This window comes from Pseudomonas cremoricolorata DSM 17059 = NBRC 16634 (assembly GCF_000425745.1).
Taxonomy (GTDB): domain Bacteria; phylum Pseudomonadota; class Gammaproteobacteria; order Pseudomonadales; family Pseudomonadaceae; genus Aquipseudomonas; species Aquipseudomonas cremoricolorata.
In genome coordinates this window covers 341,446-396,433 of sequence record NZ_AUEA01000001.1, presented here as the reverse complement: position 1 = coordinate 396,433, position 54,988 = coordinate 341,446, and the positions used below count along the sequence as shown (strand labels likewise).

The 54,988-nt window shown below is 60.8% G+C and carries 56 protein-coding genes, 2 tRNA genes and 1 pseudogene (1 of these 59 cut by a window edge); 35 read left to right on the top strand and 24 right to left on the bottom strand.

The features are described 5' to 3' along the window. Window positions 1-147 precede the first annotated feature (147 nt). The 4 genes from H618_RS0101790 to H618_RS0101775 all read left to right on the top strand — a co-directional run bounded on the left by H618_RS0101790 (window position 148) and on the right by H618_RS0101775 (window position 5,586). Window positions 148-1,095, top strand: coding sequence for a choline ABC transporter substrate-binding protein (locus tag H618_RS0101790; protein ID WP_028693426.1), 948 nt, complete (start codon window positions 148-150; stop codon window positions 1,093-1,095). Window positions 1,096-1,201: 106 nt separating this feature from the next. Continuing rightward, entirely contained in the window at window positions 1,202-2,050 is an 849-nt protein-coding gene (gene choW, locus H618_RS0101785; protein ID WP_211232348.1) for a choline ABC transporter permease subunit, read from the top strand. Beyond that, on the top strand, window positions 2,047-3,225 hold the full coding sequence (gene choV, locus H618_RS0101780) for a choline ABC transporter ATP-binding protein (RefSeq protein ID WP_028693424.1): 1,179 nt from the start codon (window positions 2,047-2,049) through the stop codon (window positions 3,223-3,225). The genes choW and choV overlap by 4 nt, the downstream gene beginning before the upstream one ends. A 324-nt stretch (window positions 3,226-3,549) precedes the next feature. Next, the gene (locus tag H618_RS0101775) at window positions 3,550-5,586 is read left to right on the top strand and encodes a TonB-dependent receptor domain-containing protein (protein ID WP_028693423.1); all 2,037 of its coding nucleotides are present in this window, start codon (window positions 3,550-3,552) and stop codon (window positions 5,584-5,586) included. Window positions 5,587-5,684: 98 nt separating this feature from the next. On the opposite strand, the gene hisF is transcribed toward H618_RS0101775, so the two are convergent. From hisF to H618_RS0101745, 6 genes are all read right to left on the bottom strand, one after another. Then, a complete protein-coding gene (hisF, locus tag H618_RS0101770; protein ID WP_028693422.1) occupies window positions 5,685-6,455 on the bottom strand; it encodes an imidazole glycerol phosphate synthase subunit HisF in 771 nt (256 codons plus the stop codon). A 112-nt stretch (window positions 6,456-6,567) separates the two neighbouring features. After that, complete coding sequence (gene hisA, locus H618_RS0101765) at window positions 6,568-7,299, bottom strand: 1-(5-phosphoribosyl)-5-[(5-phosphoribosylamino)methylideneamino]imidazole-4-carboxamide isomerase (protein WP_028693421.1); 732 nt, start codon at window positions 7,297-7,299, stop codon at window positions 6,568-6,570. A gap of 100 nt (window positions 7,300-7,399) precedes the next feature. After that, the gene (locus H618_RS0101760; protein WP_028693420.1) at window positions 7,400-7,660 is read right to left on the bottom strand and encodes a DUF2164 domain-containing protein; all 261 of its coding nucleotides are present in this window, start codon (window positions 7,658-7,660) and stop codon (window positions 7,400-7,402) included. Continuing rightward, window positions 7,660-8,298, bottom strand: coding sequence for an imidazole glycerol phosphate synthase subunit HisH (hisH, locus tag H618_RS0101755; protein WP_028693419.1), 639 nt, complete (start codon window positions 8,296-8,298; stop codon window positions 7,660-7,662). The genes H618_RS0101760 and hisH overlap by 1 nt, the downstream gene beginning before the upstream one ends. Further along, window positions 8,299-8,892 (bottom strand): imidazoleglycerol-phosphate dehydratase HisB, encoded by a 594-nt coding sequence (hisB, locus tag H618_RS0101750; RefSeq protein WP_028693418.1) that lies wholly within the window; start codon window positions 8,890-8,892, stop codon window positions 8,299-8,301. Window positions 8,893-9,045: 153 nt separating this feature from the next. After that, window positions 9,046-10,707 (bottom strand): OFA family MFS transporter, encoded by a 1,662-nt coding sequence (locus H618_RS0101745; protein ID WP_028693417.1) that lies wholly within the window; start codon window positions 10,705-10,707, stop codon window positions 9,046-9,048. A gap of 348 nt (window positions 10,708-11,055) precedes the next feature. Here H618_RS0101745 and H618_RS0101740 point away from each other — a divergent pair, with 348 nt between their 5' ends. The 5 genes from H618_RS0101740 to H618_RS0101720 all read left to right on the top strand — a co-directional run bounded on the left by H618_RS0101740 (window position 11,056) and on the right by H618_RS0101720 (window position 15,399). Further along, entirely contained in the window at window positions 11,056-13,308 is a 2,253-nt protein-coding gene (locus tag H618_RS0101740; protein ID WP_028693416.1) for an AsmA family protein, read from the top strand. After that, complete coding sequence (gene mutY / locus H618_RS0101735; protein ID WP_028693415.1) at window positions 13,305-14,372, top strand: A/G-specific adenine glycosylase; 1,068 nt, start codon at window positions 13,305-13,307, stop codon at window positions 14,370-14,372. The genes H618_RS0101740 and mutY overlap by 4 nt, the downstream gene beginning before the upstream one ends. Next, complete coding sequence (locus tag H618_RS0101730) at window positions 14,369-14,641, top strand: oxidative damage protection protein (protein WP_028693414.1); 273 nt, start codon at window positions 14,369-14,371, stop codon at window positions 14,639-14,641. Before mutY ends, H618_RS0101730 begins: the two co-directional genes overlap by 4 nt. Window positions 14,642-14,730: 89 nt before the next feature. Next, window positions 14,731-14,806 (top strand) — tRNA-Phe (locus H618_RS0101725). 149 nt (window positions 14,807-14,955) lie between these two features. Further along, the gene (locus H618_RS0101720) at window positions 14,956-15,399 is read left to right on the top strand and encodes a hypothetical protein (RefSeq protein ID WP_028693413.1); all 444 of its coding nucleotides are present in this window, start codon (window positions 14,956-14,958) and stop codon (window positions 15,397-15,399) included. 74 nt (window positions 15,400-15,473) lie between these two features. Here the strand turns inward: H618_RS0101720 and gabP are convergent, their stop codons facing one another. Further along, window positions 15,474-16,862 carry a GABA permease gene (gabP, locus tag H618_RS0101715; protein WP_028693412.1) on the bottom strand — a complete coding sequence of 463 codons (1,389 nt, stop codon included), beginning with the start codon at window positions 16,860-16,862 and terminating at the stop codon, window positions 15,474-15,476. A 603-nt stretch (window positions 16,863-17,465) separates the two neighbouring features. On the opposite strand from gabP, the gene H618_RS0101710 reads away from it, so the two are divergent. The 9 genes from H618_RS0101710 to H618_RS0101665 all read left to right on the top strand — a co-directional run bounded on the left by H618_RS0101710 (window position 17,466) and on the right by H618_RS0101665 (window position 23,817). Further along, the gene (locus tag H618_RS0101710; protein WP_028693411.1) at window positions 17,466-18,239 is read left to right on the top strand and encodes an ABC transporter ATP-binding protein; all 774 of its coding nucleotides are present in this window, start codon (window positions 17,466-17,468) and stop codon (window positions 18,237-18,239) included. A gap of 11 nt (window positions 18,240-18,250) precedes the next feature. Next, the gene (locus H618_RS0101705; RefSeq protein ID WP_028693410.1) at window positions 18,251-19,006 is read left to right on the top strand and encodes an ABC transporter substrate-binding protein; all 756 of its coding nucleotides are present in this window, start codon (window positions 18,251-18,253) and stop codon (window positions 19,004-19,006) included. A 54-nt stretch (window positions 19,007-19,060) separates the two neighbouring features. Further along, entirely contained in the window at window positions 19,061-19,756 is a 696-nt protein-coding gene (locus H618_RS21125) for an ABC transporter permease (RefSeq protein WP_033727363.1), read from the top strand. Beyond that, window positions 19,753-20,442: an ABC transporter permease gene (locus tag H618_RS0101695; RefSeq protein WP_028693569.1), complete on the top strand. Its 690-nt coding sequence runs from the start codon at window positions 19,753-19,755 to the stop codon at window positions 20,440-20,442. The genes H618_RS21125 and H618_RS0101695 overlap by 4 nt, the downstream gene beginning before the upstream one ends. 107 nt (window positions 20,443-20,549) lie before the next feature. After that, complete coding sequence (locus tag H618_RS0101690; RefSeq protein WP_028693409.1) at window positions 20,550-21,785, top strand: methyltransferase; 1,236 nt, start codon at window positions 20,550-20,552, stop codon at window positions 21,783-21,785. 335 nt (window positions 21,786-22,120) lie between these two features. Then, on the top strand, window positions 22,121-22,357 hold the full coding sequence (locus H618_RS21120; protein ID WP_033727360.1) for a hypothetical protein: 237 nt from the start codon (window positions 22,121-22,123) through the stop codon (window positions 22,355-22,357). Between the two features lie 98 nt (window positions 22,358-22,455). Then, window positions 22,456-22,531: transfer RNA gene (locus tag H618_RS0101675), tRNA-Thr, on the top strand. Window positions 22,532-22,627: 96 nt separating this feature from the next. Beyond that, a complete protein-coding gene (locus tag H618_RS21115) occupies window positions 22,628-23,260 on the top strand; it encodes a hypothetical protein (protein WP_050577182.1) in 633 nt (210 codons plus the stop codon). Between the two features lie 35 nt (window positions 23,261-23,295). Continuing rightward, window positions 23,296-23,817 (top strand): DUF2846 domain-containing protein, encoded by a 522-nt coding sequence (locus tag H618_RS0101665; RefSeq protein WP_028693408.1) that lies wholly within the window; start codon window positions 23,296-23,298, stop codon window positions 23,815-23,817. Between the two features lie 47 nt (window positions 23,818-23,864). On the opposite strand, the gene H618_RS0101660 is transcribed toward H618_RS0101665, so the two are convergent. The 4 genes and pseudogenes from H618_RS0101660 to H618_RS22215 all read right to left on the bottom strand — a co-directional run bounded on the left by H618_RS0101660 (window position 23,865) and on the right by H618_RS22215 (window position 25,600). Next, complete coding sequence (locus H618_RS0101660) at window positions 23,865-24,227, bottom strand: phospholipase D-like domain-containing protein (RefSeq protein ID WP_028693407.1); 363 nt, start codon at window positions 24,225-24,227, stop codon at window positions 23,865-23,867. A 67-nt stretch (window positions 24,228-24,294) separates the two neighbouring features. Beyond that, window positions 24,295-24,868, bottom strand: a pseudogene (locus H618_RS21110) (IS66 family transposase); the annotation flags it as partial. Window positions 24,869-24,908: 40 nt separating this feature from the next. Beyond that, complete coding sequence (locus H618_RS0101645; RefSeq protein WP_028693405.1) at window positions 24,909-25,361, bottom strand: DUF2442 domain-containing protein; 453 nt, start codon at window positions 25,359-25,361, stop codon at window positions 24,909-24,911. Next, on the bottom strand, window positions 25,349-25,600 hold the full coding sequence (locus H618_RS22215; protein ID WP_081673690.1) for a DUF4160 domain-containing protein: 252 nt from the start codon (window positions 25,598-25,600) through the stop codon (window positions 25,349-25,351). Before H618_RS22215 ends, H618_RS0101645 begins: the two co-directional genes overlap by 13 nt. 906 nt (window positions 25,601-26,506) lie before the next feature. Here H618_RS22215 and H618_RS21105 point away from each other — a divergent pair. After that, on the top strand, window positions 26,507-28,132 hold the full coding sequence (locus H618_RS21105; RefSeq protein ID WP_033727358.1) for a TIGR04141 family sporadically distributed protein: 1,626 nt from the start codon (window positions 26,507-26,509) through the stop codon (window positions 28,130-28,132). A 187-nt stretch (window positions 28,133-28,319) separates the two neighbouring features. Here the strand turns inward: H618_RS21105 and H618_RS21100 are convergent, their stop codons facing one another. Both H618_RS21100 and H618_RS0101640 read right to left on the bottom strand, forming a co-directional pair. Beyond that, the gene (locus H618_RS21100; protein ID WP_033727356.1) at window positions 28,320-31,550 is read right to left on the bottom strand and encodes an RNA-directed DNA polymerase; all 3,231 of its coding nucleotides are present in this window, start codon (window positions 31,548-31,550) and stop codon (window positions 28,320-28,322) included. Window positions 31,551-32,105: 555 nt separating this feature from the next. Beyond that, window positions 32,106-32,519 (bottom strand): Imm50 family immunity protein, encoded by a 414-nt coding sequence (locus H618_RS0101640; protein ID WP_028693404.1) that lies wholly within the window; start codon window positions 32,517-32,519, stop codon window positions 32,106-32,108. 688 nt (window positions 32,520-33,207) lie between these two features. Between H618_RS0101640 and H618_RS0101635 the strand changes: the two genes are divergently transcribed. The 4 genes from H618_RS0101635 (at window position 33,208) to H618_RS0101620 (ending at window position 36,230) form a co-directional block, all read left to right on the top strand. Then, window positions 33,208-33,444, top strand: a complete 237-nt coding sequence (locus H618_RS0101635; RefSeq protein WP_028693403.1) for a hypothetical protein — start codon at window positions 33,208-33,210, stop codon at window positions 33,442-33,444. Window positions 33,445-33,469: 25 nt separating this feature from the next. After that, window positions 33,470-33,742 carry a DUF3077 domain-containing protein gene (locus H618_RS0101630; protein ID WP_028693402.1) on the top strand — a complete coding sequence of 91 codons (273 nt, stop codon included), beginning with the start codon at window positions 33,470-33,472 and terminating at the stop codon, window positions 33,740-33,742. A 170-nt stretch (window positions 33,743-33,912) separates the two neighbouring features. Further along, window positions 33,913-34,437: a hypothetical protein gene (locus H618_RS0101625; protein WP_081673678.1), complete on the top strand. Its 525-nt coding sequence runs from the start codon at window positions 33,913-33,915 to the stop codon at window positions 34,435-34,437. 410 nt (window positions 34,438-34,847) lie between these two features. Continuing rightward, window positions 34,848-36,230 carry a sensor domain-containing diguanylate cyclase gene (locus H618_RS0101620; protein WP_028693400.1) on the top strand — a complete coding sequence of 461 codons (1,383 nt, stop codon included), beginning with the start codon at window positions 34,848-34,850 and terminating at the stop codon, window positions 36,228-36,230. A 235-nt stretch (window positions 36,231-36,465) separates the two neighbouring features. Here H618_RS0101620 and H618_RS0101615 read toward each other — a convergent pair whose 3' ends face one another. Beyond that, window positions 36,466-37,281, bottom strand: a complete 816-nt coding sequence (locus tag H618_RS0101615) for a PDZ domain-containing protein (RefSeq protein WP_028693399.1) — start codon at window positions 37,279-37,281, stop codon at window positions 36,466-36,468. 99 nt (window positions 37,282-37,380) lie between these two features. Next, window positions 37,381-38,022 (bottom strand): LysE family translocator, encoded by a 642-nt coding sequence (locus tag H618_RS0101610; RefSeq protein ID WP_028693398.1) that lies wholly within the window; start codon window positions 38,020-38,022, stop codon window positions 37,381-37,383. 275 nt (window positions 38,023-38,297) lie between these two features. On the opposite strand from H618_RS0101610, the gene H618_RS0101605 reads away from it, so the two are divergent. Further along, window positions 38,298-39,182 carry a LysR substrate-binding domain-containing protein gene (locus H618_RS0101605; protein ID WP_028693397.1) on the top strand — a complete coding sequence of 295 codons (885 nt, stop codon included), beginning with the start codon at window positions 38,298-38,300 and terminating at the stop codon, window positions 39,180-39,182. A 7-nt stretch (window positions 39,183-39,189) separates the two neighbouring features. On the opposite strand, the gene H618_RS0101600 is transcribed toward H618_RS0101605, so the two are convergent. Further along, window positions 39,190-40,194 (bottom strand): type IV pilus twitching motility protein PilT, encoded by a 1,005-nt coding sequence (locus tag H618_RS0101600; protein ID WP_028693396.1) that lies wholly within the window; start codon window positions 40,192-40,194, stop codon window positions 39,190-39,192. Between the two features lie 64 nt (window positions 40,195-40,258). Between H618_RS0101600 and H618_RS0101595 the strand changes: the two genes are divergently transcribed. From H618_RS0101595 to H618_RS0101555, 9 genes are all read left to right on the top strand, one after another. Continuing rightward, window positions 40,259-40,945 (top strand): YggS family pyridoxal phosphate-dependent enzyme, encoded by a 687-nt coding sequence (locus H618_RS0101595; protein ID WP_028693395.1) that lies wholly within the window; start codon window positions 40,259-40,261, stop codon window positions 40,943-40,945. 38 nt (window positions 40,946-40,983) lie between these two features. Then, window positions 40,984-41,802: a pyrroline-5-carboxylate reductase gene (gene proC / locus H618_RS0101590; protein ID WP_028693394.1), complete on the top strand. Its 819-nt coding sequence runs from the start codon at window positions 40,984-40,986 to the stop codon at window positions 41,800-41,802. Between the two features lie 10 nt (window positions 41,803-41,812). Then, a complete protein-coding gene (locus H618_RS0101585; protein WP_028693393.1) occupies window positions 41,813-42,403 on the top strand; it encodes a YggT family protein in 591 nt (196 codons plus the stop codon). Between the two features lie 88 nt (window positions 42,404-42,491). Then, window positions 42,492-43,631, top strand: a complete 1,140-nt coding sequence (gene metX, locus H618_RS0101580; protein WP_028693392.1) for a homoserine O-succinyltransferase MetX — start codon at window positions 42,492-42,494, stop codon at window positions 43,629-43,631. A gap of 7 nt (window positions 43,632-43,638) precedes the next feature. Next, window positions 43,639-44,259, top strand: a complete 621-nt coding sequence (metW, locus tag H618_RS0101575) for a methionine biosynthesis protein MetW (protein WP_028693391.1) — start codon at window positions 43,639-43,641, stop codon at window positions 44,257-44,259. Between the two features lie 49 nt (window positions 44,260-44,308). Beyond that, on the top strand, window positions 44,309-44,743 hold the full coding sequence (locus tag H618_RS0101570) for a DUF4426 domain-containing protein (protein ID WP_028693390.1): 435 nt from the start codon (window positions 44,309-44,311) through the stop codon (window positions 44,741-44,743). Next, the gene (rdgB, locus tag H618_RS0101565) at window positions 44,740-45,336 is read left to right on the top strand and encodes an RdgB/HAM1 family non-canonical purine NTP pyrophosphatase (protein WP_028693389.1); all 597 of its coding nucleotides are present in this window, start codon (window positions 44,740-44,742) and stop codon (window positions 45,334-45,336) included. The genes H618_RS0101570 and rdgB overlap by 4 nt, the downstream gene beginning before the upstream one ends. After that, a complete protein-coding gene (gene hemW / locus H618_RS0101560; RefSeq protein WP_033727354.1) occupies window positions 45,333-46,526 on the top strand; it encodes a radical SAM family heme chaperone HemW in 1,194 nt (397 codons plus the stop codon). Before rdgB ends, hemW begins: the two co-directional genes overlap by 4 nt. Window positions 46,527-46,535: 9 nt before the next feature. Continuing rightward, window positions 46,536-46,862, top strand: coding sequence for a DUF3392 domain-containing protein (locus H618_RS0101555; RefSeq protein WP_028693387.1), 327 nt, complete (start codon window positions 46,536-46,538; stop codon window positions 46,860-46,862). Between the two features lie 66 nt (window positions 46,863-46,928). On the opposite strand, the gene trmB is transcribed toward H618_RS0101555, so the two are convergent. The 4 genes from trmB to H618_RS0101535 form a co-directional block, all read right to left on the bottom strand. Beyond that, window positions 46,929-47,651 carry a tRNA (guanosine(46)-N7)-methyltransferase TrmB gene (gene trmB / locus H618_RS0101550; RefSeq protein ID WP_028693386.1) on the bottom strand — a complete coding sequence of 241 codons (723 nt, stop codon included), beginning with the start codon at window positions 47,649-47,651 and terminating at the stop codon, window positions 46,929-46,931. Window positions 47,652-47,660: 9 nt separating this feature from the next. After that, a complete protein-coding gene (locus tag H618_RS0101545; RefSeq protein WP_028693385.1) occupies window positions 47,661-48,455 on the bottom strand; it encodes a thiazole synthase in 795 nt (264 codons plus the stop codon). Window positions 48,456-48,506: 51 nt separating this feature from the next. Beyond that, entirely contained in the window at window positions 48,507-48,707 is a 201-nt protein-coding gene (thiS, locus tag H618_RS0101540) for a sulfur carrier protein ThiS (RefSeq protein WP_028693384.1), read from the bottom strand. Between the two features lie 101 nt (window positions 48,708-48,808). After that, window positions 48,809-49,180 carry a DUF423 domain-containing protein gene (locus tag H618_RS0101535; protein WP_028693383.1) on the bottom strand — a complete coding sequence of 124 codons (372 nt, stop codon included), beginning with the start codon at window positions 49,178-49,180 and terminating at the stop codon, window positions 48,809-48,811. Window positions 49,181-49,244: 64 nt separating this feature from the next. Here H618_RS0101535 and mtgA point away from each other — a divergent pair, with 64 nt between their 5' ends. Further along, on the top strand, window positions 49,245-49,955 hold the full coding sequence (mtgA, locus tag H618_RS0101530; protein ID WP_028693382.1) for a monofunctional biosynthetic peptidoglycan transglycosylase: 711 nt from the start codon (window positions 49,245-49,247) through the stop codon (window positions 49,953-49,955). A gap of 63 nt (window positions 49,956-50,018) precedes the next feature. Here the strand turns inward: mtgA and rpoH are convergent, their stop codons facing one another. The 4 genes from rpoH to ftsY form a co-directional block, all read right to left on the bottom strand. After that, window positions 50,019-50,873, bottom strand: coding sequence for an RNA polymerase sigma factor RpoH (rpoH, locus tag H618_RS0101525; protein ID WP_028693381.1), 855 nt, complete (start codon window positions 50,871-50,873; stop codon window positions 50,019-50,021). A 110-nt stretch (window positions 50,874-50,983) separates the two neighbouring features. Continuing rightward, window positions 50,984-52,006 (bottom strand): permease-like cell division protein FtsX, encoded by a 1,023-nt coding sequence (ftsX, locus tag H618_RS0101520; protein ID WP_028693380.1) that lies wholly within the window; start codon window positions 52,004-52,006, stop codon window positions 50,984-50,986. Further along, on the bottom strand, window positions 52,003-52,674 hold the full coding sequence (gene ftsE, locus H618_RS0101515) for a cell division ATP-binding protein FtsE (protein WP_028693379.1): 672 nt from the start codon (window positions 52,672-52,674) through the stop codon (window positions 52,003-52,005). Before ftsE ends, ftsX begins: the two co-directional genes overlap by 4 nt. Continuing rightward, on the bottom strand, window positions 52,671-54,206 hold the full coding sequence (ftsY, locus tag H618_RS0101510) for a signal recognition particle-docking protein FtsY (RefSeq protein ID WP_028693378.1): 1,536 nt from the start codon (window positions 54,204-54,206) through the stop codon (window positions 52,671-52,673). Before ftsY ends, ftsE begins: the two co-directional genes overlap by 4 nt. A 233-nt stretch (window positions 54,207-54,439) precedes the next feature. Between ftsY and H618_RS0101505 the strand changes: the two genes are divergently transcribed. Then, on the top strand, window positions 54,440-54,988 hold the 5' end (the start) of the coding sequence (locus tag H618_RS0101505) for a M16 family metallopeptidase (protein WP_028693377.1). 807 nt of this gene lie beyond the right edge of the window; the window shows 549 of its 1,356 coding nt (coding positions 1-549); its start codon is at window positions 54,440-54,442; the stop codon falls past the right edge of the window.

Genomic DNA, 54,988 nt, shown 5'->3' with positions numbered 1-54,988 from the left:
TAGGCGAATGCCGAACGCTGGAGGATTATCGAAAGCGACTCGTATTGCACGGCCCCGCAACCTGCCCTCTGCAGGCCTGGACGATCGAAGCCCGAAGAAGGCTCGGCGACCCCGCGAACCCGAAGACAAAATTAATGGAGTCCACCCATGAAAGCCTCACCCTCGCTGTTGCTGGCCGCGTTGTTAGCCACACCGCTGCTGGCCCAGGCCGCCGAACCCGAACAGTGCCAGACGGTACGCTTTTCGGACGTAGGCTGGACTGACATCACCGTCACCACCGCTGTCACCAGCGCCGTTCTCGAAGCCTTGGGCTACAAGACCAAGACCACGATGATTTCGGTACCCGTCACCTACAAATCCCTCGCTTCCGGCAAAGACCTCGACGTATTCCTCGGCAACTGGATGCCGACCATGGAAAACGACATCAAGGCCTATCGCGATGCCGGCACCGTCGAAACCCTGCGTCCCAACCTGGAAAACGCCAAGTACACCCTCGCCGTCTCGCAGTCGCTGTACGACAAGGGTCTCAAGGACTTTTCCGATATCGCCAAATTCAAGAACGAGCTGGGCGCCAAGCTGTATGGCATCGAACCTGGCAACGACGGCAACCGCACCATCCAGAGCATGATCGACAAGAACGCCTTCGGCCTGAAGGACGCCGGCTTCAAGCTGGTGCAATCCAGCGAAGCGGGCATGCTGACGGCCGTCGAACGAGCCAAGCGGCAGAACGAAGGCGTGGTGTTCCTTGGCTGGGAACCGCACCCGATGAACAAGCGCTTCCAGATGCAGTATCTGACTGGCGGCGACGACTTCTTCGGCCCTGACTTCGGCAAGGCCACCGTCTATACCAATACCCGCAAGGGCTATGCACAGGAGTGCAGCAACGTCGGGCAACTGTTGAAGAACCTGTCGTTCACCCTGGACATGGAAAGCACGCTGATGGGCAAGGTGCTGGACGACAAGATGAAACCCAGCGCCGCTGCGCAAGCGTGGCTGAAGAACAACCCTCAAGTACTCGACACCTGGCTGGCCGGGGTGACGACCGTCGATGGCAAACCGGGGCTGGAGGCGGCCAAGGCCAAGCTGACGCAATAACGAAAGTCGCAATAGCAGGCGGTCTGCCCAGGCCGCCAGGCACTACCGCGGGGCGGGACCGTGCCCTCCCCGGACTGATTTCAATCTTTGCAGGTGGAAGCTCGCTATCATGCTCATCGATCAGAAAATACCGCTAGGCCAGTACATGGCAACCTTCGTCGAGTGGCTGACGCAAATCGGCGCCAACTATTTCGACGCTATCGCCAAAGGCCTGGAATTCATGATTTACGGGGTCACCAGCGCCCTGACCTGGTTCAACCCTTTCGTGCTCATCGCTATCTTCGCCGCGCTCGCGCACCTGATTCAGCGCCGGGTCGCCCTCACCGTCTTCGTTGCCCTCTCGTTCCTGCTGATCCTCAACCTGGGGTACTGGCAGGAAACCATGGAGACCCTCGCCCAGGTCACCTTCGCCACCGTGGTGTGTGTCGCCATCGGCGTACCGCTGGGTATCGTCGCTGCGCACAAACCGATGTTCTACACCGCCCTGCGCCCGGTCCTCGACCTGATGCAGACCGTGCCGACCTTCGTCTACCTGATCCCCACCCTGACCCTGTTCGGTCTGGGCGTGGTACCGGGGCTGATCTCTACCGTGGTGTTCGCCATCGCCGCGCCGATCCGCCTGACCTACCTGGGCATCTGCGACGTGCCGCAGGAACTGATGGACGCCGGCAAGGCCTTCGGCTGCTCGCGCCGTCAACTGCTGACCCGCATCGAACTGCCCCACGCCATGCCAAGCATCGCGGCCGGCGTGACCCAATGCATCATGCTGTCGCTGTCGATGGTAGTGATTGCCGCGCTGGTCGGTGCCGACGGCCTCGGCAAGCCGGTGGTCAACGCGCTGAACACCGCCGACATTTCCCTGGGCTTCGAAGCGGGCCTGGCGATCGTCCTGCTGGCGATCATGCTCGACCGTATCTGCAAGCAACCGGAGCTGCCGGCTAGGAGTGAAGCATGAGCATCATTCGATTCGAAGACGTCGACGTCATCTTCTCCAACAAGCCGCGCGAAGCGCTGTCGCTGCTCGACCAGGGCAAGACCCGCGAACAGATTCTCAAGCAGACGGGCCTTGTGGTCGGTGTCGAAAAAGCCAACCTGGATATCAACAAGGGCGAGATCTGCGTACTGATGGGCCTGTCCGGCTCGGGCAAGTCGAGCCTGCTGCGCTGCATCAACGGCCTCAACACCGTCAGCCGCGGCAAGCTGTTCGTCGAGCATGAAGGCAACCACATCGACATCGCCCACTGCTCGGCTGCCGAGCTGAAGATGATGCGCACCAAGCGTATCGCCATGGTGTTCCAGAAGTTCGCCCTGATGCCGTGGCTGACCGTGCGCGAGAACATCAGCTTCGGCCTGGAAATGCAGGGCCGCCCCGAGAAGGACCGGCGCAAGCTGGTCGATGAAAAGCTCGAGCTGGTGGGCCTGACGCAGTGGCGCAACAAGAAGCCCGACGAGCTCTCCGGCGGCATGCAGCAGCGTGTGGGCCTGGCCCGGGCGCTGGCGATGGACGCCGACATCCTGCTGATGGACGAACCGTTCTCGGCCCTCGACCCGCTGATCCGCCAGGGCCTGCAAGACGAGCTGCTGGAGCTGCAACGCAAGCTCAACAAGACCATCGTCTTCGTCAGCCACGACCTGGACGAAGCGCTCAAGCTCGGCACGCGGATCGCCATCATGAAAGACGGGCGGATCATCCAGTACAGCAAGCCGGAAGAGATCGTGCTCAATCCGGCCGACGAATACGTGCGTACCTTCGTCGCCCACACCAACCCGCTCAACGTGCTGTGCGGCCGCAGCCTGATGCGCACCGTCGATCAGTGCAAACGCATCAACGGCTCGGTGTGCCTCGACCCTGGCGAAGATGCCTGGCTCGACTTGGGTGAAGGCGGCTCGCTGCAACGCGCCCGCCAAGGCCAGAATGGCCTGGACATGCAGCACTGGGCACCGGGGCAGGATGTCGAAACCCTCGGCCGCCGCCCGACCGTGGTGCACGCCGACATCGGCATGCGCGAAGCCCTGCAGATCCGTTACCACACGGGTAACAAGCTGGTCCTGCAAGACAACGACCGCGTGGTGGGGATTCTCGGGGATACCGAGCTGTATCACGCGCTGCTGGGCAAGAACCACGGTTGATCTTCATGACCTGAAGAGCTTCGCGGCCTACGCCGCTCCTACAGCCCATGTAGGAGCGGTCGGTCCGCCGCTGCGGTTAGCCGCGATAGGGCCGCAAAGCGGCCCCCCACCTCGCCTCCCCCCGGTAACATCCCGTAACCCCCACGCCCTCCCCCCCAATCCCCGCGAACACCGCGAACTAGAGCGGCTGCCACCAAGCAGCTCTCCGACACAAATTTTTATATAAATTTCTTGAAACTCAATAACTTACGAATAGATCACGAAACGTTCTCATTTTCACTAACATCCCGGCCGACTTCCTGACTTACGAAGGATTGGCCTGCAATGAACCCTCCCGCTTTACCCCTCGGTCTGCTCGCTGTTGCCCTCTTCACCCCCCTCGCCCACGCCACGGACGCCGACGCCCAAAAGCCGCCAGACAAGGCCGTCGCTGAACTGGAAATGTCGTTCATCACCGCCAGTGGCAGCGGCACCGACCTGCGCGATGCGCCGGCCAGCGTCAGCGTCATTACCCGTGAAGAGATCGAGCGCCAGCCAGTGCATGACCTCAATGCCCTGTTGCGCCGCCTGCCCGGTGTCACAGGCGGGTTCGGGCCGGTGGGCGAGCAATCGAAAATCAAGCTGCGCGGGCTGGACGACAAGTACACGCTGATTCTGGTGGACGGCAAGCGCATGGGCAGTTCAGCCGATACCCACTACCGCCGCGACCTCGGGCGCCAGGACCTGAACTGGATTTCGCCCAACATGATCGAGCGCATCGAGGTGGTGCGCGGCCCGATGTCCTCGCTGTATGGCTCGGATGCCATGGGCGGGGTGATCAATATCATCACGCGCAAGGTGTCACGCACCTGGAGTGGCTCGCTGGAGGCCAATGCCACAGTCCCGCAGAACTCCGATCGCGGACAGACCCAGCAGACCAGCGTCAACCTCTCGGGGCCGCTCAGTGAATCGATCGGCCTGCGCCTGGGCGGCAACGTCACTCGCCGCGCCAGCGATGAGGTACGACCGCGGCTGGACGCGCTGGGCGAGCCGCTGCCCAACGATGGCGCCGGCGGCGCGAAAGACCGTAGCGCCAACGCCTTGCTCGACTGGCGTGTGAATCAGGACCACAGCGTCTCGTTCGAGGTCAGCCAGGGGGTCGAACAGGCCTGGGCGTCGGATATGCCTGAGTCGCAGATCAGCGCGTTCGGGGCCGGGCAGTTGACCCGCGAAAGCTACTCGACCTCCTACAACGGTGACCTGGGGTTCGCTACGGCACGGGTCGATGCCTACCTGAACCGCTTCAAGAACAAGATCAGCGCAGAAAAAGCCGACTCTGAGGAAAAGATCGTCGAGGGCAGCCTGACGATGCCCCTGGAGTGGCAGTTCAACCAGCGCCTGACCGTGGGCAGCCAATGGATGCGCGAGTCGCTGACCAACACCCGAACCCTCGGCACCGTGCCCGTCGACTACCAGGGCCAGCCGGTTGCAGGTTCCAGCTACCAACGCACCACCTGGGCCGCGTTCATCGAGAACGAGATATTCCTGCTCGATAACCTTTCACTGACGCTGGGCAATCGTTTCGATCACAACGACACCTATGGCAATCACCACAGCCCGCGGGCCTATGTGGTCTACCACCCGCACCCTGACTGGACGCTTCGCGGCGGCATTTCAAAAGGCTTTCGTGCACCCAATCTGAAGGAGGGCAGCGCGGGCGCAGCCACGTTTTCGAAAGGTCGCGGCTGCACATCGTTGCAGCCGTTGGGTTATGTCACGGGCGGTTGCTGGATGGCCGGCAACCCCAACCTGCGTCCGGAAACCAGCATCAGCAAGGAAATGGGCGTGGCCTATGACTTCGACGACTGGCAGGCAGGCCTGACCTACTTCCACACCGACTTCCGGAACAAGATCGAGTACGCGCCCAAAGGGTTCCATGAAGGCCGCTGGTGGACCGTGCTGGAGAACGCCGAGAAGGCTCGCACCCGGGGCTGGGAAGGCTCGTTCAGCGTGCCGGTGATCGCTGATCGCGTGACCTGGCGCAGCAATGCCACCTACCTGCTGGAAAGCCGCAACCTTTCCACCGGCAAAGACCTGATCAGCGCCCCGAAGCTGTCGCTGTACAGCGCCCTCGACTGGCAGATCAACCAGCGTTTCAACGCCGAACTGGCCGCGCAGCACGTCGGCAAGCAGCGCGGAGTGGCCACCGACTTCATCAAGTCATACACCACCTATGACCTGGCCGGCGTGTGGACGGCCAGCGACTGGCTGACGGTCAAGGCCGGTATCCAGAACCTGCTCGATGAAGACGCGCGAGACGGCGCCACGCGGTTTTATGTACCGGGCCGGGCCTACTTCGTGGGGGCAACGACGCAGTTCTGAACGCCGAAAGCCGGCCCGTGCCGGGTGGCACGGGCTTGGGCTGTAGTGGCAGGAGGTGCAAGGCGGTAGACGCAGGCGACGCCGGCCCGCTCGACCATTTAGCGTACGACGATGCCGCGCGCAGCCATGTAGGCCTTGGCTTCAGGCACGGTGTATTCGCCGAAGTGGAAGATGCTCGCCGCCAGCACCGCGCTGGCGTGGCCTTCGGTGATGCCATCGGCCAGGTGTTGCAGGTTGCCGACACCGCCCGAGGCGATCACCGGAATGCCCAGCGCATCGCTGATGGCACGGGTCACACCTAGGTCGAAGCCACTCTTCATGCCATCCTGGTCCATGCTGGTCAGCAGAATCTCGCCCGCTCCCAGCGCTTCCATCTTCTTCGCCCACTCAACCGCATCCAGCCCGGTCGGTTTGCGCCCGCCATGGGTGAAGATTTCCCAGCGCGGCGCCTCGCCGGCGCCACTGACCTTCTTGGCATCGATGGCAACGACGATGCACTGCGAGCCGAAGCGCTCGGCCGCCTCACCGACGAACTCGGGGTTGAACACTGCGGCGGTATTGATCGACACCTTGTCGGCGCCGGCGTTGAGCAGGTTGCGGATGTCCTGCACGCTGCGCACGCCACCGCCGACGGTCAGCGGAATGAACACCTGGCTGGCCATGCGCTCGACGGTATGCAGCGTGGTGTCACGGCCATCGACGCTGGCGGTGATGTCGAGGAAGGTGATTTCGTCGGCGCCCTGCTCGTTGTAGCGGCGGGCGATTTCAACCGGGTCACCGGCATCACGGATGTTCTCGAACTTGACGCCCTTGACCACCCGGCCGTTGTCCACGTCCAGGCAAGGGATGATGCGTTTCGCTAAAGCCATCGGGGGGGCTCCTGGGGGAGCAGCTACGAGCTGTTAGCTACAAGCTGCAAGCCAAAGCGCTACGGTGCTCGCTTGTTCTTGTCGCTTGCCGCTTACAGCTCGCCGCTGCCCTTTAGAATTGATCGCAGAAGGCCTGGGCTTCGGCGACGTCGAGGGTGCCTTCGTAGATCGCGCGGCCGGTGATGGCGCCGATGATGCCGGGGGCCTTGGCGTCCAGCAGGGCTTGGATGTCGCCCAGGTTATGAATGCCGCCCGAGGCGATCACTGGAATGCGCGTGGCTTCGGCCAGGGCCTTGGTGAAGGGCACGTTGCAGCCCTGCATCATGCCGTCTTTGGCGATGTCGGTGTAGACGATGGCCGAGACGCCATCGGCTTCGAAGCGCTTGGCCAGGTCGATCACCTGCACCGTGCTGACTTCGGCCCAGCCGTCGGTGGCGACGAAGCCGTCCTTGGCATCCAGGCCGACGATGACCTTGCCTGGGAAGGCCTTGCACGCTTCGGCGACGAACTCGGGCTGCTTGACCGCCTTGGTGCCGATGATCACGTAGCTGACGCCGGCCTTGACGTAGTGCTCGATGGTTTCCAGCGAACGGATGCCGCCGCCGATCTGGATCGGCAGGTTCGGGTAGCGCTGGGCGATCGCCGTGACCACTTCACCGTTGACCGGCTGGCCTTCGAAGGCGCCGTTGAGGTCGACCAGGTGCAGGCGACGGCAACCGCCCTCGACCCACTTGGCGGCCATGCTCACCGGGTCATCAGAGAACACCGTGGAATCTTCCATACGGCCCTGGCGCAGACGCACGCATGCGCCGTCCTTCAAATCGATAGCGGGAATAATCAGCATGCTCTTTCCTTTGGAGCGGCAAGCTGCAAGCGACAAGCTGCAAGCAGTGCGCACTGTATTTCAGATCAGTGATCGAGCTTCAGCTTCAAGCGTGCAGCTCTCAGTTCTTTTCCAACGCCCAAACGTCGCTTTCGATGCTCTCGAAGCGCTCCTTCAAGTGCAGCTGAACATCGGCAATGGCACGGTTGTAGTAATGCGGCGCGATGTCCTTGCTGAACACCTCGAGCAGCTCGGCCACCTCGAACGAACCCAGCTCGAGCTCGAAACGGTCTTCGACGAAGCGCTTGAGCGTGTCGAGCGCTTCACGCTCCTGCTCGGGCGCCAAGGTCAGTATCGGTGCCTTGTTGCGCGCGCCAGCCATTACCAGCGGCCGTCCCAGGCGATGAAGTTCTGCAGCAGTTGCAGGCCATGGGTGTGGCTTTTCTCGGGGTGGAACTGCACGGCGAAGCGCGAACCATCGGCCAGCGCGGCGGCGAAATCGACGCCGTAGTGACCACGGCCGACCACCTGGCCTGGCTTGCCGGCATCGATGTAATAGCTGTGCACGAAGTAGAAACGCGCCTGGTCGGGAATGTCGTGCCACAGCGGGTGGGCCATGGCCTGGCTGACTTCGTTCCAGCCCATGTGCGGCACCTTGAGGTGCTCGCCGTGCTCCTGGGTCGATTTGTCGAACAGTTTCACTTGGCCTGGGAACAGGCCGATGCAGTCGACGCCGTGGTTCTCTTCGCTGTGGTCGAGCAGTGCCTGCATGCCGACGCAGATGCCGAGGAACGGCCGGTCGACGCTGACTTCACGCACCAGGCTGTCGAAGCCCAGGCGACGAATTTCCGCCATGCAGTCGCGGATCGCGCCGACGCCTGGGAACACCACGCGGTCGGCCTCGCGAATCACCGCTGCATCACTGGTGACCAGCACCTTGCCGGCACCGACGTGCTCCAGCGCCTTGGCCACCGAGTGCAGGTTGCCCATGCCATAGTCGATTACCGCTACCGTCTGCATTTACAGGCATCCCTTGGTCGATGGCATCTGCCCGGCCATGCGCGCGTCCTGCTCGACGGCCATGCGCAGCGCACGGCCGAAGGCCTTGAACACTGTTTCGATCTGGTGGTGGGTGTTGTGCCCGCGCAGGTTATCGATGTGCAGGGTCACCAGGGCGTGGTTGACGAAGCCCTGGAAGAACTCCTGGAACAGGTCGACATCGAAGCCGCCGACGCTGGCGCGGGTGTAGGGCACGTGCATCTGCAGGCCGGGACGGCCGGAGAAGTCGATGACCACGCGCGACAGCGCTTCATCGAGCGGCACATAGGCGTGGCCGTAGCGGTAGATACCTTTCTTGTCGCCGATGGCCTTGGCGAAAGCCTGGCCGAGGGTGATGCCGACGTCTTCGACGGTGTGGTGATCGTCGATATGCAGGTCGCCCTTGCACTCGATGTCGAGGTCGATCAGCCCATGGCGGGCGATCTGGTCGAGCATGTGTTCAAGGAACGGCACGCCGATATCGAATCGGGCCTTGCCCGTACCATCCAGGTTGATCGAGGCCTTGACCTGGGTTTCCAGGGTGTTGCGCTCGACCGAAGCGATACGTTCAACCATCACCAGCTCCGCAAAATCATTGGGCGAAAGGGCGCCATTATAGGCCCAGATCGTGCTGGCTTGGAACGCGAATGACATATGGTGCGTTGCGCACCGGCGGGAACGAGTGGGTGGGGGCGGACGGTCGAGCCCGCCCCCACTCTCAGGCGACGATCAGTGGAACAGCACCGCCGTCTTCTGCAGGGTGATCCACACACCCCAGGCCAGTGGAATCACCACCACGGCCCAGGCCAGAATTACCAGCGGCGCGCTGCCGGAAGCGGCTTTCCATTCCAGCGACTGCGCGCCATCGGCGCCTTTGTCGTGGCTCAGGGCGCGCTCGGCGGCAAGCTCTGCGTCGGTCATGAAGTGCTTGTCGGCCACTGGGCGAATCAGCGCGTTGCAGAAGAAGCCCAGCACCAGCAGACCGGCGAGGATGTACAAGGTCATGTCATAGGCCGCAGCCCGCTCGACACCGGCCGCCAGCTGCGACTCGCGCAGGTAGGTGATCAGCACCGGGCCCAACACCCCGGCAGCTGCCCAGGCAGTCAGCAGACGCCCGTGGATCGCACCGACCATCTGCGTGCCGAACAGGTCGGCCAGATATGCCGGCACGGTGGCGAAACCGCCGCCGTACATCGACAGGATGATGCAGAACGCCGCCACGAACAGCGCCACGTTACCGATGTGGCCCATGTTCGGCACCAGGCTGTACAGCGCAACGCCCAGGGCGAAGAAGGCGAAGTAGGTGTTCTTGCGGCCGATGTAGTCAGAGAACGACGCCCAGAAGAAGCGCCCGCCGATGTTGAACAGGCTGAGCAGGCCGGTGAAACCTGCGGCAATCGCAGCGATCTGCGCCAGTTGCGCGGCATCCAGTTCGCTGAAGCTCAGGCCGTTGCCCAGCAGCTTGCCGGCGAACACTTCCTGCAACAGCGGCGAGGCCATGCCGATGATGCCGATGCCGGCCGACACGTTCAGGCACAGCACCAGCCATACCAGGGCGAACTGCGGGGTTTTCCACGCCACGCTGACATGCACGTGACGGTCGGTGACCATGGTGTTGCCGGCTTTCTTCGCAGGTGGCACCCAGCCCTCAGGCTTCCAGCCGGTCGGCGGTACGCGGTAGGTCAGCGCGCCGGCGACCATGAACACGAAGTAGATCGCCGCCATGACCATGAAGCTCTGCCAGACACCAACGTCCTGACCGTTGGCAAAATGCCCCATCAGTGCAGTGGCCAGAGGCGCACCGACCATCGCACCGCCGCCAAAGCCCATGATCGCCATGCCAGTGGCCATGCCGCGTTTGTCCGGGAACCACTTGATCAGGGTCGAGACCGGCGAAATGTAGCCCAGGCCCAGACCGATACCGCCAATCACCCCCGAGCCCAGCCACATCAGCCACAGCTGGTGAGTTTTCACGCCGATCGCCGAGATCAGCATGCCGCCGCACCAGCACAGCGCCGACACCAGGCCAGCCTTGCGCGGGCCGGCGTGTTCCAGCCAGCCGCCGAGCACGGCGGCCGAGCAGCCGAGGAAGACGAAGAACAGGGTGTAGATCCAGCTCAGCATCGAGATCGGCCAGTCACACTCGGTGGTGAACAGCTTGGCGACGAAGCTCATGTCCGGCGAGCAGACGATCGGCGCGGTAATGCCCAGCGACTGCGACAGCGGCAGCCAGAACACCGAGAAGCCGTAGGCCATGCCGATACACAGGTGGATGGCCAGGGCTGCTGGCGGCACCAGCCAGCGGTTGAAGCCGGGACGCGCGATGATGCGCTCCTTGGACAGGAAGCTCGGCGCAGAGGCCGGGCGTCCCGCAGTCGTGCTGCTAGACATAGGTCGTTCCTTTTATAGTTGGCTGCATTCGCCGATTGAATGCCCGGCTCTGGGTGGCTGCACGCGGGGTGCCACCGGCCGTTTAAGACAACGCCCGCGACAAAGCGTCGCGGGCGCTACGAACACGCTGCAAGGGTAGCAGTTGCGGGGGCCGATGGAATCATCCTGCCATCGTTATTTCTGACCAATCTGCACTGCAACTGAACTGCACTGGGGCAGACTGTCGAACTGGCCAGGGGCAAACATCCCGACGAGGGATCGCTTTTGCGCCAGACAGACAGGGAAGCCCAGCACGGCGCTATACTCTGCGGTTCGAATTTTCCAACACTGAACTACAAGGACTTGCCCATGAAAGCGTTCGGCAAAATCCTGGGACTGGGGCTTCTCGGGTTGCTGCTGATCATCGTGGCGCTGGGCTTCGCCCTGACCCACCTGTTCGATCCCAACGACTACAAGGACGAAATCCGCCAGCTGGCCCGGGACAAGGCGCACATCGAGCTGACCCTCAATGGCGATATTGGCTGGAGCCTGTTCCCTTGGCTGGGCCTTGAGCTGCACGACGCCAGCATCGCCACCTTGAATGCGCCGAAAGCACCGTTCGCCGACCTGCAGATGCTCGGCCTGTCGGTGCGCGTGCTGCCGCTGCTGCGCAAGGAAGTGCAGATGAGCGACGTGCGCGTCGAGGGCCTTAACCTGACCCTGACCCGCGATGCCGACGGCCATGGCAATTGGGAAGACATCGGCAAGCCGCTGCCGAGCGATCAAACGGGCGCCAGCACCACGCCCGGCGATTCGAGCGCCGGCAAGCCCGAAACCTCCGGCACCGAAGACGGCAACGAGCGTCCGGTGAAACTCGACATCGACAGCCTCACGGTGAACAACGCCCGCGTGCAGTACAGCGATGCCAAGAGCGGCCAGACCCTCAACGCCGAGAGCATTCAGCTGAGCACCGGCGCCGTGCACCAGGGCGCGACCATTCCGCTCAAGGCGAGCGGCTTCGTCAGCATCGGCCAGCCGAACCTGAAAGTGCGCAGCGAACTGGCAGGCGACCTGCGTTTCGACCGCAAGGCCAAGCGCTACAACCTCGATGACATGCGCCTTTCAGGTGAAACCTCGGGCGAGCCGCTGGGCGGCAAGACCCTGACCTACGCCGCTCAAGGCCAGGTCATGGTCGACTTGGCGCAGAACGTCGCCGAATGGACGGGCCTGAAGATTTCCGCCAACCAGCTGCGCGCCTTGGGCGAGCTGAGCGCGCGCGATCTGGACAGCACCCCGCAGGTGTCCGGCGGGCTGTCCATCGCCCAGTTCGACCTGCGCACCTTCCTCGACGGTATCGGCCACCCGCTGCCGGCCACTGCCGACCCTGCGGTATTCGCCAAACTGGAAGTGGTCAGCCGTCTGCAAGCCAGCCCCAGCAGCCTGAGCCTGGACGACCTCACGGTAAAACTCGACGACAGCACCTTCAGCGGCCGCGTGGCCGTGGAAGACTTCGCCCGCCAGGCCCTGCGCCTGAACCTCAAGGCCGACACCTTCGACGCCGACCGCTACCTGCCGGCCAAGAGCGACGAAGCCAAGGGCGCCAAGGCCGCGCGTCAGGCCGAGGTGAAACAGGAAGAAGACGGCGCGGTGGCCGGCGCCGGCACCACACCGCTGCCCAACGCCCCGAGCCAGGTGGCCTGGAGCAACGACAAACTGCTGCCGGTCGACCGCCTGCGCGCCCTCGACGTGCAGGCCGAGCTGGCCTTCGACGCCCTGACCCTCGACAAACTGCCGATCAAGCAGGCGCAACTGCAAGCCCAGGGCCAGGGCGGCATGCTCACCCTGCAAAGCCTGCGCGGCGCGCTGTACAACGGCAGCTTCGAAGCCCGCGGCAACCTCGACGTGCGGCCTGCGGTGCCGCAACTGGGCGTCAACACCAAGATCAACCGCGTGCCGGTCGAGCACTTCATCAAGACGCAAAGCCCCGACAAGGCGCCACCGGTCAAAGGCCTGCTGACCCTGAGCAGCGACCTCACCGCCACCGGCAACAGCCAGAAGGCGCTGATCGATACCCTCAACGGCACTGCCAACTTCACCATCAACGACGGTGTGCTGGTCAACGCCAACATCGAACAGCAGCTGTGCCAGGCCATCGCCACCCTCAACCGCAAGCAACTGAGCGGCGAGCCGCGCGGCAAGGACACGCCGTTCCAGGAACTGCGCGGCAGTCTGGTGGTGCGCAATGGCGTGGCCAGCAACCCAGACCTGAAAGTGCGCATTCCCGGCCTGACCCTCAATGGCAATGGCGACCTCGACCTGCGCGTGCTGGGCATGGATTACCGCGTCGGCGTGATCGTCGAAGGCGACCAGCGCGCCATGCCTGACCCGGCCTGCCAGGTCAACGAGCGCTACGTGGGCGTGGAACTGCCACTGCGCTGCCGCGGCCCGCTGGAGCTGGGCGCCAAGGCCTGCCGCCTCGACCAGGATGGCCTGGGCCAGGTCGCGGCCAAGCTTGCCGGCAACCGCATCAAAGACAAGCTGGACGAAAAACTCGATGAAAAACTGGGAGACAAAGTGAGTCCTGAACTCAAAGACGCGCTCAAGGGGCTGTTCAAGCGATGACCCCCGCGCAGTTCTCCAGCGCCGTGCTGGACTGGTTCGACCGCCATGGTCGGCATGACCTGCCCTGGCAACAGGGCATCAACCCGTACCGGGTGTGGGTCTCGGAAATCATGCTGCAGCAGACCCAGGTGAGCACCGTGCTCAACTACTTCGAGCGCTTCATGCAGGCCCTGCCCACTGTGCAGGCGCTGGCCGAGGCGCCCGAAGACGAAGTGCTGCACCTGTGGACCGGGCTGGGTTACTACACCCGCGCGCGCAACCTGCAAAAGGCCGCGAAGATCGTCGTCGAGCAGCATGGCGGCGAATTTCCGCGCAGCGTCGAGCAGCTCACCGAGTTGCCCGGCATCGGCCGCTCCACCGCCGGTGCCATCGCCAGTATCAGCATGAACATTCGCGCGCCGATTCTCGATGGCAACGTCAAGCGCGTGCTGGCCCGCTACACCGCCCAGGCCGGCTACCCCGGCGAGCCGAAGGTGGCCAACGCGCTGTGGGCCACCGCCGAGCGCTACACGCCGATGACCCGGGTCAACCACTACACCCAGGCGATGATGGACTTGGGCGCCACGCTGTGTACCCGCAGCAAGCCCAGTTGCCTGATCTGCCCGCTGCAACGCGGCTGCGAAGCGCACCTGCTCGGCCAGCAAAGTCACTACCCCGAACCCAAGCCACGCAAGACCCTGCCGCAGCGACGCACGCTGATGCCGATGCTGGCCAACGAGGACGGCGCCATTCTGCTCTACCGGCGCCCCTCCACGGGCCTGTGGGGCGGTTTGTGGAGCCTGCCGCAGCTGGATGATCTGACCCAGCTCGACGACCTCGCCGCGCAGCACGGCCTGCGCCTGGCCGAGCGCCACGCCCTGGACGGCCTGACCCACACCTTCAGCCACTTTCAGCTGGCCATCGAGCCGTGGCTGATCCGCGTCGAGCCGCTGGGCGCTCACGTGGCCGAGGCCGACTGGCTCTGGTATAACCTCGCCACCCCGCCGCGCCTGGGCCTTGCCGCCCCGGTGAAGAAACTGCTCAAACGCGCGGCCGACGAACTGACCGCAGGAGATGCCCCATGACCCGCACCGTGAAGTGCCGCAAGCTCAATCAGGAACTGCCCGGCCTCGACCGCCCGCCCTACCCCGGCGCCAAGGGTCAGGACATCTTCGACAACATCTCGCGCCAGGCCTGGGAAGATTGGCAAAAGCACCAGACCATGCTGATCAACGAGAAGCGCCTGAACATGATGAACGGCGACGACCGCAAGTTCCTGCAAACGGAAATGGACAAGTTCTTCGCCGGCGAAGACTACGCCCAGGCCGAAGGCTACGTTCCGCCCAGCGCGTGACGGAAAAATCGTAAGCGACGGAATTAATTTAAAAAATTTTCAAAAAGTCGTTGACGCAAGATCTGAAAACCTTTTTAATTCGCCCCGTCGCCCAGATAGCTCAGTCGGTAGAGCAGAGGATTGAAAATCCTCGTGTCGGCGGTTCGACTCCGTCTCTGGGCACCACCTTCAGCTTCTGGTGGTTGCAAAGTTACCCGAAGCGACACAAGAAACCCGCCCAGTGCGGGTTTTTTGTTGCCTGCGATTTACTTGAACACCCGCAGACGCCCGCGCTTCAATACGCCTCTCAGCCCGCTCCCAAGGACTCGCACCAAATGGCCACCAGCAGCAAACAACAGAAACGCGCCAAGCGCGCCGCCAGCAAGGCCAAGCAGAACCGCATGGTGCGCAGCGGCCAGGCAGTCAAAGCCAGCGCCGGAGACAGCGCCAGCGTCGAGCAGGTGTACACCAAGGCGATGGACTCGGGCAGCTACGACGCCCTGTTCGTGAAAATGAAAGAAGCCCAGGAAGGCGGGTTGGTGCCGATGATCTCGGTGTTCCTGGTCGACCCGCTGCTGGCGCTGGTACTCAAGGGGCACAAGGAAGAGCACGCCACCGACTACATCGTCATGGTCTTCACCGCCTACCGCGACTGGCTCGACGGCACCGACGCCGACACCACCATGGCCTGGCTGGAAAGCGACGAATTCCAGAGCGCCTACATCGAAGCCTCCGAAGTGGTGGCGCGCCAGCAGCAACAGCAGAAGCAGTACGGCTGAAGCCCGGCTTCACCGCCAAACAAAAAAGGCCGCACCCCTCACAGGGCTCGGCCTTCGTCATTCAACCCGCTCAATCAATGATCGAGCACAGCCTTGCCCGCCGCACCACGCTTGCGATGCACCAGCAGGCCCGTGGCGACCACGCCAATGCTCAGCAACGCGGTGGCGATGATCTCGGCGCGGTGGCCTTCGCCCAGCGCCATCACCGTCAACACCGCGATGATGAAGCCGATGGTCAGCCACGTCAGACCCGGGAACAGCCACATCTTGAAGGCGATCTGCTCACCGCGGGCCTCACGCTGACTGCGCATGCGCAACTGCGAAACCGCGATCACCAGATACACCAGCAGGGCGATGGCGCCAGAGCTTGCCAGCAGGAACTCGAACACCGCAGCCGGGGCGACGAAGTTGGCGAACACGGTGAGGAACGCCGCAGCGGTCGACAGCAGCACCGCCCAGTACGGCGTACCGGCCTTGGAGGTGCGCTGGGCGACTGCCGGGGCATCACCGCGCTTGCTCAGCGAGAACAGCATGCGCGACGAGGTGTACAGCGCCGAGTTCAGGCAGCTGGTAACCGCGATCAGCACCACGATGTCGACGATCAGCTTGGCGTTCGGTACACCGATACGCGCCAGCACTGTCTGGTAGGAACCGATTTCCGCCAGCGCCGGGTCGTTCCACGGCACCAGGGCCACGACCAGGAAGATCGACACCAGGTAGAACAGGCAGATCCGCCAGATCACCGAGTTGGTGGCGCGGGTGATCTGCCTGCCCGGGTCTTTCGATTCCGCCGCCGCGATGGTGACGATTTCCGTGCCCATGAACGAGAACATGGTGGTCAGCATCGCCGCCAGCACCGCGCCCAAACCATTGGGCATGAAGCCCTGGGTGTCGAACAGGTGGCTGGCACCGCTGACCTGGCTGCCCGGCACCAGGCCGAACATGGCCACGCAGGCCACGACGATGAAGGCGATGATCGCCAGCACCTTGAGCAGCGCGAACCAGAACTCGAACTCACCGTAGTTCTTCACGCTGAACAGGTTGGTGCCGGTCAGCGCCAGGGTGATCAACAGGGAAAACGCCCACAGATCAACGGCCGGGAACCAGGCATGCAGGATCGCCGCAGCCGCGTTGGCCTCGAGCGGAATCACCAGCACCCAGAACCACCAGTACAGCCAACCGATGGTAAAGCCTGCCCAACGGCCAATGGCGCGGTCGGCATAAGTGGAGAACGACCCGGTGTCAGGCGAGGCGATGGCCATCTCGCCCAGCATGCGCATCACCAGAATCACCAGCGTGCCGGCTGCGGCGTAGGCCAGCAGGACGGCCGGCCCGGCGGCGGCGATGGCGTGGCCGGAGCCAACGAACAGGCCGGCACCGATGACGCCAGCGATGGACAGCATGGTGACATGCCGTTGTTTGAGCCCCTGAGCGAGGTCATTGGAATTGTGCTTACCGCTCATAAACCTACCTTTGTAAGGAGTGGACCAACTCGAACCCAATGAACGTCATGCGTTCTGCGATGTTTAGCCGCAGACAGGGCCGATGTGGTGCATAGGGCAATAAGCGGGCCAGATGAGAATGGCTGCACCATGAAACATCTGGAAATCAATACCGATGCGGGGTGCCGGCGTTCGGCCATGGGCTGACCGAAAGGTCATCAAATCCCTGCAATTTCACTGGATTACAGAAATACTCACTTACATGTGTCCCGATAGTGCGCCTCGGTAACACCGCGCACGAAAATGGGGCAGAAAAGGAGCAACCCACAGTTGCACCTATTTCCGTCATGCTCTGCAACCTTGGTAGCACCTAGGCATAAACGGCTTCCCTCGGCGGGGTAAAACTGGCACCATCGCGCCTTTTTTTCATCAAGGCTCAGGCGCCGGCCGCCCCCATGCGGTCATCCTCGCGACAGTCCACTGCATCGATGCGACAAACTGTCCCGGCAACGCGCCATGTCCCCTGCATCCCGGTTGGCTGTCATAGCGCCACATGCTAGCGTTGCGCAGGCCCGGAAGGCCGCCAAACAGCTGGGAATGCACCCGAATACATGAGGACCGCACATGGCTCAGGCCACGCCCGCGCTGGAAATCCGCAATTTGCACAAACGCTACGGTGAGCAAGAGATCCTCAAAGGCATCTCGCTGACCGCCCGCGATGGCGACGTGATCTCGATTCTCGGCTCGTCCGGTTCCGGCAAGTCGACGCTGCTGCGCTGCATCAACCTGCTCGAGCACCCGCACAAGGGTGAAATCCTCCTGGCCGGTGAATCGCTCAAGCTCAAGCCTGCCAAGAACGGCGACCTGATCGCCGCCGACAACCGCCAGATCAACCGTCTGCGCAGCGAAATCGGCTTCGTCTTCCAGAATTTCAATCTATGGCCGCACATGTCGGTGCTCGACAACATCATCGAGGCACCGCGCCGGGTGCTCGGCCAGAGCAAGGCTGAAGCCATCGAAGCCGCCGAAGCCCTGCTCAACAAGGTCGGCATCTACGACAAGCGCCACGCCTACCCGGCGCAGCTCTCAGGTGGCCAGCAGCAGCGCGCCGCCATCGCCCGCACCCTGGCGATGAAGCCTAAAGTCATCCTGTTCGATGAACCGACTTCGGCCCTCGACCCGGAAATGGTCCAGGAAGTGCTTAATGTCATCCGCGCGCTGGCCGAAGAAGGCCGCACCATGCTGTTGGTGACCCACGAAATGAATTTTGCCCGCCAGGTGTCCAGCGAAGTGATCTTCCTGCACCAGGGCCTGGTAGAAGAGCAAGGATCGCCGCAGCAGGTCTTCGAAAACCCGACCTCGGCGCGTTGCAAGCAATTCATGTCCAGCCACCGCTAACGGAGCAACACATGCAGACCTATAAGAAATTCCTCCTGGCAGCTGCCGCCACGCTGGTCTTCTCCGCCAACGCCCTGGCCGCAGAAAAACTGCGCATGGGTATCGAAGCGGCCTACCCGCCGTTCAACAACAAGGACGCCAGCGGCAACGTGGTGGGCTTCGACAAGGACATCGGCGACGCCCTGTGCGCCAAGATGAAGGTCGAGTGCTCGGTCGTCACCTCCGACTGGGATGGCATCATCCCGGCCCTGAACGCCAAGAAGTTCGACTTCCTGGTGTCGTCGCTGTCGATCACCGACGAGCGCAAGCAGGCGGTCGACTTCACCGACCCCTACTACTCCAACAAGCTGCAGTTCATCGCCAAGAAAGGCACCGAGTTCAAGACCGACAAAGACTCGCTCAAAGGCAAGGTGATCGGCACCCAGCGCGCCACCCTGGCCGGTAGCTGGCTGGAAGACCACTACGGCAGCGATGTCGACGTGAAGCTCTACGACACCCAGGAAAACGCCTACCTCGACCTGGTCGCCGGGCGCATCGACGGCATCCTCGCCGACAAGTACGTGCAGTACGAGTGGCTCAAGAGCAAGGAAGGCCAGGACTTCGAGTTCAAGGGCGAGCCTGTGGAGGAAAGCGACAAGATCGGCATCGCCGTGCGCAAGGGTGACGACAAACTGCGCAACGACCTGAACGCCGCGCTGAAAGAAATCAAGGCCGACGGCACCTACAAGAAGATCAACGACAAGTACTTCCCGTTCAGCATCGAATGATCCGCCCCGACTTGCGCGCCTGAGGGCGCGCAGGTTCCTGGAACGCACCTGCCCATGACTATCGACCTCCACGGATTCGGCCCGGCGCTGCTCGCCGGCATGCTGATGACCGTCAAACTCGCGCTGTGCGCGCTGCTGCTGGGCCTGGTGCTCGGGCTGCTCGGCGCACTGGCCAAGACCTCGCCGAACAAGCCTCTGCAATGGCTGGGCGGCACCTATTCGACCCTGGTTCGCGGCGTGCCCGAACTGCTCTGGGTGCTGCTGATCTACTTCGGCACCGTCAGCCTGGTCAACCGCATCGGCGAAGCCCTGAATATCCCGGGTCTCGAGCTGAGCGCCTTCGCCGCCGGGGTCATCGCCCTGGGGCTGTGCTTCGGCGCCTACGCCACCGAGGTGTTCCGCGGCGCCATTCTGGCGATTCCCAAAGGCCACCGCGAAGCGGGCCTGGCGCTGGGGCTGTCGCGCGGGCGCATTCTTTCGCGGATCATCCTGCCGCAGATGTGGCGCATCGCCCTGCCGGGCCTGGGCAACCTGTTCATGATTCTGATGAAGGACACCGCCCTGGTGTCGGTGATCGGCCTCGAGGAAATCATGCGCCACGCGCAGATCGGCGTGACCGTGACCAAGCAACCGTTCACCTTCTACATGGTCGCCGCCATCATGTACCTGGCCCTGACCGTGATCGCCATGACCGGCATGTACTTTTTGGAACGACGCGCCGCACGCGGCTTCGTGAGGGCCGGGGAATGAACTGGGACGTCATCATCAAGTACCTGCCGCGGCTCGCCGACGGCGCCATCCTCACCCTGGAGCTGGTGGCCATCGCGGTGATCGCCGGGCTGATTCTGGCCATCCCCATGGGCATCGCCCGCGCCTCGCGCAACCCGTGGCTGCGCGCCGTGCCCTATGGCTACATCTTCTTCTTCCGCGGCACGCCGCTGCTGGTGCAGCTGTTTCTGGTGTACTACGGCCTGGCCCAGTTCGACGCCGTGCGCAACAGCAGCCTGTGGCCGTACCTGCGCGATCCGTTCTGGTGCACCGTGCTGACCATGACCCTGCACACCGCCGCCTACATCGCCGAGATCCTGCGCGGCGCCCTGCAAGCCATTCCCCGTGGCGAAGTGGAAGCGGCGCGAGCGCTGGGCATGTCCAAGGGCAAGGCGCTGTACTACATCCTGCTGCCGCGCGCCGCACGCATCGGCCTGCCGGCCTACAGCAACGAAGTGATCCTGATGCTCAAGGCCAGCGCCCTGGCGAGCACCGTGACCCTGCTGGAACTGACCGGCATGGCCCGCACGATCATCGCCCGCACCTACCTGCCCGTAGAAATCTTCTTCGCCGCCGGCGTGTTCTACCTGCTGATCTCTTTCGTGCTGGTGCAAGGCTTCAAACTGCTGGAACGCTGGTTGCGGGTGGATGCGTGTCAGGGGCGTTAAAGCGGTACGTCTCCTGCTTGTAGGAGCGGGCTGTCCGCCGCTGCGGTTCAGCCGCGAAGGGCCGCAACGCGGCCCCCTTCCCCCCCCCCGATAACACCGCCCAGCCGATGACTCACCAAGAACCCCTCCAAGGCCCCCGCCTCCTGACCCGCTTCCAGGCCCTGGACCACTTCCTCACCCACCACCAACCCCTCTGGCGCCCCCGCCCTTTCCATCACCTGCACCTGCCCTGGGAAACCGACCACCCAGCGCTGTCCACCTGGCTGCGCCAACAAACCCTGGAACAGGCAGAAGCCGCCGAGCACAGCGACGAAGCCCAAGCCCCACCCGCGCCGTTCGCAACCTGGGCCACCCAGGCCCAACACCTGGCCCACACCCACGAACTGCCCCCCATCGACCTGCACCCCGCCGCCCCACGCCTCGACGTCAACGTCCCCGGCCGCAAGTGGCAACAGATCGAAGCCTTCGGCCGCCGCCTCGACTTCCAGGCCCCACCCCGGCACTGGATCGACTGGTGCGCCGGCAAAGGCCACCTCGGCCGCCGCCTGCTGCAACCCGGCCAGCAGCTGACCTGCCTGGAATACGACCCCACCCTGGTCGACGCCGGCGCCGCCCTCAGCCAGCACCACCACCTGCCCGCCCAACACCTGTGCCAGGACGTGCTGGAAAGCGACTGCGAGCGCCACCTCGATGCCCACAGCAGCGTGGTTGCCCTGCACGCCTGCGGCGACCTGCACGTGCGCCTGCTGCAGCTGGCCAGCAGTAAAGCCTGCGCGCAAATCGCCCTCGCCCCCTGCTGCTACAACCGCATCGCCGGCCAGCGCTACCAGCCCCTCTCGGCCGCCGCCAAGGCAAGCCCCTTGCGGTTGTCACTCGACGACCTCGGCCTGCCACTGAGCGAAACCGTCACCGCCAGCGCCCGCACCCGCCGCCAGCGCGACCTGTCGATGAGCCGCCGGCTGGGCTTCGACCTGCTGCAACGCCAGCAACGGCAAACCGACGACTACCTGCCCACCCCATCGCTGCCCGTCGACTGGCTGCACAAACCCTTCGCCGACTACTGTCAGGACCTCGCCACCCTCAAAGGCCTGACCCTCAGCGGCAATATCGATTGGAGTGAATGGGAAGCCCGCGGCTGGCAGCGCCTGGCCGAAGTGCGCAACCTCGAACGGGTACGCAACCTGTTCCGCCGCCCGCTGGAACTGTGGCTGGTGTTGGACCGCGCACTGTTCCTCCAGCAACACGACTACGACGTGCGCCTCGGACATTTCTGCGAACACACCCTGACCCCACGCAACCTACTGTTGCTGGCCGAACACAACAGTGGAAAAACCTGTGGATAAGTCTGTGAACAAGCTTGTGATGAAATGCGCCAGACGCATCTGAAATGCCGCCCTTGAGCCCTCTACCACCCCTTCAGGTAAATGCGCAAGCCAGCAAAATCAGGCATTTGCAGCAAGCCCCTACACCGCGACCAACGGTCGCGCCTGTGCGTAAGGTTGGCACGCCCGTTGTGCATAACGACTTTGCGCAATAGCACTAAAGCGTCGTATCGGCGGCCAAAACACCCCCGGAAAATACACAAATAGCCTCACACTTTGGCACGCCACCGCTTCAGCCCAACCCCCACACCCGGTAGAATCCCCGCCCCGCCCAGCACCGCTCACAAGACCCGAACATGACCACCGCCCATCGCCTGACCCTGCTCCTCTGCGCCGCCCTGCTCACCGCCTGCAGCCACAGCCCAAGCGCCCCTTCCAGCAACTGGCCAATGCCGGCCATGGAACTGGGCAGCGAACGCGGCCTGCCCATGGGCACCAGCCGCTGCCCCGACAGCGGCTGCAGCCAGCAAAGCGTCTTCTTCAAGACCGCCCAGCACCAACCCGGCAACCCCCGCACCTACCGCGGCTGGTAAGGAAATTCTCCTTTCGTCACGGGGATTTAGCTTTATCGCGGCCTAAAGCAACGAAGAGGTTTACAGCCGCCCCGCGATAGCTATAATGACGCCCCATTGCCGGTATAGCTCAGCTGGTAGAGCAACTGACTTGTAATCAGTAGGTCCCGGGTTCGATTCCTGGTGCCGGCACCATGACCTAGCGAAAAAGGCTCACCGAAAGGTGGGCCTTTTTTGTTTGTGCCGTATTCTGCTCAGCTTCATCGACCCATCACGAAACGGATAAGCCCTATGCTACGGAAAGCCAGCAAACGATTGTTTCTCTTCGCGTCCATCGCCCTCTCCCTCAGCCTGTTGAGCGGCTGCTACGCCTCGCGCTACTACGGCAAAACCCCACCCGAACCAGGCAAGGCCATCATCGTCGGCGCGATCACCGAAGCCTTCCTCAGCCAGCCCCACGGCCTGATCGTCGACATCGAACAGCAAGGCGAGCCAGACACCCATCTGCGCCTGACCACCCTAGCCAACGAAGACGACCAGCCCTCGCCCAACTTGTTGGGCCACCTCTACATGTATGAAGTACCGCCCGGAAACTACGCGTTCACCACCTGGAACTACGAGTATTTCGCCGGCCACTCCATGGCACGGGCAACACCCGTGGTCTTCACCGTGCAGGCCGGAGAAGTCGCCTACATCGGGGACCAACGCGCCGACGACCTCAACCTCTGCCTGTCCAATCTGGACAAAGCCGAAGGCACCTTGCAGGCGCTCAAGCGCAAGTACCCGATACTCAATGGCCGCACGATCGTGAACCTGACCGACAAAACCGCGTTCCAGGACTGGCCAAGCTCGGACGCCAAAGACAACGGCAAAGGCCTCTGCGCCTTCTGGGGCAACCTTACCACTGCCCCAGCGAAGCAGTAACCACTCCGCTTCATCGCGCGCAAGGAATCACCCCCATGAAACGCCCCGCCCTACTCTGGCTATCCCTGCTAACAATCCTCACCCTGCTGACAGCCTGCACCAGCGGCCCCGACCTCAAAGGCCAACCCTTCTTCACCCCCCCAGCAGAATCCAGCCCCGACCAAGCCACCCTCTACTTCTACCGCACCGCCGCCAGCATCGGCGCCGGAGTTGCGCCAACCATCAAGATCGACGGCACCGCCGTCAGCAGCTTGCCCTCCGGTGGCTACTTCAAAGTCACCCTTCCCGCCGGCACACACACTATCGAGTCGACCTCACCGCCATTCATAAGCGGCAAAGTGAACAAACGATTCGACCTCGCGGTGGAAAATGGGAACGTGTATTTCATTGCCGATCAGGTTAGCGATTCCGACTATAAAGACGGGCAGACCCTGGATGGCGTGGACGAGGCCAGCTTTGGGCTTATGCCGTTTTACTTCAGGTATGCGCTGGTGCCGACTGAAGAGGCGTTGCGGGCGATTAAGTGGTGTCAGCGGGTGCCGGTTGGGGGGCGGTGATGGCCTAGCCGAAGCTAAGCCTTTTTAGAGTCGGGGTTGGGAAACCATTATTCTGAATCGGCTGGCTTTGTATCAATGACCACAACGTTCGTAGATGCTTTAAGCAACTTCTCGACCTCTGAAGCTGAATATCCTTTGGCGTGAAAAGTCTTGCCCTCGTCCATGTAAATGATGATTTCACGACTCTTTCGCGCCTCAATCCACGCAGTCATCACCTTCGCAATGCTATTCCATGGCATTGCATCGGCTAGAGCCGAGACACCTTCGAAAAATCCCGAGGCCTGAGGGCCAGCGGAGTACATGTGAATTGGGCTATGCGAGATACCCGCATTATCTAGCGCAGCTAAAAAGGACTTAGCACTGTGCTTGAAAAGAGTAAAGCGCACCAAGGCGCATTGCTGTGTGCTCATCCTGTCCTGACCCTTCAATTCCTAAGTGCGATCAATAAAGCCCACATTCTAAAGATGGGGCGTCGGTTTACCGTGGCATCTCTGGCAAGCAGTTCCACGGCAGCAGCGCTTCGTAGTCCGCCACTGTCAAGACATGCGGCACCCGCTCGAGTACGAGGCGCAGCCAAGTATAAGGCTCCTGGCCGTCGCCTTTGGCGGTCTCGACCAGGCGATAGATCTGCGCACTGGTCGTGGCGCCCTTGGACGTATCACTGAATAGCCGTGCCTTGCGCTCGATGACAAACGGATTGATCGCACGCTCCGCCAATTGTGGTCGATTGATAGATGGCCGCCCTCGACATAGCGTTCCAACCGACTCCAGTTGTTCGCCAGATGATGCACCTACTTGCCCAGCACACTTTGCGGTGTGACCTGCCAGTGCGTCTTGTCCTGCCAGCTATTCAACTGGCCGAGGATCGGCAAGCTACGCTCCTGACGACCGATGAAGCGCTGTTCGTCGCCGAGCGGTCAATGCTGTACAACTTGTTGATCACCGCCAACGCTACATCGGCGCGGCCCGTCTCGCCGTTGGGTTGGATTTTCTGCGCTTCGATGAACTTACCTCGGGCTTGGGCCATGCACGCCAGTCGCTCCATACCGGGCGGCCCCAGCAATCCCCGATCAATGCATGGGCCAGCCTTCTCAGGCCGCCTTATGCTCCAGACTCTCCCACCCCAGGCAAGCCAGTGCCAGCGTGCGCGGAACCACTTCCCGACCACTGCTATAACGACTGATGCTCCGAGGACTCACACCCAATGCCTCGGCAGCCTGATCGAGCGTCATCCGATGACGCAAACGCCAGCGGATGAACACACGGGTATTTTCATCAGGTGCGTTCTGCGCAAGCGCGTCCAGCAGCAGCGTATCGGCACCGATCTGAATATCCAGCTCCGGCCACTCCACCGACCACCCCCCATCGCCCAGTACGGCCCCTGCAAAAGCCTTTGGCTTGGACAGTGGCGCCAATCCGGGGTAGGCCTTGAGCGCGTCGCTCATATCTAGGGTGTAATGCTGACCACTGGTAAAAGTGAGCTCAAGACGGGCGCTCGATCGCGGCTGCACAGCCTTGAGACGAGGACGTTTCATCGATGCCATTTGATCCACTCCTTCAATAAATCGGCTTGATTAGCCTGGACCCAAGCGATGGCCTCTTGAATCACCTTGGCAGGTGCCCTGCCCTGTGTGACCGTCACGGATTCAAGACTGATCACTACGTCTACACCACCACCTGTAAGGTGAACGTGAGGAGGCAGGTAATCCCTTTCCCTTAGCTCGATTCGGTATTTTTCGCGAAAGCGGTGTTTGGTAAACGCACGCGGGACAGTATCGCCAATTTGGCGAAGCAACAATGCGTTGAGTCGCTGGGGGGGTAGACGCGAGGTTACCGCAGGACCTTTCCAGAGATCAGCCAAGCTACTGTCGCTCACCGATCAGATCGTCGCGCGTAACGGACGTGGACTCTATCTGACTGACAGTCAGGCATGCCCCGGTCATCGCATTGCTGCGTTTAGCCGGCTCGGGATCTTCAGGCGCTGGTTTAGTCAGCCAGCGCTGCCTCCACCCGCCCACCGGTAACGGTGCTCAGGAGGCCAGATCATGAGATGCCCTTGCTCCCGGACGTAAGGAGCCGCCAGTCCCGCGTAGAGGACACTCCCCACAGGTCGCAGGGGCCTTGATCCCTGATAACACTCAACATTCTTGGCGGGATGACGTGGGGACTACTCTAGATCTAGCTGCTAAAGGCTATTTCTAATAGCGTTGATTGAACGTCACGGTGAATTTGTGACGGGCAGCTGTGCCGTCCCGAGAACACTACCCCGTACTGTCAATTTTCGTAATCGATTCAGTCGGACCCACTGCAGGCTGGAAAATGCATATCAGGCCCGGCCAAGCTGGCCGGCCAATGGTCAACCTTGGCCCTGATACGAAGGCCCGCCAACCCAATATAGAAATCCTTATATTTCAATTAGTTAATTACATTATTGAGTTTTTAGATGACACTCGACATCTGGAGTGCAAGAAAACTACTTTCATCCACAACCTCATAAAAAACAGCACGCGAAGACACCACCATAGTTTTTAAGTCGATAGGCCGAATTACCAATTAGTCATTACCGTCACAGGCTACCGCTACCATTGGCCTGTGTGGCGACTAAACAGGGGTTGTCAAAGCTAGCAGATTGAAGCAATATCAATGAATAGAGGCTGATAGCCACTACACTAAATTTAGGGAAGACGCGATGCCAGGGAAAAAATATCGCCATCTGAATATTTTCTTGAAAAAACCCGAAGTCACCTACAATGGCTTTGCTGATCTTCTCGCTGCGGACAAAGACGTAGTGGGATATGAGACCGCCTCAAACCTTGATCTTAATGGCGTGTTATACGTAAAGCGTGCAACTGAAAAAAAGCCAAATTGGTCAGACATAGCTGACGAAATTGCTGGACAAACCGTTGCGGATATCGGTAACAAATCCAGTTCCGCGGTTCTATTCATAAGGGTTGATAATGATGTATTTGCAGTAGCCTTCGGTTATGGCAGGCACTTAATAGATCTATCATTTTTTGTCCAGGACTTTGGGCTTAAAACAGCATTAAATACTCTTGATCATGAAAGCCTTCGAAGTGTTGATATACATACCCTTGACGATCAGCCTGTGCAGAAAAAGTCACAAGCCACCCGAGATTCTGAAATAAGTGTTTTTGGCATCGATATTTCTAAAGACATTTTGCGAGCGGTCACAGGCACTCCAAAAACCGGCGTCGAATTTAAGAATATATCGGGTGGTGACGCTATGTTTTCTTTCGGGATAGAAATGGAGATAGGCGATCTAACCGATATAGCTAGGACGCTGAAATCTCAATATCAAAAAAATGACTACAAAGCTAACTTTCTATGGGTTGACAACGTCAGAAAAGTCAAGGAAAAGTCTCAAATAGATCATTTTGATGCTATTCTATTGGCAGCCATTAAGGCTCGCGACTCAAATTTAGTTTTAACTTTGCCTGAAATTGAAAAGTGGGATTCAATCGCGGGGTTCAGCTTTACACGCACAAAATCAAATCAAACGCCCACAATTTCCACCGACCTATACTTGGCTAATATCGACGCCTCTAAGGTCTCAATCGAATCAATTAAACGGGACCAGCTACACGTTTTTGACATACACGACAATGAGTTTAGCCACTCGATTTACAAATGCATATACTACGAAGTTTCTGAAGCAAACAAAACCACAATAATTTTTGGTGGGACGTGGTATGAAATTGACAACTCGTTCATGGGAAGAACGAATGCAAGCTTGACGCAGATCGCCGTTTCACCTCTTCGATTCCCGCAAATTCATACATGGGAAGAAAGCAATAAATCCAAAATTGAAGCAGAGGGCGACTATAACATCAGAGCGGCTCAAGCGCATAGCTATTACTTACTAGATAAAAGACTTATTAAAAGTAACAAATCAACAAGCTCCGTTGAGCTATGCGACCTGCTCACATCAGCAAAACAGTTTATCCATGTAAAGCATAGAAAAGGTGGTTCAGCCGGACTGAGTCATCTTTTTGCTCAAGGCAGTGTCGCTGCAGAAATATTGCTCGGAGACCGTGACTTTAGAAAATCAGCCAGGAAAGTTCTTGGCACGCTCGGTAATGCCGCTCGAGACCTCATACCAATTGATAATTTTAAGAGCTCGGATTACGAGGTAGTATTTTTAATACTTGGAGATGAGCCAACCATGGTAAAAGATAACTTACCTTTTTTTAGCAAGGTAAATTTAGTGCGCGCCTACGACAATCTTTCCCAGCGCGGTTATACTGTATCCATTTCAGCCGCATCAAAAATAGAAAGACCTCAGACCAACCCATGATTTATAAGTAGAGCCTTACACCTCATCAAGCCAGCGTGGCTGCCCGTGTAAACACTGTAAACGGTTGCTTGCCTATGAGGTTAGACGCTAATGATGAGGCGTAATAAGGGCTACAAAAAATCGCAAGCAGGCAGGCAGGCCAGCAACCATACTGATAAGAGCAATTGATGCTGGCGCCCCTACAATATTACTTTGGAGGAAGTCTCCTTCGGCGATGGCTCAGCTTGAAGCCCTCAGGTAGTGGCTTGAATAAATCATCGCTTTGAGGCCATCTTTTTGCCCGGCTTTGGAACGCTCGAAGTGCGTCTATATCCAAAGTTGCCGCAATGATAAAATCATTATCGCCACCACGTACGCGAGCCAACTCTCGCATATGGGGCTGTTTAGAAGGCGCCCTCACGCGACTATCCCCATACTTCCTGTTGTTAGCCAAAATAGTATATGCATGGACATCTAGAGCAGCCGACTCTATAAGTGCCGAAAAAGTCTCAAGATCCTTATTCCAGCTCAACACCATAAGAGCATCAATCTTGCCTTGAAAGTCTACTCTCGCCTTACTATTTTGCAGTTCCGAACAAACCATAACTCCAAAACAAGCGCCATTGTGAATATAAACTGGCTTGCTCGAAATTTTTTTCAGTTTTCCGTAAGCCCAGTACTTACCATAAATTGCAGTAAGCTGCTGATCCTCACCTACGGCAGGTTGAAGCTTAGGCTGCCTAATTATAACGGAGGCAGGGAAGCCAAGGCGATTGTCAGCTAGGACAAGATATGCCTCACTAATCACTATGTTCTTTGGATAATGCCGATACTCAGTGCCGGCTACCAAACTAATTCCTACAGCGCTAAGTCTCCCCGCTATACTATCAACCCACCTCAACGGTACAGAAAGTTCTGGAAAAAGCACGTAGTCTGGCTTTGGGCTAAGCTGAATAGCTTGATTAACAAGTTCGGCAATTCTGCTGTATCTTTCCAACGAGAGATTTGGCTTATCACAAGCCGTAGCCGCCCAGGAACTATCATCTGTTTTAATGTTAGTTAAAGCCACTACAACTTTTGACTTTCGCTTAGTCCCTATATGCAAATAATTTCCTACATCTGTTGCTTCGCTCTTCCCCTCCTGCTCTAACGCTAGCAATGTAGGCTGTATCCAAACTCCTCTTAGAGCCTGCACGTATTTCGCCCAAATAGCCGCCGGACTTTCTGTGAACATCTCACTACTATTCCCCGGGAGACCTACACATTCAGGGGCAAGTTCTGCAATTTCAGCTGGCGTAAGTGGCCTTGTTGGAAATAGATAAGGCATTAAGCTCTCTTGTTTGCGTGCCGCCGCCGTTACCTTGTGGAGCCGAGATCGTCTGGTTGACTTCAAAAACAGCTTCAAAGCATCAACATCAATTAGTTCAGAACTTGCCAGTAAACTAGAAATTAATTTTTCATCATTCCCTGAATTCCCAACCACTAAATCTTGGACTGACCGAATATTTAGAACACGCTTATAAGGCTCTTTAGCGAGATCAGTCATAGCAATTAGAGGCGCTTTCTTATAAAAATCTTCTGAGCCTATTCGAAAATCCAATATATCTCCGAAATCAGTCAACGCCTCAATAATCACTTGTAAAAACAATTCAGCTAAACGTGCCTCCTTCTTTGGACGATCTTGATTTAGTAGCTTCTTGGGATCGTAGTAACGAGCAGCCGCGTCGACAAACATCCAAGCGAGCGTTCCTTTTACATAACGCCAGAGCTCATTACCTGCTTTTGCTTCAGTGCCATTTAAACCAATTAACTTACCCGGCTTAACATGTGCCGCCAACTGGTCAATCGCGGAAAATGCGCGTACTACAATCTGCTCTGCGTGCTCCCATTCATTTAAACTAATTGCAAAACCAAGGAGCCTAGGCAAGTAGACAAAGTGAGCAAAAATATTCTCAGGCCGTACAATATGATTGTGTGCGAACTGATAAAATTCCTCGCGCTGTTTCACCCACTCATTTGGAGGTAAATCTCTCGCCAGCGTCTCTACATGGCGCAATTGCAAAGACCAGCTCAGCCTCCGAATTGTCAGCCCATCTGCTCTTCGCAGAGTGTCTGCCTGATCACCCACACTCCCTGCTGCTGAAAGCACTCGAGCTGCTGTAGAATCCTCCAGCTGATCTGGAGAAGGCATCAAGCGATGCTCGCTAGACAGCTCGTAAATCTCTTTCTCTATGCTATCTAGCAAATCAAGTCCAGCTCGACCATGCAGGACAAATAGCTTCTGTTTCTCTGCCTGCAGCTTGATCTTAGTTTTCTTTTGCAACTCCTCCCCTTGCTGAATTTCCCACAATTTTTCGTCTTTATTTCGTTGCCTTCCCTCGTCGTCCGATTCTTGAAAAATGCAGTCCTCACCTAATCGGCTCTGCAAAAAGAACATGAACTCTTTAGCACTGGTAATATTCCCTGTATCATGTAGCACGATAAACATATCATCTACATACCTACCATAATGGATAGGAGCAATTTCTTCTCTTATCAATCTATCCCAGTGGCTCAACAATACATTAGATATTATTCGAGTTGCCGTCAAACCAATCACCAGTCCACCTGGGATCTCAACAGCTTCTTTAACTAGTTTTTCGCTAAAATCCTGCGCGCCCTTTGACCAGTTCGACAGAAACTGCGCCAACATTTTGGTAAACTGTTGTTCATCCCTTGAAAGTTCGATCCCTAATTTTTTCTGTAGCTCCGGAGCAGCAATTGCAAGTGGATCTACAAAATGATAGTAACTTTTCAGGTCCAAGGACACAGCAATCACATCTCGATCTTTCTCAAGCTCGTATCGAATTGCTCTCAAGCCATCATTACGCCATTTTTGGTAAGGTTGGAAGTATGGAGTAAATGAACCAACTGCTCGCACATGAAATGGTTTATGGGAATTTTTATCTAAACTTTCGTCATCCCTAACGCGTTTCAGGCGGGCTCCATAGCAATCTTGACCTAGACAAGCATCAAACTTGTGGCCCACCATGTTTATCCAAAGTGCAGAGACCACATGCGCATCTACTGGAAAATCGCCAACGATCCGAAACTCCGGAGTTACATCACTATTGCTTTTTATATGTTCAAACGCTCTCACTGGGCAAGAAAAATGAATATGCCCCTTAGACCCATTTCGCTTAGGATAAATGCTAAGTTTTTTGGGGAGAATTCGATATTCACCTAGCATTCTATCGTCATCAAAAAAGCCAGACTTTGAGCTCAATCTTTCCAACAATAAATTGAGATTACCAAGTAAGTCTTGCTCATACTCTGCAAATTTAATGGCAGCCGGAAATGTATTCTCAAAAAAACAGTCAGCCTTTGCTTTTCTATAGGCAACTAGTAAATCTTCAATTGTTAGCTTGCCCCAACCTTTAAAAACCGCCGCATACCCCATACGTTCTTCCTTGCAACAAGACTCTTGTGATAGCTGTGAGTTTAATGCAGAGCACCCCTCTAAACAAGCTCACAAGCTATCGCCTAATAGATCCCAAAATTAATAAGTAAAAAATCAGCAGCCATTCAGAGATGCCCAACTTATTTCGGCAATTCCGCATGGCCAGTTGAAGCTGAGTCGCAGCAGCTAATAAATCCCCCCCCCCAACGCAGGCGAGACCTGACCCCTTCGCGAGATTACTGATTCGTAAGGGTATTTTTAGCGATAGTTTTTTGAATCGGACCTAATAATACTCATGAAAATCAATAAGTTGCCTCATGTTTCGATTCCTGGTGCCGCACGCCGTCTGTCACCGCTCCCATGCACAACGCATTAAGCAACCAATAGACCTTAGCTTTACCCCTCAGCCTATTTGCTGAGGCACACCAATCCGGAAGCATCCACCTTCCGCCGGAAACCTCCTACATGGTCACAACTCTAGGGCAATGTGGCAGTAACTCAAAACCCCAGATCATCACTGAGATGACGGCTACGGCTATGATGAGTGAACTGGGCTCAGAGCAGTATTGTCACTTCACTGATTTCTACGTTTGCGCAGCGGATAACCCCTCCTACTCCATAGATGGACTCAAATTCCACTTCGATTGATGGGTTCTCCAATCGGCTGAACTTTATCGAATTAATGACATTCTGGTGATTGAATTCTTCAAGAGAGAGAAATTTAAGATCCGTGAACAAAAACTCGATCAGCACGCTTTTACAGCAGACTATTTCGTAATCTGCAGTGCCGATCCCGACCTCCTTGTATTGACAAACGTTAACACAAAGGCGAGCGGAGGTTTTGCCTGCCTGGCCCGGCGCAGCACGAGCGGCTGAAAACGAAATGACTTCAGCGTCATGAAAACTAGGCCAGTAGCCAAGCGCATCAGTCACTTTCTCGGTATTGCAGATATAGGTTGGGCATTCCATGCTTAGCTTTCCTTGCTGAACAGTGACACTCAGGCATACCACATTACCACTTGGCATCCGATAACTTAACCCTGATCAGTACGGTAATTCTGAGGTGTCGAGCGTGGGAAGGGCAGCTTCGAGACATTTTGTGCCCCTCCCCGGCTAGTATTCGAAAGCGTTGATCTCACTGAAGCTTTCAAGATGTCTTCCGCAGCAGACGTCCTCTTGCATAGCAGCAATCGATAGGAACTCAAAATTCCCGATTCGATTCCACAGAAGGCCATAACTAGCTGATTTTTTATAGATACCCTTTGAGGTACGTCGAAAAATCCACCAAATTCCAGTCCCGCCAAAATCGGGGCCTCACGGCCAACGACCGTTCGTCTGGTGCCGCACACCGCCTATCAACGCCCCCATGTACAGCGCATTAACCAACCAACAGACCTTAGCTTCGCCCCTCTACCTATTTGCTCATGCGCAACAATCCGAATGCATCCACCTCAGCCCGGAAACCTCCTACATGGTCTGTCGACCACCGTCCGATTGCCCCCCTAACATTTCTCCCCCTACCATCCACCCGCCGCTGAACTTTCAGCGACCAGGGTGTGGAAACCCTGCTTTCATCGATCGAGCATTGTTCTGGCAGCCACGCGCGGTATGGCCATCGGCCTACCCGTTAGCTTCCATGACGTAATCGAGCCGACTCATGAAAAAATTGTCCCAACCGCACCTCACTCCGATCCACACCCCATCCCTACCCGCCGATCTGATCCCATCCGACGCCCTCGCCGTCGCTAACGACCTTCTTCTTTCCATCCAGCAGACCCTCAACGACTACTGCCCGACCTACCCCACAGCCCCATCCCTGAATACCCTGCGCAACACATCCCACAGCGCCAACACCGCCACCGCCCTCATCACCCACGCGCTCACCGGCATGTGATATGGCCAAGAAGGGAGGTTCAGGTATGAACGAAGAACACCAACCAAACGTAACCGTCGGCGTCCAACCTTTCTGCGAACTCGACGAAAACCCAGCGCATCTGTTCCGGGTCATGCCCGGCATTCCCTTCGAACAGGCGTACGAGCAGGTCTCGGTGCTGCTGGGCTATATCCGGCATCTGCTTCATGAGGGGGATCTGACCGATGACCATAAGTTGCTGGGGGCTGCGGGCTACTTGAGCAGCTTGGCCAAGGCGGTCATGGATGACATCGAGGTTGCCCGCGCAGGCCACCCTTAAGGCTTACGAGCCCCTACGTAAATAGGGGCGATTCACCATTTAAGGCATCACTGCCCCCGGCATCGTTTACCACCGAAACTACCCTGGCATAATGCCGCTCAGTTAAGCCTTTGAAGGACAGGCTTCTCGACCAATTCGATCGCTTCAATAACAGCACAGGAATGGACTCTATGGCTTTTCGCCTGCTAGGCCTCACGGCAATACTTCTAATGACATCGGCTTGTTCGAACCATCAGTACAAGACCTATGTCGGCAGCCTGGACGACCCGGCGATTCAGGTTCTGGATTTATCCGAGGGCGCAGCTAATGCGCCAATTCTCTACTTCGACACGCGGCAGTTCCGAGAGCTAGGCGTGCCCTTTCACCGTCTGCTGCTCGCCGTGCGCGTGGATGGCAAACAGCTCCCTGATGCGGGCAAGCATTCCATTCTCAATTACTCGGGCTACCAGGCACTGCGTCTAGCGCCAGGCGAACACTCGGTGGAGTGGTGCTGGGTGTCGATGAACAAGCTGGGCACGGGCGGTGGCAAGTGCGGCTTTGGTGCTCCGGCTCTCAACTTGGAAGCCGGTAAGCACTATCTTGCGACGTGGTCTTCATCTACCTCGGTCACCGGACTCAGGGGCCGTGAGCAGATGGAGATCAGCGTCTCCTCTTATGTGCTGGAGCAAGGGACTAAGAAGCAGGTATTTCCCTGATCACCCGGTAGTCGAATCACTGGCAAACCTTGTTGGCAAAGGCCCAACGCGACACGCGGGTCGAGGCTGGGGTGACGCGGACAGTTCAACTTTCCACAGCGCATTCCAGCATCAATCAATCGGCACCTTTTTATCCCTGATTGGCGATACATCAAAAGGGAGCTGATCTATTAGATTCGCGTGTGCAACTCTCGAGTTAATAGATCTCTCCCCTTTTCCCCGCGATCTGCGCAACGCAGCCCACAGAGCTCACTTTCTCGCTACACACCAACGCGGCCGCAGAACGGTCGAGGTCGTTTGCGGGAGTCGCGGCTGTCACGGGGTAGCCGCTATGCTTGGCGAAGTCCTGAAGTTGGGCGGCGTAGCGGCGAGACGTGCGTATGAAGTGTTTTCCTCAGTCAAGTCGTTGGATGCGCTGGGGCCTGCCGGCGCTGGCCTCGGGGGTGTTCTTTGCCATTGCGTGGAGTCTGTTGCAGCGTTTCGATGAGGATGCGCGGCATATCGAGCGGGTGCGCACCGGTGAGGTGGCGATGTCGTTCGCGGTGTCGGTGGAGAAGGTGCTGGAGCGGGCGCTGACGGCCAATCGCACGTTGGCGGTGATGGTCTATCAGGGGCATGGCGAGGTGCCGGACTTCACGGCGTTGGCGAGTTTTCTGTTGCCGCTGTACAAGGGCGCGTATGCGTTGTCGCTGGCGCCGCAGGGCATCATTCGGCAGATCGAGCCGTTGGATCGCAATCTGCTGGTGCGTGACCATGATCTGCTCGAGCATGTGGACCGTGCCGAGGTGCTCGGCGCGCTCGATCCGGCCGAGACGGTCATTCAGTTTTCCGGGCCGTTCGAACTGATCCAGGGGCCAATCGGTGGCATCGGCATGCTGCCGGTGTTTCTGCCAGATGCTGAGGGCACGCCGCGTTTCTGGGGGTATACCGTGGTCACGTTGATGCTGCCCGAGGCCCTGGAAGACGCCAACCTGCCGGCCATCGAGGCGCAGGGTTATGCCTATGCGCTGGTCGGTGACGACGCAGAGACGGGTGAGCCGCGGGTGTTGCAGCGCTCGCAGGCGGCGCTGGCCGATGAGCTGTGCCGGGCTGTGCAGGTGGGTCAGACGCGCTGGAAGCTGTGCGTGGCGCCGCTCAAGCCGTGGCGCAGTCAGGCCCGGCACTATTTCGAGATCGGCCTGACCTTGCTCGGCAGTGGCCTGATCGGCTGGCTGGTGTATGCGCTGTTGAGCCTGCGCCAGCGCCGCGAAGAACTGCAGCAGCAGGCGTTGATCGACCCGCTGACGGGCCTGGCCAATCGCCGCCTGATGCTGCAACGCCTGACCCAGGCGCAGGAGCGCGCTCGCCGCAAGGGCACATGCTTCGCCCTGGCGTTGCTCGATCTGGATGGTTTCAAGGGGGTCAACGACCGCTTTGGCCATGCCCACGGCGACGAAGTGCTGATCAACACGGCCCAGCGGGTGCTGGGCACCATCCGCGTGTCAGACACGTTGGCGCGTCTGGGCGGTGATGAGTTCGTGCTGATCATGGAGGACGTCAGCGGGCGTGAGGAGTGCCAGTGGGTACTCGACCGAATCGTCAGCGCCGTGCGTGAGCCGCACCGCTTCGCCACCGGCACCGCGCAGGTGCAGGCCAGTGTCGGTGTAGTGATCAGCGATGGCGGCGCGGCCAGCGACAGCGACCGCCTGCTGCGCCTGGCCGACGCCGCCATGTACGAGGCCAAGGCGCTGGGCAAGAACCGTTATGTGTTCGCCGAAGACAGCCCGTTGCGCGAGCCGCTCATCACCTCTTGATTGAAGGCTTGCAAGCCACTCAGTACTTCCAGCTCACCGAACCCATCATTGACTTGATAGGCATACAGAGGACGCATCAGACACCCGGTTTTCTGGAATCACTTGGTTCTTCTGCTTTTTAGGGCACTGATGCCTACCGCCCCTGGATCCTCACGAGCAGGGGCTTGGCATGAAGGGACGGAAACGAGTGAAGCCCCAGATTCGACAACGCTTGGACGGGCGTCCGGAGCAATACTCACTTCATCGGGATAGTCGGCCGTTCACCCGCAATCAGCGTCTTTTCCAGCTTCTTGTTATCGCGGGTAATGACCAACTTCAGCGCCTGGCCGGGTACGTAGGGATAATCCTCGAACACGTAAGGGCTGGTGACGGTTTTGCCATCTACCGATTCGATGATGTCGTTTTCCCGCAGATCCGCCCGGTCAGCCGGGCTGTCATAGATCACCATGTCGATCCGCGCACCATTCGCTGTTTCAGGAGTCTTCGCCAGCGTTGGCGAAAGCCTCGTGAGTTGAACACCTAGGCCCGTATTGGTGCGTATCCAGTAGAAGGCACCGTAGTCATAAATGTCGACCGTGCTGGATACGTATCGAGTCTCGTACAGCACCGTCTTGGTGGTCGCGGTCTCGCCCGTAGCGCGGCCCTTTTCGTCTCTGACCGTCGTAACGGACTCGCTATTGCCTACGGGCTCCGACACCTCTCGGGTTCTCGTATAGCTACGGGCAAGCTCATGATCGATGATCACCACGAGATCGGCACCGATGCTTTTCGCCTGCTCGACGGCCATCGAGTCTGCTGCATCATCTTCAGTTTTGAATGATGAGTAGCCCAGCGATTGAAAACCTCTACGGCGCAGACTCTCATTGGTCGATTCCAGTTCGGAGTAGACTATCCGACTGATATCTGGCTGTTCTGGCGCAGGTGCCACGCGATTGGTGCGAATGTCGTAGCCATAGTTGTTCGCTACATAAGATCGCGAATAAGGGTTCCCAGTGCAGCCCGAAAGCGCAATCAACGCCAGCACACCCGCCAGACCTGACCTGAAATCCATTCCACTTGCTCCTTGGGCGATGTGTGGGTCCTATGATAGGTAGCACTTTAACATCATCGCCGAGGGTGTAGACCTTTCGCCCCGTCACTCGCCCTCTTCTCACCTGCCCGCCCCAGCCATCACCTCCTGAGCGAACTCCGGCCACAACACCCACAGCCCCAGGCCAATCAACGCCGAGCCGATCACCCGGTCGAGCATGCGCTGGCGCGCCAGCAATCGCTGCCGTACCCCCGGCGCCGAGAAGAACACCGCCACCAGGCTGAACCACAGCCAGTGCGCCGCAGACATGAACAGGCCATAGCCGATACTGCTCGCCCAACTGCTGCCGGCCTGCACCACCTGGCTGTACACGGCGACGACGAAGAGCATGGTCTTGGGGTTCAGGGCGTTGGTGAGAAAGCCCTGGGTGAAGGCCTTGCCGGTGGACAGTGCCGGGCCGCTGGCGGCATCGATGTCGAGGGTCGAGGTGCTGGTCAGGGATTTCCAGCCCAGGTAGATCAGGTATCCGGCGCCAAGCAGTTTCATGGCCAGGAACAGCAGCGGCGAGTGGGTGATGATCAGCGCGATGCCGAACACGGCGTAGCACACATGTACCTGTACGCCGCAGGCGATGCCGAGGGCGGCCAGCAGTCCGTGGCGGCGGCCGTAGGCGTAGCTGGTGCGGGTGACCATGGCAAAATCAGGGCCGGGGCTGATGACGGCGAGCACAGTGATGGCGGCGACGGCGATGAGTTCGTTCATTGGCCGTCTCCATCGACGATGCTTTTGCACAGATGATTCGCAACATCACACTGAGCACGCTGCCGCTGTGGGGATTTTCGCAATTCAACGTGAAACATTGGGCAGCCAGGCAGTGCGCCGGCGGATGCCGCTATAGATGGGCCGAACATGGTTATCCACAACCTCGTCATCCTTCCGTAGACTCATCGCAAGCCCGGTCGCGACACAGCATGCCCGGCTACCCTGTGGATAAAAATCGATTTATCGTCGCGCGTATCTGTGAGTAATCATCGCCCATGAAGCTCCCACCGCTTGCCGCCCTACAGTTCTTCAACTTCGCCGCCCAGACCGAGAGCTTCGTCCAGGCCGGGCGCTTGCTGCATGTCACCCACGGCGCGGTGAGTCGCCAGGTGCGCCAGTTGGAAGAGAGCCTCGGCGTGACGCTGTTCGAGCGGCGTAATCGGGCGATCTTTCTCAATGAGTCCGGGCGCAGGCTGTATCAGCTGACCGCGCCGTTTTTCGAGGACCTGCGCCAGACCGTGCTCGATCTGCAACAGCCGAGTCGTGACGAGGTGCTGGTGGTGTCGTGCGAACCGACCATCGCGATGAAATGGCTGATCCCGCGCCTGGCGGATTTCCACAGCCAGCACCCTGGCATTCAGGTGCAACTGCTCACCGCAGGCGGCGCAGTGAACTTTGCCCGTACGGGGGTCGATGTGGCGGTGCGGCGCGATGACTTCTACTGGGGCGAGGGCATTCACAGCGCCACTCTGTGCGAAGAATGGGTCGGCCCGCTGTGCACGCCTGGGCTGTGGCACGGCCAAGAAGCGCTGGATGGCCTGTGCCTGCTGCACAGCCGCACCCGCCCACAGGCCTGGGACCACTGGCTGCGCCTGCGCGGCATCACGCTGGCTCAGTCAACGGGCCAGGACTTCGAGCACTTCTACCTCTCGACCCAGGCAGCGGCTGCCGGGCTGGGCGTGTGCCTGGCTTCAGCGTTGATGGTGGAAGATGAGTTGCGCGCTGGGCAGCTGCTCGCGCCGCTGGGTTTCGACAAGGATGGTTCGCGCTATTGCCTGCTGGCTGCCAGGCCGTTTGCCGACAGCGCCAAGGCGACGGCCTTCCTGCACTGGATCACGGCGCAGATGCAGGCCAGCACCCAGCGCTTGCTGGGACCGTGAACGCGCCCTACCCCACGGCCTCATCGAGCAGCCCCTGGCTGCGCAGCGCCTGCAACGCGGCCTCAAGGGTCTGCATGCCGGCGCCGGCGCCGGTTTGCAGGGTCGAGTGCAGTTGTGCCAGGCGCCCTTCGCGAATCAGGTTCTGCACTGCGGGCGTGCCCACCAGCACTTCGCGGGCCGCCACGCGTCCGCCGCCCTTGCGCTTTACCAGCACCTGCGCCAGCACCAGGCGCAGCGACTGCGCGAGCATGGCCCGCACCAGCGGTTTTTCCTCGGCGGCGAACACCTCTACCAGGCGCTCGATGCTGCTCACCGCCGAACGGGTGTGCACGGTGCCCAGCACCAGATGCCCGGTTTCTGCGGCGCGCAGGGCCAGGCGGATGGTCTCGAGATCGCGCAGTTCGCCGAGCATGATGATGTCCGGGTCTTGCCGCAGGGCGCTGCGCAAGGCCTGGGCGAAGTCGCGGCTGTGGCGGCCGATCTCGCGCTGGTTGATCAGGCTGCGCTGACTGCGGTGAAGGATTTCCACTGGGTCTTCGAGGGTGATGATATGCAGGGCGCGGTCGCGGTTGAGCTGGTCGAGCAAGGCCGCGAGGGTGCTGGACTTGCCACTGCCGGTCGGCCCGCCGACCAGCACCAGGCCGTCGCGCAGCCCTGCCAGCAGCGGGTAGATCGGCTGCAAGGCAAGCGCCTCGAGGCTCGGTACAGCATCTGCCAGCAGGCGCAGGCTGGCCGCAGGACCCTGCTGCTGGCGAAACAGATTGAGGCGCACCCGGCCGCGCTCGGGGATGGCCAAGGCCAGGTCGAGTTCATCGCCGCTGGCCCACTGCCGTTGCTGCTCGGCGTCGAGGAACTGGCCAAGCCCGGTGAACAGTGCGTCGGCGCTCAGCACCGGTAAATCCAGGCGCTGCAACTCGCCATCGATGCGCAGCAGCGGCGCTTCGCCTGCTGCCAGGTGCAGGTCGGAGGCCCGCGCATGGAGGGCGCGGGCCAGCAGGTCGGTCACGTCCATGAGACTCCCCAAAGGCCATAGAGCAGGTAGAATGCCGCGACCACTGAGCCGCCGGCGATCAACCATGTCCACAGTAGCAGCCAACTTGCAGGCCCTCGCCGCCCGTATCAACAGTGCCGCCGAGGCAGCCGGACGCGCACCGTCCAGCGTGCGCCTGCTGGCGGTGAGCAAAACCAAGCCGGCCAGCGCCGTGCGTGAGCTGTACGCCGCCGGGGTCAGCGATGTGGGGGAAAATTACCTACAGGAAGCGCTGAACAAACAGCAGGAACTTGCCGACCTGCCCTTGACCTGGCACTTCATTGGCCCCATCCAGTCGAACAAGACCCGCGCCATTGCCGAGCACTTCGATTGGGTACATTCCGTAGACCGCCTGAAAATCGCCCAGCGTTTGTCCGAGCAGCGTCCGGCCGGGCTGGCCCCGCTCAACGTCTGCCTGCAAGTGAACGTCAGCGGCGAGGACAGCAAGTCGGGCTGCGCGCCGGCCGACCTGCCGGCGCTGGCCGCCGCCGTGGCGGCCCTGCCCGGGCTGCGCCTGCGGGGGCTGATGGCGATTCCCGCACCAAGCGACGAACGCGCCGCGCAGGAACGCCCGTTCGCCCAGTTGCGCGAACTGCTGGCCCAGCTCGAACCCGGCCTCGATACCCTGTCGATGGGCATGAGTCACGACCTCGAGGCGGCCATCGCCCAGGGCGCGACCTGGGTGCGCATCGGCACCGCCTTGTTCGGCGCGCGTGACTATGGCGCCGTCTGAATCCATGTTTCACTCACCCTTTCCCGCAAGGACCTGACATGAGCAAGACACGTATTGCCTTCATCGGCGCCGGCAACATGGCCGCCAGCCTGATCGGCGGTCTGCGCGCCCAGGGCCTGGACGCCGCGCAGATCCGCGCCAGCGACCCCGGTGCCGAGACCCGCAGCCGCGTCCAGGCCGAGCACGGCATCGAGGTGTTCGAAGACAACGCCCAGGCCGTGGCCGACGCCGACGTGGTGGTGCTGTCGGTCAAGCCGCAGGTGATGAAAGCGGTGTGCGAGGCCCTGGCGCCGTCGCTCGCACCGGGCCAACTGGTGGTGTCCATCGCCGCCGGCATCACTTGCGCCAGCCTGCAAAGCTGGCTGGGCGAGCGCCCGCTGGTGCGCTGCATGCCCAACACCCCGGCGCTGCTGCGCAAGGGCGCCAGCGGCCTGTACGCCAATGCGCAGGTCTCGGCCGAACAGCACCAGCAGGCCGAAACCCTGCTGGGCGCGGTCGGCACCGTGCTGTGGCTCGATGAAGAGCGACAGATCGATGCTGTCACTGCGGTGTCGGGCAGCGGCCCGGCGTATTTCTTCCTGCTGATCGAGGCCATGACCGCCGCTGGCGAGAAACTCGGCCTGCCCCGCGAAACCGCTTCGCAACTGACCTTGCAGACCGCCCTGGGCGCTGCGCACATGGCTGCGGCCAGCGACTTCGACGCCGCCGAGCTGCGCCGCCGCGTCACCTCGCCCGGTGGCACCACCGAGGCGGCCATCACCTCATTCCAGAACAACGGTTTCCAGACACTGGTCGAGCACGCCCTGGAGGCTGCCGCGCAGCGCTCCGCTGCGCTGGCCGAACAACTGGGCAAATAAGGAGCTGTCGATGAATGCACTGTCCGGCGCCGCGATTTTCGTGGTGCAAACCCTGGTCAGCCTGTACCTGGTGATCGTCCTGCTGCGCTTCGTGCTGCAACTGGTGAAAGCCGATTTCTACAACCCGCTGTGTCAGTTCGCGGTGCGCGCCACGCAGCCGCTGCTCAAGCCGATTCGCCGCATCATCCCCAGCATCGGCGGCATGGACACCTCGTCCCTGTTGCTGGCGGTGGTGTTGCAGGCGCTGCTGATGGCCTTCGTGCTGATGGTCACCTACGGCACCTTCGGCGACGTCCTGCACCTGCTGATGTGGGCGCTGCTGGGCGTGGCTTCACTGTTCCTGAAGATTTTCTGGGTGGCGATGATCGTCATGGTGATCGTCTCGTGGATCGCACCGAACACCCACAACCCGGCCGCCGAGCTGGCCTACCAGATCGCTGAACCGGTGCTGGCGCCGTTCCGGCGTATCGTGCCGAACCTCGGCGGGCTGGATATTTCGCCGATCTTCGCCTTCATCGCCATCCAGGTGATCCAGTCGTTCGTGCTGCCCCCGATCGCCGCGCAAATCGGCATGCCGCAAGAACTGTTCCGCATGATCTGACCCCTTGCCGCCCCCGGTGGTAGCTGTTGCTTGCCGCTGGGGGTAGCGCTCTTTAGACTTACGCCTCATTCACGCGTGAGCTGGGTCGATGTCCACTGTCTTTGCCGAAGATTCCGTCGGTCTGGTAACCCCTGTGGTTGCCCGATTCGATGAGCCGCTGCCGCTGGCCTGTGGCCGTTCCCTGGCCAGCTATGAACTGATCTACGAAACCTATGGCACGCTCAACGCCACGGCCAGCAATGCCGTGCTGATCTGCCATGCGCTGTCGGGCCACCATCATGCGGCGGGCTTTCACAGCGCCGATGACCGTAAGCCGGGCTGGTGGGACAGCTGCATCGGCCCAGGTAAGCCAATCGACACCAACCGCTTCTTCGTGGTCAGCCTGAACAACCTTGGCGGCTGCAATGGCAGCACCGGCCCGAGCAGCCTCAACCCCGCCACCGGCAAGCCCTACGGCGCCGATTTCCCGATTCTCACCGTCGAAGACTGGGTGCACAGCCAGGCGCGCCTGGCCGACCGCTTGGGCATCGCGCAGTGGGCGGCAGTGGTCGGTGGCAGTCTGGGTGGCATGCAGGCGCTGCAATGGTCGATCACCTACCCAGAGCGCATCCGCCACTGTGTCGACATCGCCTCGGCGCCCAAGCTGTCGGCGCAGAACATCGCCTTCAACGAAGTCGCCCGCCAGGCCATTCTCACCGACCCGGAGTTCCACGGCGGCTCGTTCCAGGACCAGGGCGTGATTCCCAAGCGTGGCCTGATGCTGGCGCGCATGGTCGGCCATATCACCTACCTGTCGGACGATTCGATGGGCGAGAAATTCGGCCGTGAACTCAAGAGCGACAAGCTCAACTACGACTTCCACAGCGTCGAATTCCAGGTCGAGAGCTACCTGCGCTACCAGGGCGAAGAGTTTTCCGGGCGCTTCGACGCCAACACCTACCTGTTGATGACCAAGGCGCTGGACTATTTCGACCCGGCCGCCGCGCACAACGGTGACCTGGCCGCGACCCTGGCCGGCGCCAAGGCGGATTTCTGCATCATGTCGTTCACCACCGACTGGCGCTTCTCGCCGGCCCGCTCGCGGGAAATGGTCGATGCCCTGCTGGCGGCGCGCAAGAACGTCTGCTACCTGGACATCGATTCGCCCTACGGCCACGACGCCTTCCTCATCCCTACACCGCGCTACATGCAGGGGTTTACCAACTACATGAACCGCATCGCGATCTGAGGACAGCATGAGAGCCGACCTGGAAATCATCCACGACTGGATCCCCGCCGGTAGCCGCGTGCTCGACCTGGGCTGCGGCAACGGTGAACTGCTGGCCTCGCTACGCGACCGCAAGCAGGTGCACGGCTATGGCCTGGAAATCGACCCCGACAACATTGCCGAATGCGTGGCAAGGGGCGTCAACGTCATCGAACAAGACCTCGACAAGGGCCTGGGCAACTTCGCCAGCGACAGCTTCGACATTGTGGTCATGACCCAAGCCCTGCAAGCCGTGGAATACCCCGACCGCATTCTCGAAGAGATGCTGCGGGTAGGCCGCGAGTGCATCATCACCTTCCCCAACTTCGGTCACTGGCGCTGCCGCTGGTACCTGGCGAGCAAAGGCCGCATGCCGGTATCGGACTTCATGCCCTATACCTGGTACAACACTCCGAACATCCACTTCTGCACCTTCGCCGATTTCGAACAGCTGTGCCACGAGCGCCACGCCAAGGTGCTCGATCGCCTGGCGGTCGACCGTCTGCACCGCAACGGCCTGGGTGGCCGGCTGTGGCCTAACCTGCTCGGGGAAATCGGCATCTACCGGGTCAGCAGCCCGAGCCTGGCCGAACATAAGGTCGCGGTCTGAACCTATGCGCCACTGGCGGTGGCGCGCTCGTCAAAGGGAGTAACTGCTCATGCGTGGTTTCGCCGCATTTCTGTTCAGCCTGTGCCTGGCGCTGCCGGCACTGGCTGCCGATGCCGCCCGTCCCGAACGTCAGCAGACCTTCGGCGACGTCACCGTGCACTACAACGCCTTCTCGTCCAGCAGCCTGCCGCCGGCGGTGGCCGCCTCCACCGGCCTGCTGCGCAGCAAAGAGCTGGGCGTGCTGACCGTGGCGGTCCGCCAGGCCGATGCCCCAGGCCTGGCGACGGTCAAGGGTACGGTCAAGGACCTCACCGGGCGCAGCAGCCCGCTGAGCTTCAAGGCCATCAGCAGTCAGGGCGCGGTGTCGTACGTGGCGCAGTTCAAGGTCGAGCAGGCGCAACTGCTGACCTTCACCCTCGACATCGATACCGGCGGCGAACGCCATACTCTCAGCTTCAACCAGGAAGTGTTCCCAGGCCAATGATCAATCTTCAGCAGCTCGTCCTCGCCAGCCACAACGCCGGCAAACTCAAAGAACTCCAGGCCATGCTCGGCGAATCGGTACACCTGCGTTCGATCGGCGAATTCAGCCAGGTCGAACCGGAAGAAACCGGTCTGTCGTTCGTGGAAAACGCCATCCTCAAGGCGCGCAACGCTGCGCGCATTTCCGGCCTGCCAGCGCTGGCCGACGATTCCGGGCTGGCGGTGGATTTTCTCGGCGGTGCGCCGGGTATCTATTCGGCGCGCTATGCCGATGGCCAGGGCGATGCGGCGAACAACGCCAAGCTGCTCGAGGCCCTCAAGGATGTGCCGGCCGAGCAACGCGGCGCGCAGTTCGTCTGTGTGCTGGCGCTGGTGCGGCACGCCGATGACCCGCTGCCGATTCTGTGTGAAGGGCTGTGGCACGGGCGCATCCTCACCGCCGCCAGCGGCGAGCATGGCTTTGGCTACGATCCGCTGTTCTGGGTGCCTGAGCGCGACTGCTCGAGCGCCGAGCTGGCGCCGCTGGAGAAAAACCAACTGAGCCACCGCGCCCGCGCCATGGCCTTGCTGCGCCAACGTCTGGGCCTGGCATGACCGACCAGCCGTCCTCGCTGTTGCTGTATCCCGCAGCAACGGCCATCGCCCTACCGCAATTGCCGCCGCTGGCGCTGTACATCCACATCCCCTGGTGCGTGCGCAAATGCCCTTACTGCGACTTCAATTCGCACCAGGCCGGCCCGGAGCTGCCTGAGGCCGAGTACGTCGATGCATTGCTCGCCGACCTCGACCAAGACCTGTTCGCCGTGCAGGGTCGGGTGTTGAGTTCGATCTTCTTCGGTGGCGGCACGCCGAGCCTGTTCAGCGCCGAACAGCTGGGCCGCCTGCTGCGTGGCGTCGAACAGCGTATCGCCTTCGCCAGTGACATCGAGATCACCCTGGAAGCCAACCCCGGCACCTTCGAGCAGGACAAGTTCAAGGCCTACCGCCAGCAGGGCATCAATCGCCTGTCGATTGGCGTGCAGAGCTTCCAGCCGGCCAAGCTGGAGCGCCTCGGGCGCATCCACAACGGCGATGAAGCGGTGCGCGCCGCGGCCATGGCACGCAACGCAGGCTTCGACAATTTCAACATGGACCTGATGCACGGCCTACCCGAGCAGTCGCTGGACGATGCCCTGGGCGATCTGCGCCAGGCCATCGAGCTGGGGCCGACGCATCTGTCGTGGTACCAGCTCACCGTCGAGCCGAACACAGTGTTCTGGAACCAGCCGCCGGAGCTGCCGGAGGACGACATCCTCTGGGATATTCAGGAAGCCGGCCAGGCGCTGCTCGCCGAACAGGGTTTCGCCCAGTACGAGGTGTCGGCCTACGCCCAGCCGGGGCGTGCAGCGCGGCATAACCTCAATTACTGGCGCTTCGGTGACTTCATCGGTATCGGTGCCGGCGCCCACGGCAAGCTGTCGCTGCCCGACGGGCGCATCGTGCGCACCTGGAAGACCCGCCTGCCGAAGGACTACCTCAACCCGAGCAAGCCCTTCAAGGCCGGGGAAAAGGTCCTGCCGCTGGATGAGCTGCCGTTCGAGTTCCTCATCAATGCCCTGCGCCTGACCGATGGCGTTGAGGCCGAGCTGTTCACCCAACGCACCGGCCAGCCCCTGGCACAGCTGGCCCAGGCCCGTCGCATGGCCGAACAAAAAGGCCTTTTGCAGGTCGAACCGGATCGACTGGCCGCCACTGCGCGCGGCCAACTGTTCCTCAATGACCTGCTGCAGTACTTCTTGACCTGAGGATGAAGCATGGACGTGGTACTTGACCTGCTGGCCACCGTTTCGCGCTGGAGCCGGAGCCACCTTTCGGAAATCTCGTTGGCCTTCGTCGGCTGTCTGCTGGTGCTGTTCGGCACCGACATCAAGGCCTGGGCCGAGCAGCGTCTGGGCAGCGTAGCGGGCGCCCTGCGCGTACCGGCCATGGCCTTGCTGGTGATGATCGGCAGCGGCGCTGCACTGATCTATGCAACGCCGTGGGTGATGAAGGGGCTGAGCCAGTTCAACAACTACGCGCTGGCGCCGGTGTTGCTGGTGGTGATCGCGTTGATTGGGGTGGTGGCTGATCGGCGGGGGTAAACCGCAGTGGCCGGCACCGCCGGCCCAACTCAGGTTATCCCCATCCTCAGCCGAGCAGGCTCGAACTCACGCCAGCTTTTCGAACTTCAAATCCCAAACCCCATGCCCCAGCCGTTCGCCGCGGCGTTCGAACTTGGTGATCGGGCGTTCTTCCGGGCGCGGCACGTAAGTGCCATCGGCGGCCTGGTTGCGGTAACCAGGCGCTGCGCTCATCACTTCCAGCATGTATTCGGCATACGGCTGCCAGTCGGTGGCCATGTGGAACACGCCGCCGGGCTTGAGCTTGCGCCTTACCAGTTCAGCGAACTCCAGCTGCACGATGCGGCGCTTGTGGTGCCGCGCCTTGTGCCACGGGTCGGGGAAGAACAGCATCAGGCGGTCGAGGCTGTTGTCGGCGACGCAGCGGTTGAGCACCTCGATGGCATCGCAGTCATACACCCGCAGGTTCTTCAGGCCTTCGGTCAGCACGCCATTGAGCAGCGCACCGACACCTGGGCGGTGCACTTCCACGCCGATGAAGTCCTGCTCAGGCGCGGCAGCAGCCATTTCCAGCAGGGAATGACCCATGCCGAAGCCGATCTCCAGGGTGCGCGGGGCGCTACGACCGAACACCTGGTCGTAGTCCACCGGGGCATCGGCCAGCGGCAGGATGAACTGCGGGCCACCCACTTCCAGGCCACGTTGCTGGCCTTCGGTCATGCGTCCGGCGCGCATCACGAAGCTCTTGATGCGGCGGTGCGGGCGCTCTTCGCCCTCGGGGGTCACGGGCGTTTCTTGCGATTCAGTCATCAGGGGCTCTTACTTGATCAGACCATCCAGCGGCGACGAGGCGCTGGCATAGAGTTTTTTCGGCATGCGCCCGGCAAGGTAAGCCAGACGACCGGCGACGATGGCGTGCTTCATGGCCTCGGCCATCATCACCGGCTGCTGGGCGTGGGCGATGGCCGAGTTCATCAGCACCGCTTCGCAGCCCATTTCCATGGCGATGGTGGCATCGGATGCAGTGCCGACACCGGCATCGACCAGCACCGGCACTTTCGATTCTTCGAGAATGATCTGCAGGTTGTAGGGGTTGCAGATGCCCAGCCCGGTGCCGATCAGGCCGGCCAGCGGCATGACCGCGATGCAGCCGATTTCCGCGAGCTGGCGGGCGATGATCGGGTCATCGCTGGTGTAGACCATGACATCGAAGCCTTCCTTGACCAGCACTTCAGCGGCCTTGAGGGTTTCGATGACATTGGGGAACAGGGTTTTCTGGTCGGCCAGTACTTCCAGCTTCACCAGGTTGTGGCCATTGAGTAGCTCACGGGCCAGGCGGCAGGTACGCACGGCCTCGACCGCGTCATAGCAGCCGGCGGTGTTGGGCAGGATGGTGTAGCGGTCGGGTGGCAGCACGTCGAGCAGGTTCGGTTCGCCCGGGTTCTGTCCCAGATTGGTACGGCGCACGGCAACGGTGACGATCTCGGCGCCCGAGGCCTCGATGGCCTGGCGGGTTTCTTCCATGTCACGGTACTTGCCAGTGCCCACCAGCAGGCGCGACTGGAAGGTGCGGCCAGCCAGGATGAAGGGCTTGTCACTGCGAACGTTGCTCATCGGGATTCCTCGGGACAGGGTACGGGACGTGCGGGTGAAATGCCGGGGCGGCTAGCCGCCACCGATGGCATGCACCACCTCTACCTGGTCGCCCTCGTTGAGTAGCGTGCTGTCGTGCAGGCTGCGCGGCACGATATCCAGGTTCAGTTCCACGGCAACGCGGCGCCCAGCCAGCTCAAGACGAGTCAGCAAGGCCGCGACGCTCTCGCCAGCGGGCAATTCGTAAGGTTCACCGTTCAGTTGAATGCGCATGCGCACGGCCACCATTGTGCATTGGGGGCCGGCATTCTAGCCCCTGTAGGGCGTATTTCCCAAGCCTGCCGACCAGCGCTCAGCCCAATGGCGGCAGCTTTTCAGCCCAGCCGCCAGGCCGCAAGCCCCAGGCACAGCCAGCCGGCGAGGAAGCACACACCGCCGATCGGGGTGATGATGCCCAGCTTGCCCAGGCCGCTCAGGGTCAACGCATAGAGGCTGCCGGAGAACAGCACGATGCCCAGCGCGAACAGCCCGCCTGCCCAGCCGATCAAGCGTCCCGGCAGGTGCACCGCAAGCACGGCCACGGCCAGAATCGCCAGGGCATGCACCAGTTGATAGGTGACGCCGGTGTGGAAAATCGCCAGGTATTCGGCGCTCAGGCGGCTCTTCAGGCCATGGGCGGCAAAGGCGCCGAGGGCAACGCCGGTGAAGCCGAAAAAGGCGGCGAGCATCAGGAAGCTGCGAAGCATGGGACGACTCCTGGAAATGGCTCTGTATAATGGCCGCTTCCCTCGGTCCGGCCAAGCCATCGTCATGCTGTCATCGCTCATCCGCCGCCTTACCCGTGCTCTGTTGTGGTTCATCGCTGGCAGCATCGTGCTGGTGCTGATCTTTCGCTGGATACCGCCGCCCGGCACCGCGCTGATGGTCGAGCGCAAGGTGCAGTCGTGGGTCAACGGCGAACCCATCGACCTGCAACGTGAATGGCAGCCCTGGGAGCGCATCTCGAATGACCTCAAGCTGGCGGTGATTGCCGGTGAAGATCAGAAGTTCGCCAGTCACTGGGGCTTCGACGTTCCCGCCATTCAGGCCGCCTTCGCCAACAACGAGCGCGGTGGCAATTTGCGCGGCGCCAGCACGCTGACCCAGCAGGTGGCGAAGAACCTGTTCCTGTGGTCGGGGCGCAGTTGGCTGCGTAAAGGCCTGGAGGCCTGGTTCACCGGGCTGATGGAGCTGTTCTGGTCGAAAGAACGAATTCTTGAGGTGTACCTCAACAGCGCCGAATGGGGTGAAGGGGTGTTCGGCGCCCAGGCCGCAGCGCGCTACCACTTCGGCGTCGACGCCAGTCAGCTGAGCCGCCAGCAGGCCGCACAGCTCGCCGCCGTGCTGCCTAGCCCGCTGAAATGGAGCGCAGGGCATCCGAGCACATACGTGGCAGGCCGTGCCAGCTGGATCAGTCGGCAGATCAGCCAGCTGGGGGGCGATGCCTACCTGCGTCAGCTCGAGGGCGGCGCACGCTTCTGAATCGCGGACACGAAAAAGCCGCTGACCCAATGGGCAGCGGCTTTTTCGTGGGCGGTGAGGTGATCAGGCGGCGATCAGTGCCTTGACCTTGTTCATCGCGTTCTTCTCCAACTGACGAATACGCTCGGCCGAGACGCTGTACTTGTCTGCCAGCTCATGCAAGGTGGCCTTTTCTTCGGCCAGCCAGCGCTGGTAGAGGATGTCGCGGCTACGATCGTCCAGACCGCTCAGGGCCTGGTGCAGGTTGCTCGCCGAGTTGTCGCTCCAGTCGGCGTCTTCGAGCTGCAGTGCCGGGTCGTAGCGGTGGTCTTCCAGGTAATGCGCGGGCGACTGGAAGGCGCTGTCGTCGTCGGCCTCGGCGGCCGGATCGAAGGCCATGTCATGGCCGCTCAGACGGCTTTCCATCTCGCGCACTTCCCGAGGTTCGACCCCCAGGCTTTCGGCGACGCGATGCACTTCGTCGTTGTTCAGCCAGGCCAGGCGTTTCTTCTGGCTGCGCAGGTTGAAGAACAGCTTGCGCTGCGCCTTGGTGGTCGCCACCTTGACGATGCGCCAGTTGCGCAGGATGAACTCGTGAATCTCGGCCTTGATCCAGTGCACGGCGAACGACACCAGGCGCACACCCATTTCCGGGTTGAAACGCTTGACCGCCTTCATCAGGCCGACGTTGCCTTCCTGGATCAGGTCTGCCTGCGCCAGGCCGTAACCGGCATAGCTGCGGGCAATATGAACCACGAAACGCAGGTGCGCCATCACCATCTGGCGAGCGGCTTCGACATCCTGCTGATAGTAGAGACGCTCGCCCAGATCACGCTCCTGCTCGACCGACAGCAACGGAATGCTGTTGACCGTGTGCACGTAGGCTTCCAGGTTTGCACCGGGAACCAGGGCATAGGCAGGTTGCAACGATGTGGTCATTCAAGAACCTCCAGCTTTCAAGATGTGTGCCTTGTGAGCACTGCCAACATTGACCGGGAAACCCGTACGCAAGTTCCAGGATGAAGAAAATGCAACGTTGGCGATTAACGCTAGCGCGGTGCCAGCTCTCGCAAATGGCGAGCGACCGCAATCCACGCACCGATATACCCTAACAGTACAGCACCGATCAAGAGCGAAAGTCCATCCGACCCTGGCACACCTGCGAGGGCGAAATCGCTGCCATACAGGCCGGAAAGCCCGACCACCGCGTCGTTCAGCCAGTTCAGGCCGAAGGCCAGAATGCCCCACGCCAGCACCCCGGCGCCCAGGCCGTAGAGGGCACCCATGTAGAGGAAGGGCCGCCGTACATAGCTGTCGGTACCGCCCACCAGCTTGATCACTTCGATCTCGGTGCGGCGGTTCTCGATATGTAGACGAATTGTGTTACCGATTACTAACAACAAGGCTGAAATCAGCATCACCGCCATGCCGAAGACGAAGCGGTCACCCAGTTTGAGGATGGCTGCCAGACGCTCGACCCAGAGCAAGTCGAGCTGCGCCACTTCGACCTTGGGCAGTTCGGACAGACGCTGACGCAAGGCTTCCAGCGCGGGCTTGTCGACCTCGGTCGGAGTCACCACCACCACGCCAGGCAGCGGGTTTTCCGGCAGTTCGCGAATCGCCTCCCCTAGCCCGGACTGCTTCTTGAACTCCTCCAGCGCCTGCTCACGGCTGATGTACTGCGCCTGGGCCACGCCGGGCATGTTCTTGATTTCGTCACGCAGGGCCTCGCCCTCGCGGCTGCTGGCGTCCATTTTCAGGTACAGGGAAATCTGCGCCGCGCGCTGCCACGAGCCGCCGAGCACTTCGACATTCTTCAGCAGCAGCGACAGGCCCATGGGCATGCTCAGCGCCACGGCCATCACCAGGCAGGTAAAGAAACTACCGATGGGCTGCTTGCCCAGACGGCGCAGGCTGTCCGCAAGGCTGGCGCGGTGACTTTCCAGCCAGGCGCGCATCAGCGTGCGCAGGTCCGGGCCGTCGTCGTCGTGATTGCCGGGCTTTTTCTTGACTTGGTCGGCCGCCTTCGGCGCCACGCGCTCGGAGACTTTGGATGTACGGTTGTTGCTCATTGCCCGGCCTCCCCATCGCCGATCAGTCGCCCACGCTGCAAGGTCAGCATGCGGTGGCGCATGCGCGCGATCAGCGCCAGGTCGTGACTGGCGATCAGCACGGTGGTGCCGAGGCGGTTGATGTCTTCGAACACGCCCATGATCTCGGCGGCCAGGCGTGGGTCGAGGTTACCGGTCGGTTCGTCCGCCAGCAGCAGGGCCGGTTGGTGGACGATGGCGCGGGCGATGCCGACGCGCTGCTGCTGGCCGGTGGAAAGGTCGGCGGGGAACAGCTCGCCTTTGTCGGACAGCGAAACCCGCTCCAGCGCCGAGTCGACGCGCTTGGCGATTTCGGGCTTGGACAGGCCGAGAATCTGCAACGGCAAGGCGATGTTGTTGAACACGGTACGGTCGAACAACAGCTGGTGGTTCTGGAACACCACACCGATCTGCCGGCGCAGGAACGGAATCTGCGCGGTGCTGATCTGCCCAAGGTCCTGCCCGGCCAGCAGCAGCTTGCCGCTGGTCGGTCGTTCCATGGCCAGCAGCAGGCGCAGCAAGGTGCTCTTGCCGGCGCCGGAATGGCCGGTCACGAACAGGAATTCGCCCCGGCGCGCCCGGAAACTCAACTCGTGCAGGCCGATATGGCCGTTGGGGTAGCGCTTGGCGACCTGTTCGAAGCGGATCATGGGGCGTCCCGTTCGGCAAACAGGGCTTTGACGAACGGCTCGGCCTCGAAGGTGCGCAGGTCGTCGATGCCCTCGCCGACCCCGATGAAGCGGATCGGCAGGTTGAATTGCTTGGCAAGGGCGAAGATCACCCCACCCTTGGCCGTGCCATCGAGCTTGGTCAGCGCAAGGCCGGTCAGCTCGACGCTCTGGTGGAAGTACTTGGCCTGGCTGATGGCGTTCTGACCGGTGCCGGCATCGAGCACCAGCAACACTTCGTGGGGCGCGTCGGCATCGAGTTTGCCAATCACCCGGCGTACCTTCTTCAGCTCTTCCATCAAGTTGTCTTTGGTGTGCAGACGCCCGGCGGTGTCGGCGATCAGCACGTCGGCGCCGCGGGCCTTGGCCGCCTGCACGGCGTCGAAGATCACCGAGGCCGAGTCGGCGCCGGTGTGCTGGGCGATCACCGGAATGTGGTTACGCTCGCCCCAGACCTGCAACTGCTCGACAGCCGCGGCACGGAAGGTATCGCCAGCTGCCAGCATCACCTTCTTGCCTTCGAGTTGCAGCTTCTTCGCCAGCTTGCCGATGGTGGTGGTCTTGCCGGCGCCGTTCACGCCCACCACGAGGATGACGTAGGGCTTGCTCTGGGAGGCGATCTTCAGCGGCTGCTCGACCGGGCGCAGCATGGCGGCCAGTTCATCCTGCAGCGACTTGTACAACGCCTCGGCGTCGGTCAGCTGCTTGCGCGCGACCTTCTGCGTGAGGTTCTGCACGATGGTGGAGGTGGCTTCGACGCCGACGTCGGCGGTGAGCAGGCGGGTTTCGATTTCATCGAGCAGGTCATCGTCGATGACCTTCTTGCCGAGGAACAGGCTGGCCATGCCCTCGCCGATGCTGGCGCTGGTCTTCGACAGACCCTGCTTGAGACGGGCGAAGAAGCCGGGCTTGGATGGCTCGGCGGCGGCCACCGGTTGCGGCTCGGGTTCAGGCGCGGCTTCGGGCTCAACGACCACGACTGGCTCGACGATGGCCGGCGGTGCGGCGGCGGGGGTCAGTGCCACCGCTACCGGCGTCGGTTCAGGCTCAGGCTCGGCCGCAGGTGCCAGCTCTGCCTGCTCCAGCGGCGCGCGCTCGGGAATGACCGGTGGCGCCTTCGGCTCCAGGTCAGGCACCAGCGCCACGGGCTCTTCGGCCACCGGCAACACCAGGTTGCTGACCGGTGTTTCGGCACTCGGCGCCAGCGGCGCAGCAGCGACGGGGGCTGGCTCGATGACCGGCGGTATCTGCTCGATGACCGGCACCGGGGCAGGCTGGGCAACGTCGGCCACCACCTGCGGCGCTTGAACAGGCGCTGGGGCCGGTTGTTCGGCCTCGAGGGCGGGCGTTACCGCAGGCAGCTCCGGCTCGACGGCAGGCTGCTCGGCGGCAGGCTGCTCGGGAGCCGGTTGTTCGGGAGCCGGTTGCTGGGGCTTCTTGCGAAACCAGCTGAACAGGCCTTTCTTCTCACCAGCATCGGCCGGCGCTTTCTTGTCGTCGTTGGAACCAAACATGGAGACGGCTATCTCAAGGCAGCGATGGGCCAGCAGTGGCGCATCAGGAATTCAATAGACGCAGAACAGACTCTCATCGATGCGACTGGTTCATGCGTAACGTTTTGTCTTAAGGGCCCGCGGGCCAGAACGGCGACAGGCATGGCCGCCAGGCGACCGGATCAGTATCCTAGCACCTCCAGGCCCGCCGACGCTAAACCCAAGCGGGCCGCCGAACAGGTTGAACCCCCCTTATGAAAGCTCTCGCCCGCCGCGCTGCCGGCCTGCTGCTCGGCACCTTGTGTCTGCCACTGGCCGCCATGGCCGCCGATACCCAACCGACCCATGAATTCACCCTCGACAACGGCCTGAAAGTGGTCGTGCGCGAAGACCACCGCGCCCCGGTGGTGGTCTCGCAGATCTGGTACAAGGTCGGCTCCAGCTACGAGACCCCAGGGCAGACCGGCCTGTCCCATGCCCTGGAACACATGATGTTCAAAGGCAGCGCCAAGGTCGGCCCTGGCGAAGGCTCGCGCATCCTGCGCGACCTCGGCGCCGAGGAAAACGCCTTCACCAGCGACGACTACACCGCGTACTACCAGGTGCTGGCCCGTGACCGCCTGCCGGTGGCCTTCGAGCTTGAAGCCGACCGCATGGCCAGCCTGCGCCTGCCGCCCGAGGAGTTCGCCCGGGAAATCGAAGTCATCAAGGAAGAGCGCCGCCTGCGCACCGATGACAAGCCCAACGCCAAGGCCTTCGAGCTGTTCAGCGCCATGGCCTACCCAGCCAGCGGCTACCACACC

What these genes read in the sequence shown, in the direction of transcription:
- H618_RS0101790 (WP_028693426.1), top strand. Translation starts at nt 148, where the DNA reads ATGAAAGCCTCACCCTCGCTGTTGCTGGCCGCGTTGTTAGCCACACCG.
- choV (WP_028693424.1), top strand. Translation starts at nt 2,047, where the DNA reads ATGAGCATCATTCGATTCGAAGACGTCGACGTCATCTTCTCCAACAAG.
- H618_RS0101775 (WP_028693423.1), top strand. Translation starts at nt 3,550, where the DNA reads ATGAACCCTCCCGCTTTACCCCTCGGTCTGCTCGCTGTTGCCCTCTTC.
- hisF (WP_028693422.1), bottom strand. Translation starts at nt 6,455, where the DNA reads ATGGCTTTAGCGAAACGCATCATCCCTTGCCTGGACGTGGACAACGGC.
- hisA (WP_028693421.1), bottom strand. Translation starts at nt 7,299, where the DNA reads ATGCTGATTATTCCCGCTATCGATTTGAAGGACGGCGCATGCGTGCGT.
- H618_RS0101760 (WP_028693420.1), bottom strand. Translation starts at nt 7,660, where the DNA reads ATGGCTGGCGCGCGCAACAAGGCACCGATACTGACCTTGGCGCCCGAG.
- hisH (WP_028693419.1), bottom strand. Translation starts at nt 8,298, where the DNA reads ATGCAGACGGTAGCGGTAATCGACTATGGCATGGGCAACCTGCACTCG.
- hisB (WP_028693418.1), bottom strand. Translation starts at nt 8,892, where the DNA reads ATGGTTGAACGTATCGCTTCGGTCGAGCGCAACACCCTGGAAACCCAG.
- H618_RS0101745 (WP_028693417.1), bottom strand. Translation starts at nt 10,707, where the DNA reads ATGTCTAGCAGCACGACTGCGGGACGCCCGGCCTCTGCGCCGAGCTTC.
- H618_RS0101740 (WP_028693416.1), top strand. Translation starts at nt 11,056, where the DNA reads ATGAAAGCGTTCGGCAAAATCCTGGGACTGGGGCTTCTCGGGTTGCTG.
- mutY (WP_028693415.1), top strand. Translation starts at nt 13,305, where the DNA reads ATGACCCCCGCGCAGTTCTCCAGCGCCGTGCTGGACTGGTTCGACCGC.
- H618_RS0101730 (WP_028693414.1), top strand. Translation starts at nt 14,369, where the DNA reads ATGACCCGCACCGTGAAGTGCCGCAAGCTCAATCAGGAACTGCCCGGC.
- H618_RS0101720 (WP_028693413.1), top strand. Translation starts at nt 14,956, where the DNA reads ATGGCCACCAGCAGCAAACAACAGAAACGCGCCAAGCGCGCCGCCAGC.
- gabP (WP_028693412.1), bottom strand. Translation starts at nt 16,862, where the DNA reads ATGAGCGGTAAGCACAATTCCAATGACCTCGCTCAGGGGCTCAAACAA.
- H618_RS0101710 (WP_028693411.1), top strand. Translation starts at nt 17,466, where the DNA reads ATGGCTCAGGCCACGCCCGCGCTGGAAATCCGCAATTTGCACAAACGC.
- H618_RS0101705 (WP_028693410.1), top strand. Translation starts at nt 18,251, where the DNA reads ATGCAGACCTATAAGAAATTCCTCCTGGCAGCTGCCGCCACGCTGGTC.
- H618_RS21125 (WP_033727363.1), top strand. Translation starts at nt 19,061, where the DNA reads ATGACTATCGACCTCCACGGATTCGGCCCGGCGCTGCTCGCCGGCATG.
- H618_RS0101695 (WP_028693569.1), top strand. Translation starts at nt 19,753, where the DNA reads ATGAACTGGGACGTCATCATCAAGTACCTGCCGCGGCTCGCCGACGGC.
- H618_RS0101690 (WP_028693409.1), top strand. Translation starts at nt 20,550, where the DNA reads ATGACTCACCAAGAACCCCTCCAAGGCCCCCGCCTCCTGACCCGCTTC.
- H618_RS21120 (WP_033727360.1), top strand. Translation starts at nt 22,121, where the DNA reads ATGACCACCGCCCATCGCCTGACCCTGCTCCTCTGCGCCGCCCTGCTC.
- H618_RS21115 (WP_050577182.1), top strand. Translation starts at nt 22,628, where the DNA reads ATGCTACGGAAAGCCAGCAAACGATTGTTTCTCTTCGCGTCCATCGCC.
- H618_RS0101665 (WP_028693408.1), top strand. Translation starts at nt 23,296, where the DNA reads ATGAAACGCCCCGCCCTACTCTGGCTATCCCTGCTAACAATCCTCACC.
- H618_RS0101660 (WP_028693407.1), bottom strand. Translation starts at nt 24,227, where the DNA reads ATGAGCACACAGCAATGCGCCTTGGTGCGCTTTACTCTTTTCAAGCAC.
- H618_RS0101645 (WP_028693405.1), bottom strand. Translation starts at nt 25,361, where the DNA reads ATGGCATCGATGAAACGTCCTCGTCTCAAGGCTGTGCAGCCGCGATCG.
- H618_RS21105 (WP_033727358.1), top strand. Translation starts at nt 26,507, where the DNA reads ATGCCAGGGAAAAAATATCGCCATCTGAATATTTTCTTGAAAAAACCC.
- H618_RS21100 (WP_033727356.1), bottom strand. Translation starts at nt 31,550, where the DNA reads ATGGGGTATGCGGCGGTTTTTAAAGGTTGGGGCAAGCTAACAATTGAA.
- H618_RS0101640 (WP_028693404.1), bottom strand. Translation starts at nt 32,519, where the DNA reads ATGGAATGCCCAACCTATATCTGCAATACCGAGAAAGTGACTGATGCG.
- H618_RS0101635 (WP_028693403.1), top strand. Translation starts at nt 33,208, where the DNA reads ATGAAAAAATTGTCCCAACCGCACCTCACTCCGATCCACACCCCATCC.
- H618_RS0101630 (WP_028693402.1), top strand. Translation starts at nt 33,470, where the DNA reads ATGAACGAAGAACACCAACCAAACGTAACCGTCGGCGTCCAACCTTTC.
- H618_RS0101625 (WP_081673678.1), top strand. Translation starts at nt 33,913, where the DNA reads ATGGCTTTTCGCCTGCTAGGCCTCACGGCAATACTTCTAATGACATCG.
- H618_RS0101620 (WP_028693400.1), top strand. Translation starts at nt 34,848, where the DNA reads ATGCGCTGGGGCCTGCCGGCGCTGGCCTCGGGGGTGTTCTTTGCCATT.
- H618_RS0101615 (WP_028693399.1), bottom strand. Translation starts at nt 37,281, where the DNA reads ATGGATTTCAGGTCAGGTCTGGCGGGTGTGCTGGCGTTGATTGCGCTT.
- H618_RS0101610 (WP_028693398.1), bottom strand. Translation starts at nt 38,022, where the DNA reads ATGAACGAACTCATCGCCGTCGCCGCCATCACTGTGCTCGCCGTCATC.
- H618_RS0101605 (WP_028693397.1), top strand. Translation starts at nt 38,298, where the DNA reads ATGAAGCTCCCACCGCTTGCCGCCCTACAGTTCTTCAACTTCGCCGCC.
- H618_RS0101600 (WP_028693396.1), bottom strand. Translation starts at nt 40,194, where the DNA reads ATGGACGTGACCGACCTGCTGGCCCGCGCCCTCCATGCGCGGGCCTCC.
- H618_RS0101595 (WP_028693395.1), top strand. Translation starts at nt 40,259, where the DNA reads ATGTCCACAGTAGCAGCCAACTTGCAGGCCCTCGCCGCCCGTATCAAC.
- proC (WP_028693394.1), top strand. Translation starts at nt 40,984, where the DNA reads ATGAGCAAGACACGTATTGCCTTCATCGGCGCCGGCAACATGGCCGCC.
- H618_RS0101585 (WP_028693393.1), top strand. Translation starts at nt 41,813, where the DNA reads ATGAATGCACTGTCCGGCGCCGCGATTTTCGTGGTGCAAACCCTGGTC.
- metX (WP_028693392.1), top strand. Translation starts at nt 42,492, where the DNA reads ATGTCCACTGTCTTTGCCGAAGATTCCGTCGGTCTGGTAACCCCTGTG.
- metW (WP_028693391.1), top strand. Translation starts at nt 43,639, where the DNA reads ATGAGAGCCGACCTGGAAATCATCCACGACTGGATCCCCGCCGGTAGC.
- H618_RS0101570 (WP_028693390.1), top strand. Translation starts at nt 44,309, where the DNA reads ATGCGTGGTTTCGCCGCATTTCTGTTCAGCCTGTGCCTGGCGCTGCCG.
- rdgB (WP_028693389.1), top strand. Translation starts at nt 44,740, where the DNA reads ATGATCAATCTTCAGCAGCTCGTCCTCGCCAGCCACAACGCCGGCAAA.
- hemW (WP_033727354.1), top strand. Translation starts at nt 45,333, where the DNA reads ATGACCGACCAGCCGTCCTCGCTGTTGCTGTATCCCGCAGCAACGGCC.
- H618_RS0101555 (WP_028693387.1), top strand. Translation starts at nt 46,536, where the DNA reads ATGGACGTGGTACTTGACCTGCTGGCCACCGTTTCGCGCTGGAGCCGG.
- trmB (WP_028693386.1), bottom strand. Translation starts at nt 47,651, where the DNA reads ATGACTGAATCGCAAGAAACGCCCGTGACCCCCGAGGGCGAAGAGCGC.
- H618_RS0101545 (WP_028693385.1), bottom strand. Translation starts at nt 48,455, where the DNA reads ATGAGCAACGTTCGCAGTGACAAGCCCTTCATCCTGGCTGGCCGCACC.
- thiS (WP_028693384.1), bottom strand. Translation starts at nt 48,707, where the DNA reads ATGCGCATTCAACTGAACGGTGAACCTTACGAATTGCCCGCTGGCGAG.
- H618_RS0101535 (WP_028693383.1), bottom strand. Translation starts at nt 49,180, where the DNA reads ATGCTTCGCAGCTTCCTGATGCTCGCCGCCTTTTTCGGCTTCACCGGC.
- mtgA (WP_028693382.1), top strand. Translation starts at nt 49,245, where the DNA reads ATGCTGTCATCGCTCATCCGCCGCCTTACCCGTGCTCTGTTGTGGTTC.
- rpoH (WP_028693381.1), bottom strand. Translation starts at nt 50,873, where the DNA reads ATGACCACATCGTTGCAACCTGCCTATGCCCTGGTTCCCGGTGCAAAC.
- ftsX (WP_028693380.1), bottom strand. Translation starts at nt 52,006, where the DNA reads ATGAGCAACAACCGTACATCCAAAGTCTCCGAGCGCGTGGCGCCGAAG.
- ftsE (WP_028693379.1), bottom strand. Translation starts at nt 52,674, where the DNA reads ATGATCCGCTTCGAACAGGTCGCCAAGCGCTACCCCAACGGCCATATC.
- ftsY (WP_028693378.1), bottom strand. Translation starts at nt 54,206, where the DNA reads ATGTTTGGTTCCAACGACGACAAGAAAGCGCCGGCCGATGCTGGTGAG.